Source organism: Micromonospora mirobrigensis (assembly GCF_900091555.1).
GTDB lineage: Bacteria > Actinomycetota > Actinomycetes > Mycobacteriales > Micromonosporaceae > Micromonospora > Micromonospora mirobrigensis.
Genome location: NZ_FMCX01000003.1, coordinates 109,304 through 163,920, shown reverse-complemented (window position 1 = coordinate 163,920; position 54,617 = coordinate 109,304). Strand labels below are relative to the sequence as shown.

Annotated in this window: 57 protein-coding genes and 1 pseudogene (2 of these 58 running past the window's edge); 32 read left to right on the top strand and 26 right to left on the bottom strand. The window is 73.7% G+C overall.

Annotation, left to right across the window (positions count from 1 at the left end):
* Positions 1 to 533 carry the 5' portion of a hypothetical protein gene (locus GA0070564_RS11950; RefSeq protein WP_091607692.1) on the bottom strand. The gene continues 61 nt to the left of window position 1, outside the view, so the window shows 533 of its 594 coding nt (coding positions 1-533); its start codon is at positions 531 to 533; the stop codon falls past the left edge of the window.
* A 263-nt stretch (positions 534 to 796) separates the two neighbouring features.
* Here GA0070564_RS11950 and GA0070564_RS11945 point away from each other — a divergent pair, with 263 nt between their 5' ends.
* The 7 genes from GA0070564_RS11945 (at position 797) to GA0070564_RS11915 (ending at position 9,284) form a co-directional block, all read left to right on the top strand.
* Positions 797 to 3,097 (top strand): sensor histidine kinase, encoded by a 2,301-nt coding sequence (locus tag GA0070564_RS11945; protein ID WP_091607689.1) that lies wholly within the window; start codon positions 797 to 799, stop codon positions 3,095 to 3,097.
* Positions 3,094 to 3,513, top strand: a complete 420-nt coding sequence (locus GA0070564_RS11940; RefSeq protein WP_091607685.1) for a roadblock/LC7 domain-containing protein — start codon at positions 3,094 to 3,096, stop codon at positions 3,511 to 3,513. The genes GA0070564_RS11945 and GA0070564_RS11940 overlap by 4 nt, the downstream gene beginning before the upstream one ends.
* Positions 3,503 to 3,886, top strand: coding sequence for a DUF742 domain-containing protein (locus GA0070564_RS11935; protein WP_091609089.1), 384 nt, complete (start codon positions 3,503 to 3,505; stop codon positions 3,884 to 3,886). The genes GA0070564_RS11940 and GA0070564_RS11935 overlap by 11 nt, the downstream gene beginning before the upstream one ends.
* Complete coding sequence (locus GA0070564_RS11930) at positions 3,867 to 4,469, top strand: GTP-binding protein (protein ID WP_091607682.1); 603 nt, start codon at positions 3,867 to 3,869, stop codon at positions 4,467 to 4,469. Before GA0070564_RS11935 ends, GA0070564_RS11930 begins: the two co-directional genes overlap by 20 nt.
* 116 nt (positions 4,470 to 4,585) lie before the next feature.
* Complete coding sequence (locus GA0070564_RS11925) at positions 4,586 to 5,623, top strand: lactonase family protein (protein WP_176730652.1); 1,038 nt, start codon at positions 4,586 to 4,588, stop codon at positions 5,621 to 5,623.
* 199 nt (positions 5,624 to 5,822) lie between these two features.
* Positions 5,823 to 7,568, top strand: coding sequence for a VWA domain-containing protein (locus tag GA0070564_RS11920; protein ID WP_091607673.1), 1,746 nt, complete (start codon positions 5,823 to 5,825; stop codon positions 7,566 to 7,568).
* A gap of 231 nt (positions 7,569 to 7,799) precedes the next feature.
* A complete protein-coding gene (locus GA0070564_RS11915; protein WP_091607668.1) occupies positions 7,800 to 9,284 on the top strand; it encodes a sugar transferase in 1,485 nt (494 codons plus the stop codon).
* Positions 9,285 to 9,294: 10 nt separating this feature from the next.
* Here the strand turns inward: GA0070564_RS11915 and GA0070564_RS11910 are convergent, their stop codons facing one another.
* Positions 9,295 to 10,428, bottom strand: coding sequence for a PP2C family protein-serine/threonine phosphatase (locus GA0070564_RS11910; protein ID WP_091607664.1), 1,134 nt, complete (start codon positions 10,426 to 10,428; stop codon positions 9,295 to 9,297).
* 57 nt (positions 10,429 to 10,485) lie between these two features.
* On the opposite strand from GA0070564_RS11910, the gene GA0070564_RS11905 reads away from it, so the two are divergent.
* A complete protein-coding gene (locus GA0070564_RS11905) occupies positions 10,486 to 11,076 on the top strand; it encodes a MarR family winged helix-turn-helix transcriptional regulator (RefSeq protein ID WP_245669929.1) in 591 nt (196 codons plus the stop codon).
* Positions 11,077 to 11,145: 69 nt separating this feature from the next.
* Here the strand turns inward: GA0070564_RS11905 and GA0070564_RS11900 are convergent, their stop codons facing one another.
* From GA0070564_RS11900 to GA0070564_RS11890, 3 genes are all read right to left on the bottom strand, one after another.
* Positions 11,146 to 12,147 (bottom strand): cobalamin B12-binding domain-containing protein, encoded by a 1,002-nt coding sequence (locus tag GA0070564_RS11900; RefSeq protein ID WP_091607659.1) that lies wholly within the window; start codon positions 12,145 to 12,147, stop codon positions 11,146 to 11,148.
* On the bottom strand, positions 12,144 to 13,820 hold the full coding sequence (locus GA0070564_RS11895; RefSeq protein WP_176730650.1) for a PP2C family protein-serine/threonine phosphatase: 1,677 nt from the start codon (positions 13,818 to 13,820) through the stop codon (positions 12,144 to 12,146). Before GA0070564_RS11895 ends, GA0070564_RS11900 begins: the two co-directional genes overlap by 4 nt.
* A 131-nt stretch (positions 13,821 to 13,951) precedes the next feature.
* A complete protein-coding gene (locus GA0070564_RS11890) occupies positions 13,952 to 15,205 on the bottom strand; it encodes an ROK family transcriptional regulator (protein WP_176730649.1) in 1,254 nt (417 codons plus the stop codon).
* Positions 15,206 to 15,268: 63 nt separating this feature from the next.
* On the opposite strand from GA0070564_RS11890, the gene xylA reads away from it, so the two are divergent.
* Genes xylA through GA0070564_RS11870 form a run of 4 tightly spaced genes read left to right on the top strand, consistent with a single transcriptional unit; the run spans position 15,269 to position 20,562 of the window.
* Positions 15,269 to 16,456, top strand: a complete 1,188-nt coding sequence (gene xylA / locus GA0070564_RS11885) for a xylose isomerase (RefSeq protein ID WP_091609080.1) — start codon at positions 15,269 to 15,271, stop codon at positions 16,454 to 16,456.
* A gap of 11 nt (positions 16,457 to 16,467) precedes the next feature.
* Positions 16,468 to 17,973: a xylulokinase gene (locus tag GA0070564_RS11880; protein ID WP_091607651.1), complete on the top strand. Its 1,506-nt coding sequence runs from the start codon at positions 16,468 to 16,470 to the stop codon at positions 17,971 to 17,973.
* 41 nt (positions 17,974 to 18,014) lie between these two features.
* The gene (locus GA0070564_RS11875; protein ID WP_091607648.1) at positions 18,015 to 19,100 is read left to right on the top strand and encodes a DUF5925 domain-containing protein; all 1,086 of its coding nucleotides are present in this window, start codon (positions 18,015 to 18,017) and stop codon (positions 19,098 to 19,100) included.
* 49 nt (positions 19,101 to 19,149) lie between these two features.
* Positions 19,150 to 20,562: an MFS transporter gene (locus tag GA0070564_RS11870; RefSeq protein ID WP_091607645.1), complete on the top strand. Its 1,413-nt coding sequence runs from the start codon at positions 19,150 to 19,152 to the stop codon at positions 20,560 to 20,562.
* 58 nt (positions 20,563 to 20,620) lie between these two features.
* Here GA0070564_RS11870 and GA0070564_RS11865 read toward each other — a convergent pair whose 3' ends face one another.
* The 5 genes from GA0070564_RS11865 to GA0070564_RS11845 form a co-directional block, all read right to left on the bottom strand.
* Complete coding sequence (locus GA0070564_RS11865; protein WP_091607641.1) at positions 20,621 to 22,291, bottom strand: glycoside hydrolase family 13 protein; 1,671 nt, start codon at positions 22,289 to 22,291, stop codon at positions 20,621 to 20,623.
* An 81-nt stretch (positions 22,292 to 22,372) separates the two neighbouring features.
* On the bottom strand, positions 22,373 to 23,449 hold the full coding sequence (locus GA0070564_RS11860) for a LacI family DNA-binding transcriptional regulator (RefSeq protein WP_091607638.1): 1,077 nt from the start codon (positions 23,447 to 23,449) through the stop codon (positions 22,373 to 22,375).
* A gap of 64 nt (positions 23,450 to 23,513) precedes the next feature.
* A complete protein-coding gene (locus tag GA0070564_RS11855) occupies positions 23,514 to 24,473 on the bottom strand; it encodes a carbohydrate ABC transporter permease (RefSeq protein WP_091607634.1) in 960 nt (319 codons plus the stop codon).
* A 1-nt stretch (position 24,474) separates the two neighbouring features.
* On the bottom strand, positions 24,475 to 25,524 hold the full coding sequence (locus tag GA0070564_RS11850) for a carbohydrate ABC transporter permease (RefSeq protein ID WP_091607630.1): 1,050 nt from the start codon (positions 25,522 to 25,524) through the stop codon (positions 24,475 to 24,477).
* A gap of 72 nt (positions 25,525 to 25,596) precedes the next feature.
* Entirely contained in the window at positions 25,597 to 26,934 is a 1,338-nt protein-coding gene (locus GA0070564_RS11845) for an ABC transporter substrate-binding protein (RefSeq protein WP_091607626.1), read from the bottom strand.
* Between the two features lie 275 nt (positions 26,935 to 27,209).
* On the opposite strand from GA0070564_RS11845, the gene GA0070564_RS11840 reads away from it, so the two are divergent.
* On the top strand, positions 27,210 to 27,986 hold the full coding sequence (locus GA0070564_RS11840; RefSeq protein ID WP_091607622.1) for a M23 family metallopeptidase: 777 nt from the start codon (positions 27,210 to 27,212) through the stop codon (positions 27,984 to 27,986).
* Between the two features lie 75 nt (positions 27,987 to 28,061).
* Here GA0070564_RS11840 and GA0070564_RS11835 read toward each other — a convergent pair whose 3' ends face one another.
* The 5 genes and pseudogenes from GA0070564_RS11835 to GA0070564_RS11820 form a co-directional block, all read right to left on the bottom strand.
* On the bottom strand, positions 28,062 to 28,559 hold the full coding sequence (locus GA0070564_RS11835) for a TspO/MBR family protein (protein ID WP_091607618.1): 498 nt from the start codon (positions 28,557 to 28,559) through the stop codon (positions 28,062 to 28,064).
* Positions 28,560 to 28,725: 166 nt separating this feature from the next.
* Entirely contained in the window at positions 28,726 to 28,869 is a 144-nt protein-coding gene (locus tag GA0070564_RS29285; protein WP_165947907.1) for a GPGG-motif small membrane protein, read from the bottom strand.
* Positions 28,860 to 29,634 (bottom strand): annotated as a pseudogene (locus GA0070564_RS11830) (metallophosphoesterase family protein). The gene GA0070564_RS29285 and the pseudogene GA0070564_RS11830 overlap by 10 nt, the downstream one beginning before the upstream one ends.
* A gap of 10 nt (positions 29,635 to 29,644) precedes the next feature.
* Positions 29,645 to 29,920, bottom strand: a complete 276-nt coding sequence (locus tag GA0070564_RS11825) for a hypothetical protein (RefSeq protein ID WP_091607611.1) — start codon at positions 29,918 to 29,920, stop codon at positions 29,645 to 29,647.
* Positions 29,917 to 30,567 (bottom strand): nucleotidyltransferase, encoded by a 651-nt coding sequence (locus tag GA0070564_RS11820; RefSeq protein ID WP_281182140.1) that lies wholly within the window; start codon positions 30,565 to 30,567, stop codon positions 29,917 to 29,919. The genes GA0070564_RS11825 and GA0070564_RS11820 overlap by 4 nt, the downstream gene beginning before the upstream one ends.
* 88 nt (positions 30,568 to 30,655) lie before the next feature.
* Here GA0070564_RS11820 and GA0070564_RS11815 point away from each other — a divergent pair, with 88 nt between their 5' ends.
* From GA0070564_RS11815 to GA0070564_RS11800, 4 genes are all read left to right on the top strand, one after another.
* Positions 30,656 to 31,351 (top strand): dTMP kinase, encoded by a 696-nt coding sequence (locus GA0070564_RS11815; protein ID WP_245669928.1) that lies wholly within the window; start codon positions 30,656 to 30,658, stop codon positions 31,349 to 31,351.
* Positions 31,352 to 31,382: 31 nt separating this feature from the next.
* Positions 31,383 to 32,297, top strand: coding sequence for a MurR/RpiR family transcriptional regulator (locus GA0070564_RS11810; protein ID WP_091607602.1), 915 nt, complete (start codon positions 31,383 to 31,385; stop codon positions 32,295 to 32,297).
* Positions 32,294 to 33,250, top strand: coding sequence for an N-acetylmuramic acid 6-phosphate etherase (locus tag GA0070564_RS11805; RefSeq protein ID WP_091607597.1), 957 nt, complete (start codon positions 32,294 to 32,296; stop codon positions 33,248 to 33,250). The genes GA0070564_RS11810 and GA0070564_RS11805 overlap by 4 nt, the downstream gene beginning before the upstream one ends.
* 376 nt (positions 33,251 to 33,626) lie before the next feature.
* Positions 33,627 to 34,616, top strand: a complete 990-nt coding sequence (locus GA0070564_RS11800; protein WP_176730648.1) for a sigma-70 family RNA polymerase sigma factor — start codon at positions 33,627 to 33,629, stop codon at positions 34,614 to 34,616.
* A gap of 68 nt (positions 34,617 to 34,684) precedes the next feature.
* Here GA0070564_RS11800 and GA0070564_RS11795 read toward each other — a convergent pair whose 3' ends face one another.
* Positions 34,685 to 35,725: a C40 family peptidase gene (locus tag GA0070564_RS11795; RefSeq protein WP_091607591.1), complete on the bottom strand. Its 1,041-nt coding sequence runs from the start codon at positions 35,723 to 35,725 to the stop codon at positions 34,685 to 34,687.
* A gap of 487 nt (positions 35,726 to 36,212) precedes the next feature.
* Between GA0070564_RS11795 and GA0070564_RS11790 the strand changes: the two genes are divergently transcribed.
* The gene (locus GA0070564_RS11790) at positions 36,213 to 36,734 is read left to right on the top strand and encodes a DUF6232 family protein (RefSeq protein WP_091609078.1); all 522 of its coding nucleotides are present in this window, start codon (positions 36,213 to 36,215) and stop codon (positions 36,732 to 36,734) included.
* 3 nt (positions 36,735 to 36,737) lie between these two features.
* Here GA0070564_RS11790 and GA0070564_RS11785 read toward each other — a convergent pair whose 3' ends face one another.
* Both GA0070564_RS11785 and GA0070564_RS11780 read right to left on the bottom strand, forming a co-directional pair.
* Positions 36,738 to 37,064, bottom strand: coding sequence for a DUF3817 domain-containing protein (locus GA0070564_RS11785; protein ID WP_091607588.1), 327 nt, complete (start codon positions 37,062 to 37,064; stop codon positions 36,738 to 36,740).
* Positions 37,065 to 37,090: 26 nt separating this feature from the next.
* Positions 37,091 to 37,510, bottom strand: coding sequence for a hypothetical protein (locus GA0070564_RS11780; protein ID WP_091607586.1), 420 nt, complete (start codon positions 37,508 to 37,510; stop codon positions 37,091 to 37,093).
* A gap of 137 nt (positions 37,511 to 37,647) precedes the next feature.
* On the opposite strand from GA0070564_RS11780, the gene GA0070564_RS11775 reads away from it, so the two are divergent.
* Genes GA0070564_RS11775 through GA0070564_RS11765 form a run of 3 tightly spaced genes read left to right on the top strand, consistent with a single transcriptional unit; the run spans position 37,648 to position 38,861 of the window.
* Complete coding sequence (locus GA0070564_RS11775; RefSeq protein ID WP_091607583.1) at positions 37,648 to 37,962, top strand: DUF6158 family protein; 315 nt, start codon at positions 37,648 to 37,650, stop codon at positions 37,960 to 37,962.
* Entirely contained in the window at positions 37,962 to 38,288 is a 327-nt protein-coding gene (locus GA0070564_RS11770; RefSeq protein WP_091607580.1) for a hypothetical protein, read from the top strand. The genes GA0070564_RS11775 and GA0070564_RS11770 overlap by 1 nt, the downstream gene beginning before the upstream one ends.
* Positions 38,289 to 38,318: 30 nt before the next feature.
* On the top strand, positions 38,319 to 38,861 hold the full coding sequence (locus GA0070564_RS11765; protein WP_091607577.1) for a DUF1360 domain-containing protein: 543 nt from the start codon (positions 38,319 to 38,321) through the stop codon (positions 38,859 to 38,861).
* 83 nt (positions 38,862 to 38,944) lie between these two features.
* Here the strand turns inward: GA0070564_RS11765 and GA0070564_RS11760 are convergent, their stop codons facing one another.
* The 3 genes from GA0070564_RS11760 to GA0070564_RS11750 all read right to left on the bottom strand — a co-directional run bounded on the left by GA0070564_RS11760 (position 38,945) and on the right by GA0070564_RS11750 (position 40,946).
* Positions 38,945 to 39,154: a hypothetical protein gene (locus tag GA0070564_RS11760; protein ID WP_088972860.1), complete on the bottom strand. Its 210-nt coding sequence runs from the start codon at positions 39,152 to 39,154 to the stop codon at positions 38,945 to 38,947.
* Positions 39,155 to 39,228: 74 nt separating this feature from the next.
* A complete protein-coding gene (locus tag GA0070564_RS11755) occupies positions 39,229 to 39,453 on the bottom strand; it encodes a hypothetical protein (protein ID WP_091607572.1) in 225 nt (74 codons plus the stop codon).
* A 407-nt stretch (positions 39,454 to 39,860) separates the two neighbouring features.
* Positions 39,861 to 40,946 (bottom strand): 3-deoxy-7-phosphoheptulonate synthase, encoded by a 1,086-nt coding sequence (locus GA0070564_RS11750; RefSeq protein ID WP_091607567.1) that lies wholly within the window; start codon positions 40,944 to 40,946, stop codon positions 39,861 to 39,863.
* Between the two features lie 318 nt (positions 40,947 to 41,264).
* Here GA0070564_RS11750 and GA0070564_RS11745 point away from each other — a divergent pair, with 318 nt between their 5' ends.
* Positions 41,265 to 42,416 (top strand): alkaline phosphatase PhoX, encoded by a 1,152-nt coding sequence (locus tag GA0070564_RS11745; protein ID WP_091607564.1) that lies wholly within the window; start codon positions 41,265 to 41,267, stop codon positions 42,414 to 42,416.
* A 61-nt stretch (positions 42,417 to 42,477) separates the two neighbouring features.
* Positions 42,478 to 42,693, top strand: coding sequence for a hypothetical protein (locus GA0070564_RS11740; RefSeq protein ID WP_091607560.1), 216 nt, complete (start codon positions 42,478 to 42,480; stop codon positions 42,691 to 42,693).
* On the opposite strand, the gene GA0070564_RS11735 is transcribed toward GA0070564_RS11740, so the two are convergent.
* The gene (locus GA0070564_RS11735; protein WP_091607558.1) at positions 42,660 to 43,403 is read right to left on the bottom strand and encodes a phosphodiesterase; all 744 of its coding nucleotides are present in this window, start codon (positions 43,401 to 43,403) and stop codon (positions 42,660 to 42,662) included. The two genes, GA0070564_RS11740 and GA0070564_RS11735, sit on opposite strands and share 34 nt — an antisense overlap.
* An 83-nt stretch (positions 43,404 to 43,486) precedes the next feature.
* Between GA0070564_RS11735 and GA0070564_RS11730 the strand changes: the two genes are divergently transcribed.
* The 8 genes from GA0070564_RS11730 (at position 43,487) to GA0070564_RS11695 (ending at position 51,679) form a co-directional block, all read left to right on the top strand.
* Positions 43,487 to 44,779 carry a M16 family metallopeptidase gene (locus GA0070564_RS11730; RefSeq protein ID WP_091607553.1) on the top strand — a complete coding sequence of 431 codons (1,293 nt, stop codon included), beginning with the start codon at positions 43,487 to 43,489 and terminating at the stop codon, positions 44,777 to 44,779.
* On the top strand, positions 44,776 to 46,122 hold the full coding sequence (locus GA0070564_RS11725; RefSeq protein WP_091607550.1) for a M16 family metallopeptidase: 1,347 nt from the start codon (positions 44,776 to 44,778) through the stop codon (positions 46,120 to 46,122). Before GA0070564_RS11730 ends, GA0070564_RS11725 begins: the two co-directional genes overlap by 4 nt.
* Before the next feature lie 72 nt (positions 46,123 to 46,194).
* Complete coding sequence (locus tag GA0070564_RS11720) at positions 46,195 to 47,220, top strand: aspartate-semialdehyde dehydrogenase (RefSeq protein ID WP_091607547.1); 1,026 nt, start codon at positions 46,195 to 46,197, stop codon at positions 47,218 to 47,220.
* 233 nt (positions 47,221 to 47,453) lie between these two features.
* Positions 47,454 to 47,894 carry a PPOX class F420-dependent oxidoreductase gene (locus GA0070564_RS11715; RefSeq protein ID WP_091609076.1) on the top strand — a complete coding sequence of 147 codons (441 nt, stop codon included), beginning with the start codon at positions 47,454 to 47,456 and terminating at the stop codon, positions 47,892 to 47,894.
* A 19-nt stretch (positions 47,895 to 47,913) separates the two neighbouring features.
* Positions 47,914 to 48,585, top strand: a complete 672-nt coding sequence (locus GA0070564_RS11710; RefSeq protein WP_091607544.1) for a TMEM175 family protein — start codon at positions 47,914 to 47,916, stop codon at positions 48,583 to 48,585.
* An 82-nt stretch (positions 48,586 to 48,667) separates the two neighbouring features.
* Positions 48,668 to 49,084, top strand: a complete 417-nt coding sequence (locus tag GA0070564_RS11705; RefSeq protein WP_091607541.1) for a CBS domain-containing protein — start codon at positions 48,668 to 48,670, stop codon at positions 49,082 to 49,084.
* A gap of 163 nt (positions 49,085 to 49,247) precedes the next feature.
* The gene (locus tag GA0070564_RS11700) at positions 49,248 to 49,619 is read left to right on the top strand and encodes an SCP2 sterol-binding domain-containing protein (RefSeq protein ID WP_091607537.1); all 372 of its coding nucleotides are present in this window, start codon (positions 49,248 to 49,250) and stop codon (positions 49,617 to 49,619) included.
* Positions 49,619 to 51,679 (top strand): amylo-alpha-1,6-glucosidase, encoded by a 2,061-nt coding sequence (locus GA0070564_RS11695; protein WP_091607533.1) that lies wholly within the window; start codon positions 49,619 to 49,621, stop codon positions 51,677 to 51,679. The genes GA0070564_RS11700 and GA0070564_RS11695 overlap by 1 nt, the downstream gene beginning before the upstream one ends.
* 54 nt (positions 51,680 to 51,733) lie before the next feature.
* Here the strand turns inward: GA0070564_RS11695 and GA0070564_RS11690 are convergent, their stop codons facing one another.
* Positions 51,734 to 52,093: a VOC family protein gene (locus tag GA0070564_RS11690; RefSeq protein ID WP_091607528.1), complete on the bottom strand. Its 360-nt coding sequence runs from the start codon at positions 52,091 to 52,093 to the stop codon at positions 51,734 to 51,736.
* A 109-nt stretch (positions 52,094 to 52,202) separates the two neighbouring features.
* On the opposite strand from GA0070564_RS11690, the gene GA0070564_RS11685 reads away from it, so the two are divergent.
* Positions 52,203 to 52,952 carry a lysophospholipid acyltransferase family protein gene (locus GA0070564_RS11685; protein ID WP_091607523.1) on the top strand — a complete coding sequence of 250 codons (750 nt, stop codon included), beginning with the start codon at positions 52,203 to 52,205 and terminating at the stop codon, positions 52,950 to 52,952.
* 29 nt (positions 52,953 to 52,981) lie between these two features.
* Here the strand turns inward: GA0070564_RS11685 and GA0070564_RS11680 are convergent, their stop codons facing one another.
* The 3 genes from GA0070564_RS11680 to GA0070564_RS11670 all read right to left on the bottom strand — a co-directional run.
* Entirely contained in the window at positions 52,982 to 53,743 is a 762-nt protein-coding gene (locus GA0070564_RS11680) for a hypothetical protein (protein WP_091607519.1), read from the bottom strand.
* A 76-nt stretch (positions 53,744 to 53,819) separates the two neighbouring features.
* Complete coding sequence (locus GA0070564_RS11675; protein WP_176730647.1) at positions 53,820 to 54,536, bottom strand: response regulator transcription factor; 717 nt, start codon at positions 54,534 to 54,536, stop codon at positions 53,820 to 53,822.
* Positions 54,506 to 54,617, bottom strand: partial view of a hypothetical protein gene (locus tag GA0070564_RS11670; protein ID WP_091607511.1) — the end only. The gene runs 1,106 nt beyond the window's last position; the window shows 112 of its 1,218 coding nt (coding positions 1,107-1,218); its start codon lies beyond the right edge, outside the window — the gene reads right to left on this strand; its stop codon occupies positions 54,506 to 54,508. The genes GA0070564_RS11675 and GA0070564_RS11670 overlap by 31 nt, the downstream gene beginning before the upstream one ends.

Here is a 54,617-nt window from a genome sequence, read left to right as displayed (position 1 = left end):
ACCGGCTCCTCGCCCAGCAGGTCGGCGAAGAGGGACCGGTAGTGGACCAGCGCCTGGCGGAGCTCCTCGGTGCTTGCCTCACCACGCTCGTTACGCAGCCGGATCTCGTGCGCGTCCCGGTAGTGGGTCAGCGTGCGGGCGTGCTCCACGGAGAGGTGGGCGATCTGCTCCGAGAAGTCCCCGGTGGGGTACCCACGCTCGGCGATCAGCCGGCTGACCAGCTCGTCGGCGTCGCCGACGGTCTCGGCGGGGGAGTCGACGAACCGGACCTGGAGCTCCTCCCAGGCGGCGGCGTACCGGGCCCGGGACTCGGGGGCGAGCGGGGTGAGCGTGAGCTCGGCGTGCCGGCGTTCCCGGTCGCGCAGCTCCCGTACGGCGGCGCTGCGGCTGTCCTGCTCGGCGACGACCCGGTCGTACTCCGGACCGAAGCGCTGCTTGAGCGCGCGGCGGCGGCTCGCCCTGACGGCGAACACGGCCAGCGCGACGAGCACCAACACGACGACGACTATGACGACTACCTGCGTGGGCGACATGGCTCCTCCTTCGCCACCCGTATTCCCTCCCGCCGGTGATCGCCAATCCCGATCCCGCCGACTTTCCTGACCGGTTCCGGTCCGCCCGGGCGGACCGCGGTACGCCCCACCGGTGGTGATCATCGGCCCGGCGGCCGGTAGTGCATCCCGCGGCGATTACGTATCCTGCCCGGGGCGCGGTCGTGCCGACCCCGGCACCGCGGCCGGGACGCCGCCCCGGCCGCAGCCGGCGCCACCCCTGTCACCTGATCGGGCGAGGTTGGATGAACACCCGCGACTGGCCGATCCGCTCGAAGCTGACCGCCCTGGTCGTCGTGCCGGTGACCGCGCTGCTGGCGCTCTGGATCTTCGCCACCTCGCTCGCCTTCGGCCCGGCGTTGGACCTGCTCTCCGCCCGGACCCTCCTCTACGACCTCGGCCGCCCCGGCGAGACCGTGGTGGCCGAGCTGCAACGCGAGCGCCGGCTGACGGCCGTGCAACTGGCCGGCGAGGCGCGGCTGCCGGCGCTGGCCGAGCAGCGGACGCGGACCGACCGGGCGGTCGCCGAGCTGCGCCGCCGGATGACCGGGGAGCGGCTGCGGGACGCGGCCGACGACCTGCTCGACGCCCGGCTCGACACGCTCACCACCGCACTGGCCGGGTTGCCCGCCGGCCGCGACGCCGTCGACCGCCGGGCGATCGACCGGACCGGCGCGGCGGGGCTCTACAGCGGCATGATCTCCGCGGCGTTCGAGGCGTTCGCCGGGATGGCCTCGCTCCCCGACGACGACCTCAACCGGCAGGCGCTGGCGGTGACCGCGCTGGGTCGCTCCCGCGAACTGCTCGGCCAGGTGGACACCCTGCTGGCCGGGGCGGTCACCGCCGGCCGGTTCGCCGAGGGGGAGCACGAGCAGCTCGTCCTCGCCGTCGGCAGCCAACGGTTCCTGGCCCAGGACGCGCTGGTCGACCTGCCCGCCGAGGACCGCGCCGCCTACCAGCGGCTGGCCGGGCAGCCCGCGTTCGTCCGGCTGCGCGCCGCGCAGGACGCCCTGCTCCGGGCCCGGCCCGGCGCCCGCCCGCCGGTGGACGGGCGGGCCTGGCAGGCCGACTACGACACCGTGCAGCAGCGGCTGCGCGAGTACGAGCTGACCGAGGCCGACGGGCTGGCCGACCGGTCGGTGCCGGTCGCCGTCGCCATCCTCACCCGGCTGGCCGTCGCCGGGCTGCTCGGGCTGGCGGCCGTGGTGGTCTCCGTCCTGGTCGCGCTGCGGGTGGGCCGATCCCTGGTCGGGCGCCTCTCCGGCGTACGCACCGCGGCGCTGGACATGGCCGAGCACCGGCTGCCCGACGTGGTGGCCCGGCTGCGTCGCGGCGAGGAGGTGGACGTCGACCGCGAGGCGCCCCCGCTGGACCACGGCCGGGACGAGATCGGCCAGGTCGCGCGGGCGTTCAACGAGGTACGCCGCACCGCCGTGCGGGCTGCCGTCGACGAGGTCACCCTCCGCCGCGGCCTGAACGAGGTGTTCCTCAACATCGCCCGGCGTAGTCAGGGGCTGGTGCACCGGCAGCTCGCCCTGCTCGACCGGATGGAACGCCACACCGAGGATCCGGACGAGCTGGCCGGGCTCTTCCAGGTCGACCACCTCTCCACCCGGCTGCGTCGGCACGCCGAAGACCTGGTCATCCTGGCCGGCGCGGCGCCGGGCCGGGGCTGGCGGGAACCGGTCGCCATGGTGGACGTGATCCGCGGCGCCATCTCCGAGGTGGAGTCCTACGAGCGGGTCGACATCACCGAGGTGCGGCCGGCGGGTGTGGTGGGCCGGGCGGTGGGCGACGTGATCCACCTGCTCGCCGAGCTGATCGAGAACGGCACCGCGTTCTCCGCGCCGGAGACCCGGGTCGAGGTCACCGGTCGGGACGGGACGGACGGCTACACGGTGGAGATCACCGACCACGGTCTCGGGATGGCGCCGCCGGCCGTGCGGGACGCCAACCGTCGGCTGGCCCGACCGCCGGAGTTCGACCCGGCCGACTCGGCCCGGCTGGGCCTGTTCGTGGTGGCCCGGCTCGCCGCCCGGCACGGCGTACGGGTCCGGTTGCGGTCGGCCGGACCGGGCGGCGGCGTGACCGCCGTGGCGGTCCTCCCGGGCGACCTGATGACCGACGAGCCACCCCCGCCGACCGGGCCGCCCAGGTCCACCCCGGCCACCGGGCGGACGACCGTGCCCCGTCCCCGCGCCATCCGCCCGTCCCGGACCCGTCCGCCGGCCACCGGGCCCTCCTCGGTCGCACCCCCGGACGAGGCCGACGGGCTGCCCCGGCGGGTCCGGCGGCGCGGGCCGGTGGCACCGGTGCGGCCGGTCGCCGAGGCGGCGGGGCGCTCGCCCGAGGAGGCCCGCCGCGCGATGTCCGCCCTCCAGGCCGGCACGGCCCGGGGTCGCCGCGACAGCGCCCGACCGGCCACCCCGGACCCGCCCGCCGACCCCGGCGCCCAGCCGGTCAGCGCGGCGCCCGAACCGCCCCCGCCGGCCCCGGCGGCCGGCGCGGAACCCCCGCCCGCGACCGAGAGGGACATTCGGAGATGAACAGGACCGCACCGGGCCCCGCGCTGGACTGGCTGCTCGACGAGCTGGTGGCCCGGGTACCGGCCGCGCGGCAGGCCGTGGTGCTCTCCGCCGACGGGCTGCCGCTCGGCGCCACCGCCGACCTCGACCGCGCCGACGCCGAGCACCTCTGCGCGCTGGCCTCCGGCTTCTCCAGCCTGGCCAAGGGCGCGACCCGGCACGTCGACGGTGGGGCGGTCCGGCAGACCGTGGTGGAGATGGAGTCCGCGTACCTCTTCGTCACGGCGGCCGGGCAGGGCGCCTGCCTGGCGGTGGTGAGCGAGGCCGACGCGGACATCGGCCTGGTGGCGTACGAGATGGCCATGCTCGTCGTCCGGGTCGGCGAACACCTCGGCACGCCGGCCCGTACGACGTCCGGTGCCGGCGATGCGGGCTGAGCCACCCGGGCCGCACCACGAGTGGCTGGACGCGGCGGCCGGTCCGGTAGTGCGGCCGTACACCCTCACCGGCGGCCGGGTGCGGTCGGCGGTCGGCTTCGACCTGGTCGCCCTGGTGGTGGCCGACCCGGACGCGGCCCCGACCGGCCGGCCGCTGCTGCCCGAACACCGGCGACTGGTCACGGCGTGCCGCCGGCCGGTGCCGGTGGCCGAACTCGCCGCGGAACTCGACCTCGCCGTCGGCGTGGTCCGGGTGCTGCTGGGAGACCTGGTCTCCCGCGGACTGGTGGCGGTGCACGAGCCGCCGGCCGCCGCCCATCTTCCCGACAACGACATCCTCAAGGCGGTGGTCAATGGACTCCGTGCGCTATGACCGGCAGGGATCCGCGGACCGGATCCCGCTGGCACTGAAGATCCTCATCGCGGGGGGCTTCGGGGCCGGCAAGACGACGATGGTGAGCGCGCTGAGCGAGGTCCGCCCGCTGCAGACCGAGGAGATCCTCACCGACGCCGGCGCGGGGACGGACGACCTCTCCGGGGTGGAGGGCAAGTCGACCACCACGGTGGCGATGGACTTCGGCCGGATCACCATCAACGAGGACCTCCAGGTCTACCTCTTCGGCACGCCGGGGCAGGACCGGTTCTGGTTCCTCTGGGACGAGTTGGCGTTCGGGGCGCTCGGCGCGGTGGTGCTCGCCGACACCCGGCGGCTGGCCGACTGCTTTCCCTCGATCGACTACTTCGAGCAGCGGGGCGTCCCGTTCGTGGTCGGGGTGAACTGCTTCGAGGGGTCCCGCCGGTTCGGGCTGGAAGCGGTGCGGCAGGCCCTCGACCTTGACCCGGGGGTGCCGTTGCTGCTCTGCGACGCGCGGGAGCGGCAGTCCGGCAAGCTGCTGCTGATCTCCCTGGTCGAGCACGTGGCGCGGCAGCGGGGGGAGCCGGTGCCGGTGGCCTGACCGGTGTCGCCGCCACCCCGCCCGGTCACCGATTCCGCGGAAACAGGGCTGGCGATCGGACATCCTGGGAAAGCCTGTGGCGCAACCACGGAGAAGCTCGGCGGAAGGTGGGTCCGGTGACGGATCAGGGCACGATCGTCCACATCGGCGGCTACACGGCGCACAGCGGCGGGCGGGGCGAGGGGATCGTCGCCGCCCGGCGGGATCCGGAGACCGGCGCCCTGACCCCGCTCGGCACGGTGGCGGTCACCCCGTCGCCGTCGTTCCTGGTCCGGCACCCCGACCGCCCCGTGCTGTACGCGGTCAACGAGCTGTCCGAGGGGGAGGTGAGCGCCTTCCGGGTCGGCCCGGACGGCGACCTCGACCCGCTCGGCACGCGGCCCACCGGCGGGGCCGAGCCCTGTCACCTGGCGGTCGCCCCGGACGGCCGGCATCTCTTCGTCGCCAACTACGGCGGCGGCAGCGTGGCCGTGTTCCCGCTGGACCCCGACGGTGTCCCCGGCGAGCGCAGCGACCTGGTCCGGCACGAGGGGCGCGGCCCGGACCCGCAGCGCCAGGAGCACGCGCACACCCACATGGTGTCGCCCGATCCCGGCGCGGGACCGCTGCTCGCGGTCGACCTCGGCACCGACTCGGTCTACCGGTACGACCTGGACGCCGACTCCGGGCGGCTGGTGCCCCGCGCGCCCCGGGTGCGGACCGTGGCCGGCACCGGGCCCCGACACCTCGCCCGGCACCCCGACGGGCGGCGGGCCTGGCTGGTCGGCGAGCTGGACGGCACGGTCACCGCGTACGAGCTGACCGGTGACGGTGCGCTGCACCAGCGTGGCCGGGTGCCGGCGAGCGAGCGGACCGGGCACGTGCAGCCCTCGGAGGTCACCGTCGGGGCGGACGGCCGGTTCCTCTACGTCGGCAACCGGGGCGTCGGCACGGTGGCGGTCTTCGCCCTGGCGGGGGAGCTGCCGGAGCTGGTCGACGAGGTGGCGACCGGTGGCGAGTGGCCGCGGCACTTCGCGTTCGCCGGGGAGCACCTGTACGTCGCCGACGAACGCGCCGACCAGGTCCGGGTGTTCCGGGTGGACCGGGTGACCGGGGTGCCGACGCCGGTGGGCGAGCCGGTGCCGCTGCCCAGCCCCACCTGCGTACTGCCCTGAACGGGGGGGCGGTGGCGCCACCCGGAGCCACCGCCGCCGCACCGTCCGTTGTGGATTCGAGCGACGGGGCGACACTGACTGGTCACTCACTGTTGCTATTCGGCGATCAACTGTTTCTCCTGCGTAACTTTCGTCCGAACGGTTGTGGCAGTAACCCCACGAGATACGCAAGATGGTCAGCGTGTCAGGCCGCCATCGCATGCGTTCAAGTATCCGCGGAGCAGGTGCCGCAGCAGCGGCCACCGCGCTCGTCGTCGTCGTCGCGGGTTCCTGGTTCGGCTACCAGCAGTTGGCCCAGCCTGCCTGCTCCGGGTCGATCCAGCTCTCGGTCGCCGCGGCGCCCGAACTGGCCCCGGCCATCCAGGCGGCGGCCACCCAGTGGGTCTCCGACGGCGCCGCGGTCGGCGGCACCTGCATCGCGGTCAACGTCACGGCCTCCGACCCGGTCGACGTGGCCGCCGCGGTGGCCAGCAAGCACGGTGCCCGCCTCGCCGGGGTCGGCCAGGCCAGCGGCACCGCGGTCACCCCCGACGTCTGGGTGCCGGACTCGTCCACCTGGCTGCTGCGGCTGAAGACCGGTGGCGCGACCGCCTTCGCCCCGGGCAACGGCGCCTCCATCGCGAGCAGTCCGGTCGTGGTCGCGATGCCCGAGCCGGTGGCCTCGCGGCTGGGCTGGCCGGAGAAGGAGCTCCGCTGGAGCGACCTGCTCAAGGCGGTCAGCAGCGACCGGCCGTTGCGGGCCGGCATCGTGGAGCCGACCCAGGACGCGGCCGGCCTCTCCGGGCTGCTCTCGCTGACCGCGGCGGCCAGCGGCGCCGGCGGTGACGGCCAGAAGGCGACCACCGCCGCGCTGCGGGCGCTCGCCACCGGCCGGTCCGCGCTGCGGCAGGACCTGCTCGCCCGGTTCCCCCGGTCGGCGGACCCGACGGCGGTCGCCAGCGGCCTGGGCGCCGCGGCGCTCTCCGAAGAGGACGTCATCGCCTACAACGGCACCAAGCCGCCGATCCCGCTGGCCGCGCTCTACCTCAAGCCCTGGCCGATGCCGCTGGACTACCCGTACGCGGTGCTGCCCGGCATCGAGCCGGCCAAGGCGTCCGCCGCCCGGGTCCTCTACGAGCTGCTGACCACCCCCGGGTTCCGCAACCGGCTGGCGGCCCAGTCGCTGCGGGCGCCGGACGGCAACTGGGGCGCCGGCTTCAAGGCGCCGCAGGGCGCGCCCAGCCCGGCCGGTGACGGTGCGACCGCCCCGCCGGCCCCGGCCGGCGGCACGGCGGCGGGCGGGCTGGACCCGGTGGCCATAGAGCGTGCCGTCTCCGCGTGGTCCATCGCCACCCAGTCCGGCCGGATGCTCTGCGTCATCGACGTCTCCGGCTCGATGAAGAACCCGGTGCCCAGCGCCGACAACGCCAGCCGGGAGCAGGTGACGGTGGCGGCCGCGAGCCGGGGCCTCGGGCTCTTCGACGACTCCTGGTCGATCGGCCTGTGGACCTTCTCCACAAACCTGGTCGGCAGTCGGGACTGGAAGGAACTGGTCCCGATCGGCCCGCTCTCCAGCCAGCGCGGCCGGCTGGAGCAGGGGCTCGCCACCATCCGCCCGTCGAAGGGCAACACCGGTCTCTACGACACCCTGCTCGCCGCGTACAAGACGGTGCAGGACGAGTGGGAGCCCGGCCGGGTCAACTCGGTGGTGCTCTTCACCGACGGCAAGAACGACGACGACAACGGGATCAGCCGGGCCCAGCTGCTGGCCCAGCTGAAGCGGATCGCCGACCCGGAGAAGCCGGTGCAGGTGGTCATCATCGGCATCGGCAGCGAGGTCAGCAAGGCCGAGCTGGAGTCGATCACCAATGTCACCGGCGGCGGCAACTTCGTCACCGAGGACCCGTCCAAGATCGGCGACATCTTCCTGAAGGCGATCGCGCTGCGGCCCAACGCCCCCCGCTGAGCCCGCACCACGACAGCACGTTCCGCCGCTCCGGCCCGCCGGTGCGGCGGAACGCTTTCCACCACCGGAGCGCTGAGTGATCCGGTGGGTGCCGAGGCGAACAGACGGCAACCCGTCGGAAGCAATCGGCGCCGATAATTGTCCGGCAGGATGTCGGAAGTGCTCCGCAGCCACCCGTCCCGTCCCGGGACGGACCCCGGCCGGGGCGGTCTGGCAAAAGGGGAGGGCCGGTTGAGCACGGCGACACTGTTGACCCCGAGCGGCACGTCGCCGCGGTCGGCGTACGAACCGGCGGGCTCGGCGGCCCGCGCCGCCCAGCGCACCTACCTGCGCAACCTGGCGGTGCTGGACACCGCGGTGCTGTCCGTGGCGGTCCTCGCGGGCTACCTGCTGCGCTTCGGCGAGACCGCGCCCTCCGGCGCCGAGGTCCCGTACGAGCTGGTGGCGCCCGGTCTGGTGCTGGCCTGGCTGGTGTCGCTGCGGGCGATGCGCTGCTACGACGACCGGGTGCTCGGCTACGGCGCCGAGGAATACCGCCGGGTCAGCGCGGCCAGCCTGCGACTGGCCGGTGGCGTGGCGATCGCCGGCTACATCGCCGAGGTCGGCGTCTCCCGGGGCTTCCTGGCGTACACCTTCGCCATCGGCACGGTGGGGCTGGAGGTGGCCCGGTTCGGCGCCCGCAAGTGGCTGCACCGGGCGCGCAGCCGGGGCGCCGGCTGGTCCCGCAAGGTGCTCGTGGTCGGGGACACCGCGCACGTGCTGGAGCTGGTGCACACCCTGCGCCGGGAGCCGTACGCCGGCTACCAGGTGGTGGGCGCCTGCATCCCGGACGCGCTGCTGGCGCCGGTCCCGCAGCGGCTGGACGACGTGCCGGTGGTCGGCTCGTTCCGGGGCATCCCCGAGGCGGCCACCGCGATCGGCGCGGACACCGTCGCCGTCACCGCCTCCGGCGAGCTGACCGCGGCCCGGCTGCGCCGGCTGGGCTGGCAGCTGGAGGGCACCGGCGTCGACCTGGTGGTCGCCCCGGCGCTGACCGACGTCGCCGGCCCGCGGATCCACACCCGGCCGGTGGCCGGCCTGCCGCTGATCCACGTCGAGGCCCCGGAGTTCCGGGGCGCCCGGAAACTGGTCAAGGGGCTGGTCGACCGGGCCGCCGCGGCGCTGGCCCTGCTCCTGCTGACGCCGCTGATCGCGGTGATCTGCCTGGCGATCAAGCTGGACAGCCGGGGTCCGGTGCTGTTCCGGCAGGTTCGGGTCGGCCAGGGCGGCCGGGAGTTCGGGGTCTTCAAGTTCCGCACCATGGTGGTCAACGCCGACGCCCTGCTGGCCGAGCTGGCGGCCCGCAACGAGACCGACGGGCTGATGTTCAAGATGCGCGACGACCCCCGGGTCACCCGGGTCGGCCGGCTGCTGCGCAAGTGGTCCCTGGACGAGCTGCCCCAGCTGGTCAACGTGTTGCTCGGGCAGATGAGCCTGGTCGGGCCCCGCCCGCCGCTGCCGTCCGAGGTGGCCCGCTACGACGGCGACGTGGCCCGCCGGCTGCTGGTCAAGCCGGGCATGACCGGCCTCTGGCAGGTCAGCGGCCGGTCCGACCTGAGCTGGGAGGACGGCATCCGGCTCGACCTGTACTACGTCGAGAACTGGTCGCTCGCCGCCGACCTCACCATCCTCTGGAAGACCGTCGGCGCGGTGCTGCAGGGCCGAGGGGCGTACTGAGGCGGCCCGGTCAGCCCTGCGGGCCGGTCCAGTCCAGGCAGACCACGACCGCGTCGTCGATCAGGTCGCCGGCGACGAAGGCCCGCAGGTCCCCCAGGAGCGAACGGACGGCGTCCAGCGGCGGCATCGGTCCGGTCCGCCGCAGGAACCGTTCCAGCGCGGTCTCGCCGTACCGGACCGCCCCGCCGGTGGCGTCGACCACCCCGTCGCTGACCACGAAGAGCCGGTCGTCGCGGCGCAGCTCGAACCGCTGCGGTCGGTAGTCCGTCCCGTCGAACATGCCCAGCGGGAACTGCTTGTCCAGCTCCTGCTCGTGGACCTCGCCGTCGCGCAGCCGCAGCAGCCGCGGCGAGCCCGCGTCGACCACGGTCAGCACGCCGGAGGCGAGGTCGAGCTCCATCAGCAGCGCGGAGAGGTGCTGCTCGCCCCGGTGCATGGCGTAGATCGCCTGGTCGGCCAGCGCCGCCTGGTCGGCCAGGGCCAGACCGGCCCGGCGGGCGTTGCGCAGCGCGTGGGTGGCCAGCGAGCTCAGCAGCGAGGCGGCGACCCCCTCGCCCATCCCGTTGATCACCACGAGGCAGAGCCGGTGCCCGTCGTCGGACCAGTCGAACGTGTCGCCGCGCACCGCGTACGCCGGTTCGAGCTGGCCGGCGAGGCTGAACGAGGGCCGGACCCGGCTCCGCCCCGGCAGCAGCTCCCACTGCATCTCCGCGGCGAGGGTCAGCCGCCGGCTGCGCCGGGCCACCCGGTAGATGTCGGTGCTGGCGGTGACCGCCGCCAGCTCGTGGCCGAACGCGGTGGCGATGCCGGCCAGCTCGGCGCGGACGGCGGGATCCGCCGGGACCGGGTCGAGCCGGAGCACTCCGCGCCGCTCGCCGCGCATGCCGACCGGGAACCAGCCGGTGCCGTCGTCGGTGACGATCGGCTCCTGGTGGTCGAAGCAGCGCCAGGCCGGGTGCCCGGGGGAGGTGACGGGTTCACCCTTGGTGAACGGCAGCAGCGCCGACAACCGGTAGTCGACCTGGAGGAGTTCCGCGCCGGTGATCCCGTACGTCCGTTCCAGCTCCGTGGCGAGCCGGTCCAGCAGCAGGTCGGCGGGGGCCTCGATCAGCACCCGGCGTGCCCGGTCCTCAGCTCCGCTCATCGTTGCTCCTCTGCACAGGTCCCATGGTCACTTACTGGGGGTAGTCTCGGTTCCACCATGACCGAGGTACCCGGTCCGGACGGACCAGAAGCGAGTATCGCCGCCGCGTTGGACGACGCGGCGGCGACCCTGCTCGCCGTCTGGGAGGCTGCGCGGGAACGGACCACCAGTCGGCTCTCCAGCGCCCAGCTGCGGGCGGTGATGGTGGTCGAGCAGCACGACGGGATCAACCTGCGCCGGCTCGCCACCCGCCTGGACATGCTGCTCTCCTCGGCCAGCCGGCTCTGTGACCGGCTGGTCGCGGCCGGCATGCTGGAGCGGGAGCCCAGCCGCACCGACCGGCGGGAGATCTCGCTGCACCTGACCCCCGAGGCGCGGCGGCTCCTGGCCGAGCTGCGCACCGACCGCCGGCGGCGGCTGGCCGGGGTGCTGGCGGCGATGAGCCCGGCGGGCCGGCAGGCGCTGCTGGTGGGGATGCGGGAGTTCGACGAGGTGGCCCGCGAGCGCGAGGACGCCACCGAGCCGCCGCGCGGGTTACCGGCCCCGGCCGCCCCGCCGGCCCCGGCCGCCCCACCGGTCCCGTCCGCCCGGGTCGAGCGGACGGTCGGCTGGCAGCGTGGCGGCCCCTCGGTGACCCGCTCGGCCTGACCGGACGGCCCTTCGCCGCCGGTGCGCACCCGCCGGGCTTGCCCTGCCCCCGTGGCGGCAGGCCGGGCCTCAGCCGGCGACGGCCGTCCGGCGGGCCCGGCGCAGGTGGTCGCCGGCCCGGGGATGCTCGGCCAGCGCGGCGGCGCAGACGTCCAGCAGCACGTCCAGCAGCGGCGTGCCGTCGGGTCGGACCCGCGACACCTCGGACTGCCAGCCGACGAACCCGGCCAGCAGTGCCGGGTCGCCGACCCGGATCGCCGCGGCCAGCGCGTCGACCAGCTGGCCGACCACCGCCGCCACCTCGTCGGCCTCGTCCTCGGCCGGGTCCACCGCGTTCAGTGCGTGCTGCACGATGGTCCGCCGGTGCCGCAGCACCGCCACGTACTCGTCGTCGGCGGCCGCCGGGAACGGTCCGGCCGGGCGCAGCGGCCGGCGCAGCAACCGGGCGGCGTCCCGGGCGCTGGCCCCCCACCCGGCGGCCCCCAGCGGCGCCGCCCACCGCCCGTCCGTGCCGAAGCCCGGCCCGCCGGCGAGCACCGGCACCCCGGCCGCGCGGCAGGCCTCGACCATCCGGCCGGCGCGGACCAGCCGGGTCGACAGCAGGCAGCTCAGCAGCACGGCGTCCGGCCCGGTCTGGTGCAGGTAGGAGACCAGGTGCCGGGCGGGCACGCTGGCCCCGAGGAAGGTCACCTGCCAGCCGTCGGCGCGGAGCACCTCGGCGACGATCCGGGCCGGCAGGGCGTGCCACTCGCCCTCCACGCAGGCCACCACGATCCGGCCGCGTCCGGTCGGGGCGGGCGTCCGGGCGGCCACGGCGGCGGCCACCAGCTCGCTGATGTGCGTCGCGGCGTGCTCCTGGGCCACGCTCCACCGGCCGGTGAACCACCGCCGGCCGATCTCCTGCTGGGCGGCGGCGACCACGTCGACCAGGACGTCGGCCACGGAGGCGCCGGCGTCCAGCAGGTCGGTGGCGAGCCGCACCGCCGCGGTCTGGTCGGCCCGGTCCAGGCAGTCCAGGTACGCCCGCACGGCCGCCGTGTCGACGCCGCCCCCGGCCCCGGCCGGCGTCATCCGGCCGCCGAGGCGTTGATGGCGAGCATCGCGATGTCGTCGTGGCGCTGCCCGTCGAGCCACTCGTCGACCAGTTGCAGCAGCCGTTCCACCACCACGGCCGGGGGCAGCCCGGCCACCGGCAGGAGCGCCTGGCACAGCCGGGCCTCGCCGAACATCTCCCCGTCCCGCGGGCCGCCGCGCGCCTCGGTGACCCCGTCGGTGTACGCCAGCAGCAGCTCGCCCGGCGCCAGCCGGAACTCCGTCTCGACGAACCGGGCGGAGGTGAGCGCCCCGATCGGCATCCCGCCCACCGTGACCGGGGTGATCGTGCCGTCGGCCCGGACCACCAGCGGGGAGGGGTGCCCGCCACCGGCGATCCGGACCCGCAGGCCGCCGTCCGGGTCGGGGGTGAGGGTGCCGAGCAGCAGGGTGGTGAACTGGCTGCGCCGGGCCGCGTCGGGGGAGTCGAAGAGCGCCCGGTTGAGCAGGCTCATCAGCGCGAGCGGTCGCTGCTCGACCAGCCGGAGGGTCTGGAGGGACTGGTGTACCCGGCCGGTGAGCACGGCCGCGCCGACGCCCTTGCCGCAGACGTCGCCGAGGGCGAACATCGCGCCGTCGGCGGTGGGGAAGACCTCGTAGAAGTCGCCGCCGATGCGCAGGCTGTCGCCGGCCGCGCGGTATCCGCCGGCCACGGTGGCGCCGGGCACCCGGGGCAGCTCGGGCGGGAGCAGGCTCTGCTGGAGCACCCGGGCCAGGTGGGTCTGCTCGCCGTACAGCTCGGCGGCGGCCAGCGCGGCGCCGGCCCGGGCGGCGAACTCGCGGGCCAGCTCGATCTCGCGGCGGTCGAAGCCGGCCCGGTCGGCGCGGCGGATGAGGATCAGTGCCCCGGCTGGCCCGCCGGCGCTGAGCATCGGGCTGACCAGCACGGTGCCCGGCCGGCCGAAGTCGGCCGGGAGCAGCGGCGCGAGGTCGGCCAGCTCGGCGTCGAGCCACGGGCTGGGCTCGGTGGTGTCGCCGCCCAGCGCGTCGGCCAGGCCGGGGACGGCGCCGGGCAGTTCCCAGGAGCCGACGCCGGTCGCGGGAGTCGGGTCGCCGTCGGCGTACCGGAGCCAGTGCGGGTGGGGATCGGCGGGGGGCGGTGGCTCGTGGACGACGATCGCGGCGTCGGCGAGGTAGGGCACGGGCAGGGTGGCGGTGGCCCGCAGGGTCTGGTCGCGGTGCAGGGAGAGGCCGAGCCGGCTGCCGGCCTGGGCCAGGAAGGCGGTGCGGGAGCGCTCGGCGAGCAGCGCGTCGGTGCGCGCCTGCTCCTCGGTGACGTCCCGCACGTACCAGGCCCAGCGGCCGCCGGCCAGGCCCCGGCGGGTGCCGCGCAGCCGCCGGCCGAGGTGCTCGGCGTCGAAGCCGTCCGCGCCGGCGGAGACCGCCCGGGCCAGCTCCGCGACGGCGCAGCGGGTCAGGTCGGTGCCGGGGACGATCTCGGGCAGCAGCTCCCCGGCCATCGCGTTGACCAGCCTCACGACCCCGGCGTGGTCGGTGGTGACCACCGCTTCGGCGAGGCCGTCCAGCAGCTCCCGGGCGAGCCGGGAGTCGGTGGGCGGCGGGGCGCCGCCGGTCCCGCGCGAGGGGACGCGAGCGGCCCGTCCACCTCCACTGACCGGACCGGCGACACCTCCCCGTCGGGCGGCGGTCACCGCTGCTCAGGGGGCGTGTTGGTCTCCGCGCGACCTCTGCCCATGCTGGTAGTGCGCTCCTCGATCGGGGTCGTTGCCTTTCGGCAAGCGTACCGACGGGATGCGACGACCGCCCATCGAGCGAGCCCGGGTCAGCCGGAGCGGGCCAGCCAGCCGGCCGGCCGGGCGATGATCGCCCGGGCCACGGAGCCGGCCCCGCCGACGGCCGCCGAGCGCGGGCCGAGGACGGCGGGGCGCACGGTGACCTCGGCCCACGGGGTGGTCAGCACCCGCCGGGACAGCTCGGTGAGGATCGGTGGGCGCAGCCACGGCGCCAGGGTGGCGTATCCACCGCCGAGCACCACGGTGTCCAGGTCGAGCAGGTTCACCACGGCGGAGACCGCGACCCCGAGGGCGGTGCCGGCGTCGTGCAGCGCGCCGCAGGCTGCCAGGTCGCCCGCGGTGGCCAGCCCGGCCAGCCGGTTGGTCGCGATGTCGGCCGGCAGGTCGGCCCCGGCCAGTCCGGCGGCGGTGAGGATGGCCTCCTGGCCGGCGTACCGCTCCAGGCAGCCCCGGCCGCCGCAGCGGCAGGGCGGGCCGTCGGGGCGGATCGGGATGTGACCGATCTCGCCGCTCCAGCCGCGGGCCCCGCGGAAGAGCGCGCCGTCGAGCACGATGCCGGCGCCGATGCCGACCTCGCCCGAGATGTGCAGGAAGCTTCGGGCGCCGGCCGGGCCGGCGTGCAGTTCGCCGAGGGCGCCCAGGTTGGCCTCGTTGTCGACCACCAGGTGCGGCACGCCGGGGACCGGCTCGGCCAGGGGCGGATGGTCGGCGAGCAGGCCGGGCACGTCGACGTCGCGCCAGCCGAGGTTGGGCGCCAGCCGGACCAGGCCGCCGGCGCCGACCAGGCCGGGCACGCCGAGGGTGGCGCCGGCCAGGGTCAGGCCCTCCCGGTCGGCCGCCGCGCGAGCCCCGGCGGCCAGACCGGCGAGCCGGGCCAGCGCGTCGGCGGGGGAGACCGGCCGCAGGTCCGCCCGGTGTACGACGTGGTGCCGGACCGTGCCGGCCAGGTCGACCACGCAGGCGGCCAGGTAGTCGACGTTGACCTCCAGGCCCAGCCCGGCCGGGCCGTGGTCGGCCAGCACCAGCCCGCGGGCGGGACGGCCGGCGCCGGTCCGGGGTGCGGGCGCCGCCTCGCTGACCAGCCGGCCGTTGATCAGGTCGTCGACGACGGCGGAGACGGTGGCCCGGGTGAGCCCGGTGTCGGCCGCCAGGTCGGCCCGTGACGGCGGCGTGGGGGCGGCGGCGATCCGGCCGAGCACCAGGGCGAGGTTGAGCTCACGCAGGCTGCCCTGGCGCACCGCCCCGACGGCGCTGGTGCTGGTCACCTCTTGACAGTGCCACATCGCCGCCAAATAATTCAACCACTGAACAAATTGTGGAACCGCGCCACCACCCCGGAGGTCACCATGGCACCCCGCCCCACCCCCGCCGACAAGTTCTCCTTCGGTCTCTGGACGGTGGGCTGGCAGGCCCGCGACCCGTTCGGCGACGCCACCCGACCCGAGCTGGACGCCGTCGAGGCCGTGCAGAGGCTGGCGGAGCTCGGCGCGTACGGGATCACCTTCCACGACGACGACCTGGTCCCCTTCGGCGCGGACGCCGCCACCCGCGACGCCCGGCTGGGCCGGTTCCGCAAGGCCCTCGACGAGACCGGCCTGGTCGTGCCGATGGTGACCACCAACCTGTTCACCCACCCGGTGTTCAAGGACGGCGGCTTCACCAGCAACGACCGCGACGTCCGCCGGTACGCGCTGCGCAAGGTGCTGCGCAACGTCGACCTCGCGGCCGAGCTGGGCGCGAAGACGTTCGTCATGTGGGGCGGTCGGGAGGGCTCCGAGTACGACCTGGCCAAGGACGTCCGCTCGGCGCTGGACCGCTACCGGGAGGCCGTCGACCTGCTCTGCCAGTACGTCGTCGACTCCGGCTACGACCTGCGCTTCGCCATCGAGCCCAAGCCGAACGAGCCGCGCGGCGACATCCTGCTCCCCACCGTCGGGCACGCGCTGGCCTTCATCTCCGGTCTGGCCCGCCCCGAGATGGTCGGGCTCAACCCGGAGGTCGGCCACGAGCAGATGGCCGGACTCAACTTCGCGCACGGCATCGCCCAGGCGCTCTGGCAGGGCAAACTGTTCCACATCGACCTCAACGGCCAGCGTGGCATCAAGTTCGACCAGGACCTGGTCTTCGGCCATGGCGACCTGCTCAACGCGTTCGCCCTGGTCGACCTGCTGGAGCACGGCGGCCCGGACGGCGGCCCCGCCTACGACGGGCCGCGGCACTTCGACTACAAGCCCTCCCGCACCGAGGACATGACCGGGGTGTGGGCCTCGGCTGAGGCCAACATGCGGATGTACCTGCTGCTCAAGGAGCGGGCCGCGGCGTTCCGGGCCGACCCGGAGGTGGCGGAGGCGCTCGCCGCCGCCAAGGTCCGCGACCTGGCCACCCCGACGCTGAACCCGGGGGAGAGCCACGCCGACCTGCTCGCCGACCGGTCCGCGTTCGAGGACTTCGACCCGGAGGCGGCCGGCGCGAAGGGCTACGGCTTCGTGCGGCTCAACCAGCTCGCCGTCGAGCACCTGCTCGGCGCGCGCTGAGGCGGGCCGGCATGCCGCTCGTCGCGGGGATCGACTCGTCGACCCAGTCCTGCAAGGTGGTGATCCGGGACGCGGAGACCGGCGCGCTGGTCCGGCAGGGCCGCGCGCCGCACCCCGACGGCACCGAGGTCGACCCGGCCGCCTGGTGGGCGGCGCTGCGCGCCGCGGTCGCCGAGGCGGGCGGCCTGGCCGACGTGGTGGCCATCTCGGTCGCCGGCCAGCAGCACGGCATGGTCTGCCTGGACGAGGCGGGGGAGGTGGTCCGGCCGGCGCTGCTGTGGAACGACACCCGCTCCGCCGGCGCGGCGAGCGACCTGGTCGCCGAGGCGGGCGACGGGGAGGCCGGCCGGCGGGCCTGGGCCGAGGCGGCCGGCAGCGTGCCGGTGGCCAGCTTCACCGCCACCAAGCTGCGCTGGCTGGCCCGGCACGAGCCGGCCAACGCGGCCCGGGTGGCGGCGGTCTGCCTGCCGCACGACTGGCTGACCTGGCGGCTGGCCGGCGCGCCCGGGCTGGCCGCGCTGCGCACCGACCGGGGTGACGCCAGCGGCACCGGTTACTGGTCGCCGCACACCGGCGACTACCGGTGGGACCTGCTGGAGCAGGCCCTGGGCCGGCGGGTGACGGTGCCGACGGTGCTCGGCCCGGCGGAGCCGGCCGGCCGGCTCGACCCGAGGGCGCTCGCCGGCGCCGACGGCCCGGGCTCCGGCGCCGACGGCCCGGGCTCCGGTGCCGACGGCCCGGCGCCCGGCGCCGGCGCGGCCGCGGTGCTGCTCGGACCGGGCACCGGGGACAACGCCGCCGCCGCCCTCGGCGTCGGCGCTGGCCCGGGCGACGTGGTGGTCTCGGTCGGCACCTCCGGGACGGTCTTCGCGGTCGCCGACACCCCGGCAGCGGACCCGTCCGGGACGGTGGCCGGCTTCGCCGACGCCACCGGCCGTTTCCTGCCGCTGGTCTGCACGCTGAACGCCGCCCGGGTGCTCGACGCGGCCGCCACCCTGCTCGGCGTGGACCTCACCGAGCTGGCCGAGCTGGCGCTGGCCGCCCCGCCCGGGGCGGACGGCCTGGTGATGGTCCCCTACCTGGAGGGGGAGCGGACGCCGAACCGGCCGGACGCCACCGGCTCGGTGCACGGCCTGACCCTGCGCACCTCCACCCCGGCCCACCTGGCCCGGGCGGCGGTGGAGGGGCTGCTCTGCGCGCTCGCCGACGGCCTGGACGCGCTGCGCGCCCAGGGCGCCCGGGTGGACCGGGTGCTGCTGGTCGGCGGTGGCGCCCGGTCGCTCGCCGTCCGCCGGATCGCGCCGCAGGTCTTCGGCTGCCCGGTGGTGGCGCCCCCGGCCGGGGAGTACGTCGCGGACGGCGCGGCCCGCCAGGCCGCCTGGGTCGCCCTGGGCGGCGCGGCGCCGCCGTCGTGGCCACTGGCCGGTGCGCAGGAGTACGTCGCGGAACCCGTGCCCGCGATCCGGGAGCGCTATGCCCGGGCCCGCGACCACGTACTGGATCAATTCGTAGCTTAAAGGGGTGTACGGGCGGCGTCGGTGATCGCCATCATCGGAGGATGCGGACCACGCCGGCCGACGCCACCCTGCCCTCCGTCCTCCAGTACGACGACTCCGACAGCCCGTGCGACGTCGTCGACGCGCTCGCGCTGGCGGACTTCGTCACCGGCCGGCACCTTTGGGCCCGGACGGTCCGACTGGCCCGGCTGCGCGACGACGCGACCCTGGCCCCCGCCGACGCGCGGGTGCTGCGGACCGCCGTCGAGCACCGCCAGCGGTTCCGGCTGATCGCCGGCGACGGCTGGACCGCCCGGGTGGTGACCTGGAACGGACGCTCCGGCGAGGTCACCGTGACCGCCGTCGACGACCGGACCGGGCAGGCCGCCCTGGACCGGATCATCGAGGGCGCCGCCGAGCCCGACGACCCGGAGACCGGCCGGATCGGCTTCTGGCACCACGACCCGCGCCGGGGCGCGCGGCGGGACCTGCGGTCGATCGCCGCTCCCGAGTGGGCGGCCATCCGGGGCAACTACACCGCGAACGCGCGGACCGCGCTGGACTCGTTGATGGCGGTGACCCCGCAGACCGTCTCCGGGCGGCTGGTGCTGCTGCACGGCGCCCCCGGCACCGGCAAGACCACCGCCCTGCGGGCGCTGTCGAGGCAGTGGCGCCAGTGGTGCCAGGTGGACGCCGTACTCGACCCGGACGTGCTCTTCGGCGACGCGGCGTACCTCTCCAACATCGCGGTCGGCGACGAGGACGAGGAGGGCGCGGGCCACCGCTGGCGGCTGCTGGTCCTGGAGGACTGCGACGAGCTGATCCGGGGCGAGGCGAAACAGGCCACCGGGCAGGCGCTGTCCCGGCTGCTGAACCTCACCGACGGGCTGCTCGGCCAGGGGCGGGAGGTGCTGGTGGCGATCACCACCAACGAGGACCTGACCCGGCTGCACCCGGCGGTGGTCCGGCCGGGGCGCTGCCTGGCCCGGATCGAGGTGGGCCCGCTGTCGTACGCCGAGGCGACCGGGTGGCTCGGCACCTCGGCCGGCGTCCCGCCGCAGGGCGCCACCCTCGCCGAGCTGTACGCGCTGCGCTCCGGCGCGGTCCCCGCCCCGACCGTGCCGGCCCAACCCGGCGGCTACCTCTGAGACCGGGGCCGTCACCGGCCCGTGATCTCGGGCTGGTTGGCTGCCGGGCATGAGCGGCACGCGGATCTCCCGGGGCGGGACGGTGTTCCACCGGACGTACAGCGTCCTGGTGTTCGTGGTGCTCGCCTCGCTGGACAACGTGGCGATCGGCCTGGTGCCGCCGCTCTACGAGCCGATCTCCGGCGCCCTCGGGGTGCCGCAGCGGTTGCTCGGTCTGGTCACCGCGGTCAGCTTCCTGGCCAGCGCGGTCGCCGCGGTCGGCTGGGCGTACGTGGGGGACCGGACCAACCGCAAGCCGCTGCTGATGGTGGGCACGCTGATCTGGGCGGCCGGCACCGGCGGCAGCGCGCTGGCCCAGGACTACCCGTCGTTCCTGGCCGCCCAGCTGGTGGCGGCGGTCGGCCTGGGCGCGGTCGGCTCGGTGGGCTTCTCGGTGGTGACCGACCTGATCTCGCCGCGCCGGCGAGGGCTGGTGATGAGCTTCTGGGGGCTCTCCCAGGGCGTCGGCACCCTCGCCGGGACGCTGACCGGGGGCATCCTCGGCGCGACCGACTGGCGGCGGCCGTTCCTGCTGCTCACCGTGGTGGGGTTGGCGGCCACCGTGGCGTACCTGTTCACCTACGACATCCGGCGCGGGCAGAGCGAGCCGGAGCTGGCCGCGGCGCTCGACGCCGGCGCCGAGTACGACCACCGGATCAGCCGCGCCGACCTGCCCCGGATCCTGGCCCGGCGGACCAACCGCTGGCTGATCCTCCAGGGGCTGACCGCGCAGGCGGCGTTCGGGTCGCTGGTCTGGCTGCCGGTGCTCTTCGCCGAGCGGGCCCGGGAGCAGGGCTACTCGGCGGCCACCGCGGTGGTGGTGGGCAGCGTCTTCGCCACCCTGTTCCAGCTCGGTGGGGTGCTGTCGATCGTCGGCGGGCTGGCCGGTGACGCGCTGCAACGGCGTACCCCGGGCGGGCGGGCGCTGGTCGCGGCGGTGGGCATCCTCGCGGCCGTGCCGTTCTACCTGGTGCTCTTCTTCGTGCCGATGCGCATCGACGTGCCCGACGGCGCCGGCTCCGGCGCGGTGATCCGGGCGGTGCTGGCCAGCGTGGCGACCGAGCCGACGGTGGGGTTGAGCCTGCTCACCGCGGTGGTGGCGCTGGCGTTGACCTCGGCGAACTCGCCGAACTGGTTCGCGTTGATCGCCGACGTCAACCCGCCGGAGCACCGGGGCACCGTCTACAGCCTGGGCAACCTGGTCAACGGGGTGGGCCGGGCGGCCGGCAACGGGCTGGTCGGGGTGGCCTTCCACGCGCTGCGGGTGGCCTTCCCGCCGCCGTTGAACTACGCGGTCGGGCTGGCCGCGTTCCAGCTCTTCTTCATCCCGACCGGGATCATGTACTGGCGGGCGGCCCGGACCTCGCCGGGCGACATCGAGGCCGTCCACGAGCTGCTGCACGCCCGCGCCGGCCGGCTGTGAGGAGGGGCCCCCTGTTAACGCCTCCGGTATAGCAGGGGGCCCCTCCTAACAAACAACCTCAGCCGCGGACCCAGACCGTCACGTCGGTGGGGACCCGGCCGTCGGCGTCCAGCGGCGCGCTGGCGGCCAGCAGCTCCCCGGTCGGCGCCGGCACCGGCGTCGCGCCGAAGTTGGTCAGCACCGTGATGCCCGCGTTGGTGAGGCTGAGCACCTCGTCACCCGACTCCAGGAAGCGCAGCGTCCCCCGGCCGAGCCCGTGCTCGCGGCGCAGCCGCAGCGCCGTGCGGTACAGCTCGTACGTCGAGCCGGGCACCCCGCGCTGCCGGTCCAGGGCGTACTCGGCCCAGCTCGGCGGCTGCGGCAGCCAGCTCGCGTCGGTCGGCCCGAAGCCGTACGACGGGGCGTCGGCCTCCCACGGGATCGGCACCCGGCAGCCGTCCCGGCCGCGCTGGGTGTGCCCGCTGCGCTCCCAGGTCGGGTCCTGGCGGGACTCGTCCGGCAGCGTGGTGTGCTCGGGCAGTCCCAGCTCCTCGCCCTGGTAGAGGTAGGCGGAGCCGGGCAGGGCGAGCATCAGCAGGGTGGCCGCCCGGGCCCGGCGCAGGCCGAGCGCGGCGTCCGGCTGCGGATCGCCGACGCCGATGCCGTTGGGCCGGCCGCCGCCGATGGTCAGCCCGAGCCGGGAGGCGTGCCGCACCACGTCGTGGTTGGAGAGCACCCAGGTGGTGGGGGCGCCGACCGCGTCGGTGGCCTCCAGCGAGCGGGTGATCACCGCGTACTGGGCGGGGGCGGTCCAGGAGGCGAGCAGGTACTCGAAGTTGAACGCCTGGTGCATCTCGTCGGGGCGGACGTAGCGGGCCAGCCGCTCGGCCGGCTCCACCCACGCCTCGGCGACCAGGATCCGCTCGCCGTCGTAGGAGTCGAGCAGCCGGCGCCAGTCCCGGTAGATCTCGTGCACGCCGTCCTGGTCCCACATCGGCGGGCGGGGCTTCTCCACCTCGTTGCCGGAGAGGATCTCCTGCGGCTCCTCCCAGTTGGCCAGGTCGGCCTGCTTGATCAGGCCGTGCGCCACGTCCACCCGGAAGCCGTCCACGCCCCGGTCCAGCCAGAACCGCAACACGTCGAGGAACTCCTCGCGGACCTCCGGGTTGTCCCAGTTCAGGTCGGGCTGCGCGGTGTCGAAGAGGTGCAGGTACCACTGGCCGGGGCGGCCGTCGGGTTCGGTGACCCGGGTCCAGGCCGGCCCGCCGAAGACGCTCTGCCAGTCGTTCGGCGGCTGCGCGCCGTCCGGGCCGAGGCCGTCGCGGAAGACGTACCGGTTCCGCTCGGGGCTGCCCGGGCCGGCGGCGAGCGCCGCGGTGAACCAGCGGTGCGCCGACGAGGTGTGGTTGGGGACCAGGTCGACGATGACCTTGAGGCCCTTGGCGCGGGCCTCGGCGATCAGCTTGTCGGCGTCCTCCAGCCGGCCGAAGAGCGGTTCGACGTCCCGGTAGTCGGCCACGTCGTACCCGGCGTCGGCCTGCGGCGAGGGATAGAACGGCGAGAGCCACACCGCGTCCACCCCGAGCTCGGCGAGGTGACCGAGGCGGGCGGTGATGCCGGGCAGGTCGCCGATGCCGTCGCCGTCGGAGTCGGCGAAGGAGCGCGGATAGATCTGGTAGATGACGGCTTCGGTCCACCAGCCGGTGGCCGGGCCTCCGGTGGTCTCCTGGGACGTCGCGTTCGTGTTCAGGGCGTTCTCCCGTGTGTCGAGCCGGGACGGCGGTGCCGGATGGTTCTTCTGTCTGCCCGCCGGTGGGGCGGGTGAATCCGTTCAGTCTGCCCGGGGCGGGGCGGTCGACTCGCGTACGACCAGCCGAGTGGGCAGGATCACCGGGGCCAGCGGCGCCGGTAGGTCCGGCTCCGCGCCGCCGCGGGGCCGGACGACCAGCCCGGTGTACGGCTCGACGGCCCGCCCACCCAGCGGGTCGAGCAGCAGCCGGGCGGCGAGCAACCCCTGCTCGGTGGCGGGCTGGGCGATGGTGCTCAGCCCGAGCACGCCGGCCAGGTCGTGGTCGTCGATGCCGATCACGCTGACGTCCTGCGGCACCCGCAGCCCGGCGTCGCGCAGCGCGGTCATCGCGCCCATCGCCATCTCGTCGCAGGCGGCGAAGATCGCGGTGGGCGGCTCGCCACGGGCGAGCAGTTCGGTGGCGGCCCGGTTGCCGCCGTCGATGCTGAACTGCGACTCCACGTCCAGGCTCGGGTCCAGCGGGATGCCCGCCGCCCGCAGCGCGTCCCGGTAGCCCTGGCGCCGGTCCAGGTGGGTGGTGAAGGCCAGTTCGTCGTCCGGGTCGCCGGAGATGTGGGCGATCCGCCGGTGACCGAGGTCGATCAGGTGCCGCACGGCCGTCCGCGCGGCGGCCACGTCGTCGATCCGTACGCACGGCCAGCCGGGCACGTCGGTGCCGGAGCTGACGGTGACGCCGGGCAGGTCCAGCGCGGCCAGCGCCGAGCGGTCGGCGGGGCGCAGCGGGGTGGCGACCAGCATCATGGCGTCCACCCGCTTGTGCAGGTTGGCGGTGCGCAGCAGCCGTTGGCGGTTCTGCTCCCGGCCGCCGAGGTTGTGCAGCAGCAGGTCGTAGCCGGCGGTGTGCAGGAAGTCCTCGACCGCCTCGACAACGGTGCCGAAGAACCACCGGGTGATCCGGGGGACGATCACCGCGACGGTGCCGGTCCGCCCGCCGGCGAGCCGGGAGGCGCTGGGCGAGACCGAGTAGTGCAGTTGCTCGGCGGCGGCGAGCACCCGGCGGCGGGTCGCGGCGGAGACCGTCGGCAGTCCGCGCAGGGCCCGGGAGACCGTGGCGGTGGACACCCCGGCCAGCCGGGCCACGTCGTCGATCCTGGTCATCGCACCCCCGCTCCGCGTCCCGGCCCGCCGCCGCCCGGAGGCCGGGCGACGGCGGACGTGCGGGTCAGCCCTTGACGCTGCCGGCGAGCAGGCCGCGGACGAAGTAGCGCTGCAGCGACAGGAACACGATCAGCGGTACGACGATCGAGACGAACGCGCCGGCCGTGAGTCGCTGCCACTCGTTGCCCCGGGTGCCGGCCAGCTCGGCGAGCCGGACGGTCAGCGGGGCGGTCTCGTCGCCGCCACCGGCGAAGATCAGCGCGACCAGCAGGTCGTTCCAGACCCAGAGGAACTGGAAGATGCCGATCGCCGCCAGGGCCGGGGTGATCAGCGGCAGCACGATGGTGCGGAAGATCTTCGGGTGGGTGGCCCCGTCGACCCGCGCCGCCTCCATCAGGTCGCCGGGCAGCTGCGAGATGAAGTTGTGCAGCAGGTAGACCGCGAACGGAAGCGCGAAGCAGGTGTGCGCGAACCACACCTGGGCGAACTTCTGCTCGTCGACCAGGTCCCAGGCGGGGAGGAGCTGGATCCCGCCGACGCTGACGCCGGTGGAGAAGAACCGCAGCAGCGGCACCAGGGCCATCTGCAGCGGCACGATCTGCAACGCGAAGATGCCGATGTAGAGCCAGTCCCGGCCGCGGAAGTTGATCCAGGCCAGCGCGTACGCGGCCAGCGAGGCGAACGCGATCGGGAACAGCACCGACGGGATGGTGATCGCCAGCGAGTTGATGAAGTAGCTGGCGAGCTGCCCGGACGAGCCGCTGCTGAAGAGCACGTCCTGGTAGTTCTTCAAGGTGAACTGGGGGTCGCTGAAGAACGTCCACCAGCCGGTGGTCTTGATCTGGTCCTCGGGCCGGAACGAGGAGACGAACAGGCCGAAGGTCGGGACCGTCCAGAGCAGCGCGAGCACGATCGAGACGACCGTGGCGGTGCGGCTGTTGAGCCGCTTTCGGACCCGGGCGGCTCTGGTGAGCGGCGCGGGGGGTTGGACGCCGGCTCCGACGGTGGGCGTGGCGGTGGTCATCTCAGCCCTCCCGCTGCTTGCGCAGGTTGCGGATCTGGTAGATCACGAGCGGCAGGACCAGGACGAACAGGAAGACCGCGAGCGCCGAGCCCTGCCCGTTCTCGCCGTACCGGAACGCCTGGTTGTACATCTCCGTCGCGATGACGTTGGTGTCGTAGTTGCCGTTGGTGGCGGTCCGGACGATGTCGAAGACCTTGAGCGTGGCGATCGAGATCGTCACCACCACCACGATCAGCGCCGGCCGGATGCTCGGCATGGTGATCCGCCAGAACATCTGCCACGGGGTGGTGCCGTCCAGCCGGGCCGCCTCGATGATGTCCGCCGGGATGGCCTTGATGGCCGCGGAGAGCACCACCATGGCGAAACCGGCCTGGATCCACACCATGATCACGATGAGCAGGAAGGTGTTCAGCGGCGATTCGAGCAGCCACTGCTTCGGTTCCCCGCCCAGGCTGACCACGATCTGGTTGAGCAGACCGATCTGGTCCTGCTCGTCGCCGCGGTAGGCGTAGACGAACTTCCAGATGATGGCGGCACCGACGAACGAGATCGCCATCGGCAGGAAGATCAGCGACTTGGCCACCGACTCGAAGCGGGCCCGGTCCACCAGGACGGCGTAGATCAGACCGAACCCACTCGCCACCAACGGCACCAGGAGCACCCAGATCAGGGTGTTGATCAGCACCCGGAAGATCGAGTCCTCGGCGAACATCCAGCCGTAGTTGTCCAGCCCCACCCAGTTGGTGCTGCGCGCGTCCATGAACGAGAGCAACGTGGTGCGGATGGCCGGGACCACCAGGCCGATGGTGAGCAGCAGCAGCGTCGGCAGCAGGAAGAAGAAGGCGAAGACCCCCTCCCGCTGCTTGCGTCGGCGCGGCACCGGGGCGCCGCTCGCCGAGGCCGCGACCAGTTGCGCCTCCCGGCGCCGGGCGAACCAGGTCGGCACCACGTCGAGGAGCAGGAGCAGACCGCCCACCACCGCGACGAAAGCGATCAGCCCGTACATCAGCATGAGGAACTTCGGCTGTTCCGCCGCGAAGTCGAACTCCATCAACCCTCCCTCAAGGGTTCGGATGCGGGGAGGGTGACCCGGTCCGCGATGCGGACCGGGTCACCCCTCAGATCACTTCCAGCTGCCCTCGATGTCGTTCAGGACGGTCTTGGTGTCCTTGCCGTTGATCCAGGCCACCATGCCCTTCCAGAACGTGCCCGTGCCGACGGCGGCCGGCATCAGGTCCGAGCCGTCGAAACGGAACACGGTCTTCGGGTCCTGGAGGATGCCCACGGAGAGCTTGTCCACCGGGTTCGGCACGTTGTTGATGTCGAGCTTCTTGTTCGCCGACACCCAGTCGCCGATCTTGGCCCGGCTGTTGGCGTACTCGCCGGAGGCCAGGTAGGTCTGGACGGCCTGGACCTCGGGGCGGTCGGCGAAGGCCGTGACGAACTCGCCGCCACCCAGCACCGGCTTCTGGGCCGGGTCGATGCCCGGGAAGTAGAACGCGAAGACGTCGCCGTCCTCGGCCACCTTGGTGCCCTCGGGCCACTGGTTGGCGTAGAAGGACGCCTGGCGGTGCAGGGCGCACTTGCCGGAGGTGATCGGCGTGCCGGCCTCCTGGAAGGAGGTGGTGGCGATGCTCTTCACGCCGCCGAAGCCGCCGTTGACGTACTTCTCGTTCTTGAGGATGGTGCCGACCTTGTCGAGAGCCTCGGCAACCTTGGGGTCGTTGAACGGGATGCCGTGGGTGGTCCACTGGTCGTAGACCTCGGGACCGGCCGTACGCAGCATCAGGTCCTCGAGCCAGTCGGTGGCCGGCCAGCCGGTGGCGTCACCGGACTCGATGCCGGCACACCACGGCTTGGTGCCGCTGGCCGCGATCTGGTCGCTGAGCTTGATCAGGTCGTCCCAGGTCTGCGGGACCTGCCAGCCCTTCTCCTGGAACATCTTCGGCGAGTACCAGACGAAGGACTTGACGTTCGAGCCCAGCGGCGCGCCGTAGAACTTGCCGTCGACGGTGCTGTACTTCAGCCAGTCGGGGGAGTAGTTCGCCTCGGCCATGGCCTTGGTGTCGGCGCTGGCCGGCTTGAGCTTGCCGGCGTCGGCGAACCGCTTGAGCAGGCCCGGCTGCGGGATGAAGGCGAGGTCGGGGGCGTTGCCGCCGTCCACCCGGACCGGGAGCTGGGCCTCGAACTCGCCCGAGCCCTCGTGGTCGATCTTGATCCCGGTGCAGTCCTCGAACTCCTTCCAGGACTGCTTGAGGCGCTCGTCCTCGACGTCCCGGATGGAGGAGTAGATGGTCACCTTCTTGCCGTCGTGACCGGAGTACTTCTCGTATGCCGCGCACTCGGCGGAGCCCGCCTTGTCGCTCTTCTTGTCGTTGCCGGTGCCGCAGGCGGTGGCGCCGAGCGCCAGGCCCAGGACGCCGGCGATCGCGAGAGCCTGGCGCGATCTGGCAAACGCCATGCCGATCTCCTTCCTTGCCGGCGCGCTCGCGGGGGTGCACCCGGCGCCGGTCCGATGGTCGTCCTCACATGTAAGCGCTTGCATGGTCGCGGGTCCACCCCCCGACCGGACACGGCCCGGTAACAATCCCGAAACCCGCTCACCGGCCGTGGGCGCGCTCCCACGCGCAGTGGTCCGCGGCCGACGGGGCCGGCGCGGGACGCCCTTCCCATTCATGGAAGTTTCTGCCAGGCTGAAGCCAAGACATTGAAGGATCTCAACATCGGAGGTGCTGGATGCGTAGACGTTGGTCGAGCCTGCTGGCGGCCGCCCTGCTCGTCGCGGGGAGTCTGCTGGTGCCGGCGAGCCCGGCGCTGGCCGCGCCCACGTTCAAGGTGCCCTTCCCCTGCGGGCAGTCCTGGTCCGGGCAGACCCGCAGCGACCACAGCCCGGCGTACGCGATCGACTTCAACCGCACCGACGACCTCGGCGACCCGGTGGTCGCCAGCGCGCCGGGCACCGTCGACCGGGTCACCGACCTCGGTGGCACCAGCTACGGCAAGTACGTCCGGATCGACCACGGCGGCGGCTACACCACCTACTACGCGCACCTCAACGGCTTCAACGTCTCCGTCGGCCAGAGCGTCGGCTACGGCAGGGTGATCGGCTGGGTGGGCAGCACCGGCGGGTCCACCGGCCCGCACCTGCACTACGAGCAGCGCCTCGACGGCAACGACATCCAGGCCCGGTTCAACGGCGCGCTCGCGCTGTACTGGGGCACGAAGACCTACACCAGTGACAACAACTGCTCCTCCGGCACCGCCACCGGGACGGTGAACACCGCGGGCGCCGACCTGACCGTCCGCTCCGGGCCGGGCACCGGCTACTCCGCGGTCGGCTCGGTCGCCGACGGCGCCAAGGTCACGATCTCCTGCCAGACCTCCGGCACCAGCGTCACCGGCACGTACGGCACCAGCAGCATCTGGGACCGGATCGGCTCCGGCCGGTACATCGCCGACGCCTACGTCTACACCGGCTACGACGGCTGGATTCCGAACGTGCCACGCTGCTGATCCCGGCGTCGGCCAGGTGTCAAGAGGGGCCCCCTGCCATACCGGAGGCGTTAACCGGGGGCCCCTCCTTGCACCTCAGGCGTTGAGCCGCCAGATCGCGAAGTTCAGCGCGGCGGCGAAGGTCACCCAGGCCCAGTACGGCAGCATCAGCAGGGTGGCCGGCCGGGAGATCCGCCGGAACAGCGCCACCGTCACCCCGATGGCGAGCCACATCGCCACGATCTCGGCGAACGCCAGGCCGTAGCGGCCGGCGCCGAAGAAGAGCGGGGTCCAGATCGCGTTGAGCACCAGATGGACGACCCACGCCCAGAGGGCGGGGCCGAAGCCCACCCGGCGCCAGACCAGCCAGCCGGCGATCGCGATCAGCGCGTAGAGCACCGTCCAGACCGGGCCGAACAGCCACGACGGCGGTGCCCAGGCCGGCTGCTCCAGGTTCTGGTACTCGGCGGAGGTGCCCCGGACCCCCAGCCCGCCGATGGCGGCCGCGGCGAAGGTGGCGGCGCCGAAACCGGCCAGGGCCCACCACCTGCGCGCTCCCGAGGTACGCCGGTCGGTGTTCCGCGTTATCTCCATGGTCGAGATGTTTCCGCTCCGGCGGGGCGGCAAACGTGCCCCGGCGCGGCGGGGTGCGGACAGCAGAACGCCGGGGTCGTCCTGTCCGGTTGCCCCTGTCTGGGAGGACGGGGAACCGGATCGGACGACCCCGGCGGGTCCGGTACGGCGGCGTGTAGCCGCCTCGTCAGTTGAAGATGCTGACACCACCCGGGCCGACCAGCAGCCCCACCACGATGAGGACGACGCCCCACAGGATCTGCCGGCGGAACAGCGCGAGGATGCCGGCGACCACCAGTACAACTGCGAGAATCCAGAGAATCAGCTCCATGGCTGCTGAATACCCCGGGGGGACAACCGCAAAACCTCATCACCCGACCAGATGATCTCCCAGGTGGAAGATGCTGTACGCCTGTTTGATCACCGGGTGGGCGACGTTGCGGACCCGTACCCCGCCCGGCGTGGTGCCCCGCTCGGTGCCCGCGTGCGCGTGCCCGTGCAGGGCCAGCGCCGTGGGCGCCGAGTCGATCGCCTGACCCAGCTGGTACGACCCGAGGAACGGATAGATCTCCAGTGGCTCCCCGGCCAGGGTGTCCGGCACGGGGGAGTAGTGGGTGAGCGCCACCAGCAGGTCGCAGTCCAGCCCGCGCAGCGCCTCGCCCAGCGCGTCCGCGCTCTCGTTCGTGGTCCGGACGAACGCCTTCATCTCCGGCTCGCCGAAGTCGCTGGCGCACCGGCCGGCGAAGCCGCCACCGAAGCCCTTCACCCCGGCCACCCCGAGCCGCCCGGCGGGGAACTCCAGCACGATGCCGGTCCCCTCCAGCACGGTGATCCCCGCGTCCTCCAACACCTTCACCACCCGAGGAACCTGGTCGCACTGGTGGTCGTGGTTGCCCAGCACGGTGACCACCGGCACCCCGAGGTCGCCGAACTCCTGTGCGACGCAGCGCGCCTCGGACTCGGTGCCGTGCCGGGTCAGGTCGCCGGCGAGCAGCAGCACGTCCGCGCAGTCCGGCAGCTCCTCCAGCGCGGGCCGGAACCGGCCGAGCACGTCCTGGTCCAGGTGCACGTCGCCGACGGCGGCGATGCGGATCATCGGGTTCTCCTCACGGCAGTTCCTCCACCTGGGTGGGCGCCTGGGCGCGGATCACCCCGATGTCGCTGGTGATCGGCACGTCGGGGAAGCGTTCGGCCACCCGGCGCAGGATCTCCTCGCGCCGGTGCGGGCTCTCCACCTCGCCGTACAGGACCAGGCCCCGCTCGCGGCGGACCACCGTGATGCCCTGCTCGGCGACCGCCGGGTCCTCGGCCAGCAGCCGGTGGATCTCCGCCTCGACGTACTCGTCGGGTGGTCCGGCGCCGCCGCCGTGATGCTCGGTCACACTGTCTCCCTTCCCCCGGCCGTGCCGCCGCCCGGCACCACGTCCAGCCGGTCGAGCAGCACCAGGAACGCCTCCGCGTACGGCGAGTGCTGCGTCTCCTTGCGTACCCGCTCCCAGTCGATCTGTTCCCGCAGCGAGCGGGCCAGCGGCAGGGCCCGGGCGAAGTCGCAGTAGTGCTGGGAGAAGCTCAGCAGCTTGTGCACCATCAGCTGGCTGGCCGAGAGCACCGGCATGTGGATCGCGTCGACCGGCCGGACGATGGTGTCGGCGAAGGTCTCCGCGGTGACCGGGGTCTCGATCGGCCGGTGGATCAGATCCACCATCCGGCCCTCGTCGTAGACCTTGACCAGCCAGTCCTCCGGCGGCCGTTCGGCCCGGAAGCCCTCGGCCACCAGCGCCTCCAGCGCCCGGTCGACGTCCTCCTCGCGAATCAGGAAGTCCACGTCGTGCTCGCTGGAGTGGCCGCCGTGCGCGTACACCGCGAAGCTGCCGCCCAGGGCGAACGGGATGTCGGACTGCTTGAGCACGGCGGCGACGCGTTTGAGCGTGTGCAGCAGGGTCTCGTCACCGCGCTCGGCCATCTGGGTCTCCCGTCGGTCGTGGTGGATGAGGACGGCGGTCGGATCCTCCGGTGGCGTACCCGGCATTCGGGCCGTCCACACCTGGGCGGGTGGTGGACCTCGCGAAAGGGGACGAACCACCTCCCGGGTGCGCCGCTCGGATAATCTGTGGAGGGTGCCCACGACACCGCGTGAACGGCGCCGCCGCCCCGGCCTGCGCCGGGTCGCCCTGATCGGCATCGACGGCTCGGGCAAGACCACCCAGGCGCGCCGGCTCGCCGAGGCGCTCACCGCGGCCGGACGACCGGCCACCTACCACCGCAACGCCGGCGGTCGTCGTTGGCTGGGCCGGCTGGCGCAGCGGCTGGGCCGCCCGGACGCCCAGCGCCTGGTCGGTCGGGGCGGGCTGCTCGCCGTCGAGTCGGTGCTGCGCTGGCTGGCGATCGCCGCCGCGCTGCTGAGCTGCCTGGTGACCGGCCGGACGGCGGTGATGGACCGCTACGCCGCCTGCCAGTACGCCAGCATCCGTGCGCACGGGGGGCAACGTTGGGAGCGGTTCGCCCGGGCCGGCTACCGGGTCTTCCCGCCGCCGCAGGTCACCTTCCTGCTCGCCGTCGACCCGGGCGAGGCGTACCGGCGGATCGAGCGGCGGGGCACCGACCACGAGACGATGGGCTACCTGACCGCGGCGGCCACCGCGTACCGGACCCTGCCGGAGTACGCCTCCTTCGTGGTGGTGGACGCCGCCGGCTCACCGGACGAGGTCACCCGCCGCATCCGTGAGCACCTGGCCGGATGGCTGCCCGAGGGTGGCCCGGACGGCGCGCCCGAGGTCGGCGTAGTTTTGTCGGATACGCGCAGACGTGGTTGACGGTCGAGCCCGCTGAAAGTAAGTTTCATCCGTGGCGAAGAGTCCGAAGATTTCCGCGAGTCACGAGCCCGGTGGCCTGATCGTCCACATCAGTGGCCTGCTCCCGTCGCTGTCCCCGGCGGAACAGCGGGTGGCCCGCCTGGTCGTCTCGGATCCGGCCGACGCCGCCCGCCGGACGATCACCGACCTCGCCACCGCCGCCGAGACCTCCGAGGCGACCGTCATCCGGTTCTGCCGCTCGGTCGGCATGGACGGCTATCCCCAGCTGCGGATCCGGCTCGCCGCCGAGGCCGCCCGCCGGGTCGAGCCGCCGGACGCCCGGGTCGTCGGCGGGGACATCCCACCCGGCGCCGACCTCGCCCAGATCATCGCCACCATCGCCTTCAACGACGCCCGGGCCGTCGAGGAGACCGCCGAGCAGCTCGATCCCGCGATCTGCGAGCAGGTGGTGGAGGCGATCGTCGCCGCCGGCCGGATCGACGTCTACGGCGCCGGCGCGAGCGGCTTCGTCGCCTCCGACTTCCAGCAGAAGCTGCACCGGATCGGCCGCACCGCCTTCTACTTCCCCGACGTGCACACCGCGTTGACCTCCGCGGCCCTGCTCGGCCGGGGCGACGTGGCGGTCGGCATCTCGCACACCGGCACCACCAGCGACGTGATCGAGGTGCTGGAACAGGCCCGGGCACGGGGCGCCACCACGGTGGCGCTGACCAACTTCCCCCGCTCGCCGATCACCGAGGTGGCCGACTTCGTGCTCACCACCGCCGCCCGGGAGACCACCTACCGCTCCGGGGCGATGGCCAGCCGGCTCGCCCAGCTCACCGTCGTCGACTGCCTCTTCGTCGGGGTGGCCGCCCGCAACCGGGCGCGGGCCCGCAAGGCCCTCGAGGCCACCGCCGAGGCCGTCCAGTCGCACCGGGTGGGCCCGGGGCGGAGGCGCGGGTGACCGCCGGCCGGGTCGACCCCGACGAACTCGCCACCCCCCTCCCGGCCCGTCCCGTGGTCCGGGTCGGCGCGCCCACCGAGCGGCGCAACCCGCACAGTGCCGACCTCGACCTGATGTCGACCCGGGACGTGCTGACCGTGATCAACGACGCGGACCGGCGGGTCCCGGCCGCGGTCGCCGCCGTCCTCGACGAGATCGCCACCATGGTCGACCTGGCCGTGACGGCGCTGCGTACCGGGCGGCGGGTGCACTACTTCGGCGCCGGCACCTCCGGCCGGCTCGGGGTGCTCGACGCCGCGGAGCTGGTGCCCACCTTCAACTCGCCGCGGCACTGGTTCTGCTCGCACCTCGCCGGCGGCCCGGAGGCCATGTGGCGTGCGGTCGAGGACGCCGAGGACGACGCCCGGGGCGGCGCCGCCGAGGCGGCCGACTGCGTCCGCCCCGGTGACCTGGTGGTGGGCCTGGCGGCCAGCGGACGTACGCCGTACGTGCTCGGCGCGCTCGCCGCCGCCCGGGCCCAGGCCGCGGCGACGGCGCTGGTCTGCGCCAACCCGGACGCGCCGGCCGCGACGGCGGTGGACGTCTTCGTCGGGGTGGACACCGGACCCGAGGTGGTCACCGGGTCGACCCGGATGAAGGCCGGCACCGCGCAGAAGCTGGTGCTGAACATGTTCTCCACGGCCGTGATGGTCCGGCTCGGCCGCGTCTACTCGAACCTGATGATCGACGTGGTCGCCACCAACGCCAAGCTCCGGGGGCGGATGATCGACATCCTGGAGGAGGCCACCGGCTGCGCCGAGGACATCTGCCGGCGGGCCCTGCACGAGGCCGACGGCGACCTGAAGACCGCGCTGGTCGCGTTGGTCTCCGGCGCCGAGATCCCGGCCGCCCGGGCCGCCCTGGCCCGCTCCGCCGACCAGGTCCGCGGCGCGCTGGCCCTGCTGGCCTCCTGACCGCCGCCCCCGGGCGCCGCCCGGGTGAGACGCGGGACACCCCGTCGGTGGGACTTGGCCCACGCCCCCGATTGTTCATAGGACGTGGGGGTAATCATCCCCGCATGGATGAACCGGCCGGCACGCCGGCGCGTATGTGGCAGTGACGAGGATCGCAACCGGGTGAAATCGGCCGCCGTCCCAGCTGGGACGGCACGTGGCGACACCGGCGCTGACAGCAAACGTGGACCGTGCTCCCAGCTACTACTCAGGCATTCGTGACACTTTCGACTCACGACATGGAATCCCCGACACGTCCCGGCTGTTGTGCAGGTGTCAGGCCAGCACCGGGGGGCACTGCGGAAGACGCAGGAGGGGCTGGCCGATGGATGTGGGGATGGCAAGGAACCGGGCAACCGGCGCGAGCGAGGGGACCGTGGGCAACGTGGACAAGAACATCGGAATGCGTACCGACGAGGTGGCCGAGGAGCGCGACCTGGTCGGAGTCTACCTGCACGAGATCTCCCGGACGCCACTGCTGGACGCCGCCATGGAGGTCGATCTCTCCAAGGCCATCGAGGCCGGGCTCTACGCCGAGCACCTGCTCGGCGAGGACCAGGTCCCGGCCGGCGTCGACCGGGAGGACCTCCAGCGGCTGGTCGCCGAGGGCGAGCGCGCGAAGGACCTCTTCATCCGCGCCAACCTGCGACTGGTCGTGTCGATCGCCCGGCGCTACGTCCGCTCGGGCATGCCCATGCTCGACCTGATCCAGGAGGGCAACACCGGCCTGGTCCGCGCGGTCGAGAAGTTCGACTACGAGCGGGGCTACAAGTTCTCCACCTACGCCACCTGGTGGATCCGCCAGGCGATCAGCCGGGCGATCGCCCAGCAGGAGCGCACCGTGCGGCTGCCCGTGCACCTGGTCGAGGACGTCAACCGGATGCGCAACGTCACCCGGCAGCTCACCCGTGAGCTGGGCAGCGACCCGGAGCCGGAGCAGATCGCGGCCTCCCTCGGCGTCACCGTCGAGCGGGTCAACGAGCTGCGCCGCTGGTCCCAGGACACGGTGTCGCTGGACACCCCGGTCGGCGACGACGGCGACACCAACCTGGGTGACCTGGTGGCCGACAGCGACGCCCCCTCGCCGGAGGACATCGTCCTCAGCGGGCTGGAGCGGCAGCGCATCGAGGGCCTGCTCAACCACCTCGATGACCGGTCCGCCGGCATCATGCGGGCCCGGTACGGCCTGGAGGACGGGCGGGAGCACTCGCTGACCGAGGTCGCGTCGCGCTTCTCGCTCTCCCGGGAGCGGATCCGGCAGCTGGAGATCCAGGCGCTCGGCCGGCTCCGCGAGCTGGCCCGGGCCGAAGGGCTCCAGGCGGCCTGACCCGCGCCGAAGACACCGAACGGCCGGCGTCCCTTCCCGGGGACGCCGGCCGTTCGTCGTGTTCCGGGTCAGCCGACCCGGCCGTAGCCGTACGGGGACGAGAGATCCATCGACCGCTTGCGGACGTTGCGGCCGGCGCTCGGCGCGTCGATCACCTGCCCGTCCCCCACGTAGAGGGCCACGTGTCCGAGGTCGTAGTAGAAGACCAGGTCACCGGGGCGCAACTGGCCGCGGCTGATGTGGCTGACCTTGTCCCACTGCATCGCGGCGTTGTGCGGCAGTGACTTCCCGGCCGCCCGCCAGGCGGCCAGCGTCAGCCCCGAGCAGTCGTACCCGTCGGGGCCGTCGGCGCCCCAGACGTACGGCTTGCCGATCGCGCCGTAGGCGTACCGCACCGCGGTGCCCGCGGCGCCGGAGACCGCCGGCGCCGACCCGCTCGACGTGGACGTCGAGGTGGACGTCGATCCGGTGTCCCGGTCGGCGGCGGCCTGTCGGGCCTCGGCCCGGGCCGCGCGGGCCGCCTCGGCCGCCTCGGTCGCCCGCCCGTACGCCTGGCGGCGCAGCTCGTAGAGGCGGGCCAGGTCCTTCTCGATCCGCTGCTTTGCGGCGGTCAGCTCGCGGCCCTGGGCGGCCTGGCGGGCCACCGTGGCGTCCAGTTGGGCCTTCTGGGTCAGCAGCCGGCGCTGGTTGGTGGTGTAGCCCGCGATCCGGTCCTGCCGCTGCCGGGTCAGCCGGTCCATCGTGCTGAGCCGGTCGGCCAGCGCACCCGATCCGCCCGGGGAGAGCAGGGCCTCGACGTCGCGGAGACCGCCGGTCTTGTACGCGGTCACCGCCATCTCGGCCACGTCCGCGCGGCTCTGCTCGGCCTGCGTCTCCAGCGGGCCGATCCGGGTCTTCAAGGTGGCCGCCGTGGCCTGGTTGGCCTTCATCTTCTCGGTGAGGCCGTTGTACGCCTCGACGATCCGCTCCAGTTGGAGCGAGGACTTCTCGATCTGCGCCGTGAGTTCGGCGGGGGTCGGCTCGGCCCGGACGGCCGACGCCGGTGCGATCAGCGCGGCCGCGAGGCCGGTGACCGCGAGGGAGCGCAGCAGTATCCGTAGGGACGACAAGAGCGGAGGGCTCCTCTCCCAGCAGCCGCCGGGGAGCTGCTGACGCCCCGGGCGGCACCGGGCCGGGGCCATCCGGGTGGATGGCGGTCGACCGGTCCGGCTCGCCCAAGGTAACCCGTTGCCGGAGTCAACCGCAGGGGAAGCAGGGGCGAATGTTGCATAACGGCTTCGGTGTGACGAACGCGAAACACGTTACGTGCGGTTCGGGTCGCGGTCCGGAAGGTGTCGGCGGGCGATCGCGGCCCACCCGGGCGATCCGTCGGATACGTCGTTCCGGGCGGATGCCGCACCGATGACGACCGAGAACCGGGACAAAACCGAGAGCGGGGCAGGTACCCGACGGGTCGGTGACCCGGTGCCACCAGGAAACCGCGGCACGGCCGGCGCGCGCCGGGCCGAGAATGGGAGGTCGGGCCGACGCTCCGTCGGGGGGACACCGCACGCGGTGGCCGAGGAGTCCACCGGCCCGCCGTGGGGGGAGGTCCACGTGCAGACCCGTCACCGTGCCAACCGACGAACCCGTCCCGCCGGGGCGGGGGAGGGGCACCTGCTCTACGCCCGGCCGGGGATCGTCGTCACCGTCGCCCGGTTCAGCGTCGGCCGGCAGAGCTACCCGATCGCCGAGCTCACCCACCTGCGCACCGACCGGGGCCCGCACGACCGGTTCGCCGTCCGGGTGGTCGCCGCCACCGCCGCCGTGATCGGGGCCACGGGGGTGCTGCTCGGTTTCACCGGCGGCCTGGAACGGCTGACCGCCGGGGCGTACCTCGCGCTCGGGGCGTTCGCCGTGCTGCCGGTGCTGCTGGCGCTGGCCGGCGACTGGTGGCGGCCACCGCCGTACGAGCTGTGGGGGTGGTACCGGGGCGTCGAGACGCTGCTGTTCAGCAGCGACGACCAAGGGCAGTTCGACGAGGTGACCGCCGCGCTGGACCGGGCCCGGGACCGGATCCGGTACGCCGACTGGGAAGGCGCCGCCGACCGGGCCGACCCGTGGCGGCCGGACCGCTGACGGTCAGCCGGCCACCGGCTCCGGGGTACGCGGACGCTCGGCGGCCAGCCAGTGGCTCACCCGGCGCTCGGCGTAGAAGGAGACGAACGGCACGGTGCCGGCCAGCATCACCAGCAGCATCCGCTTCAGCGGCCAGTTCAGCCGGCGGGACAGGTCGAACGTGGCCGCGAGGTAGAGCATGTACAGCCAGCCGTGGGCGGTGCCGACCACGGCCACCACCGTCGCATCGTGGAAAAGATACTTCAGCGGCATGCCGATCAGGACCAGCACCACCAGCGCGACGCCCACGATCCAGGCGATCACGCGGTACCGGGTAAGGGCTCCGCCCACCGTCGTCCGTCCTTCCGAAGCCGGCCTCAGCCGGGATAGTCACCGGGCCGGGCGCCCGGATTGGCGTTCAACCAGGTCAGGTAATGGTTGTAGGCGGCGAGGTCGCCGTCCTCCGGGGCGTCGACCGGGTGCGCCGGGCCGCGGGACACCCGCACCGGCCGGCGTACGCCCGGCACGTCGGCGGCCGGCTCGGGCCCGGCGGCCGGCGGTGTCGCCGGGCTGGTCGGCACCTCCGGCCGGTCACGCAGCGTGTGCCGGACCTCACGCCACCAGACGAAGATCACGAAGCCGGCGAAGACCGGCCACTCGATCGCGTACCCGAAGCTCAGGGTGTTGCCCTCGGCGGCCCGGTTGACCTGCCACCAGCCCAGCCCGAGAAAGCCGACGACCAGCACGACCATGGCCACGTGGCGGGCGATCCACGCCGGTGTCCAGAGCCGCTTCATGCCATCGAGGGTACCGGGACCGCCGGGCGTCTCCGACGGCGCGTCGTAGCCGTGTCCGGCGGTGCCGCGTGGGGTTTGGTGTCACGCGCTGTGGGCATCCGTCTAGTCGCCAGCCCGAACGAGAACAGGGGGCGACGATGACCGAATCAGTACGCCGGACCGGTGACGCCAGCCCGGAGCAGCGGATGCCCGAGTGGGACGGTGACCACCTCGACGAGCGGGCCACCGCCGACCCCGACGGCGAACTGCTCGGGGTGGACCCCGCCGACCTGGCCGACGACGACCTGATCCGCGAGATGCACAGCCTGCACCGCACCCGGCTGGACACCCTGCGGCACGCCGCGGACTCGGCGCTCGCCAACCACCTGCGGCGCACCGCGGAGCTGGAGACCGAGTACCTCGCCCGGCACCCCGGCCGCGAGGTCGACCCGAGCCGGCTGCGGGACGTCTGATGGCGCAGCACGCCGAGCGCGGCATGTCCGCGCCACCCGAGGTGGTGTTCAACACCGCGACCGACCCTAACCGGGCTGCGGCCTGGCTCCCGGAGGAGCTGCGCCGCTCCGGCACGCACCGGCTGGAGAACGTCGACGCCGACGAGATGCGGGCCCGCTGGACCTGCGACGACCCCGTCGGCTGGGCCGCCGACATCGACGTCGAGCCGGGTGACGCCGGCGGGGCCCGGGTGCTGCTGGACCTGGCCGGACCCGATCACGGGCTGGCCGCCGAGATCCTGGACAACCTCGCCCGCGAGGTCGCCGACAACCTGACCGCGGGCTGAGCCCCCGTGACGAGAACCGAGGAGAAGCCGGTGGCCGACGGTGGCCTGAAGCAGAAGGTGGCGCGGCTGCGCCAGGCGTACGCGCCGCACGAGCACCGGCCGCTGGAGGGCTATCTCAAGGCGATGGGCACGTACGCGGCGGTGACCGGGTCGTTGGTGGGCCTGGTCAAGGCGACGGGTCGGCCGGTGCCGGAGCGGCCCGCCACGCAGGACGTGCTGCTGCTCGCCGTCGCCACCCACAAGCTCAGCCGGCTGATCTCGAAGGACGCCATCACCAGCCCGCTGCGGGCGCCCTTCACCCGCTACGACCACCCGATCGGCAGCGGCGAGGTGATGGAGCAGGTACGCGACGAGGGCAGCCCCACCCGGCACGCCCTCGGCGAGCTGGTCAGCTGCCCGTTCTGCCTGGCCGTCTGGGTGGCCACCGGGATGACGGCGGGACTGGTGCTGGCCCCCCGGCTGACCCGGCTGGTGGCCACGGCGCTGACCGCGGTGGCGGCCTCCGACTTCCTCCAGATGGGGTACGCGGTCGCCCAGCAGGCCGCCGAGGGCGGGCACCACGACGACAAGTGACCCGCTCAGCGCGGAAGGGGCCGGCGGTTCGCCGGCCCCTTCGGTGTGTCCGTCTCCGGCCGGTGTCGCCGCCGGCCCGCCGGTCAGGTGGGGGTGGTGCCGTGGTCCTCGCCGGCCCAGCCGCGCGACGCCTCGGGCTCCCGCTCGTCCTCGTCCTCGCCGGTGATCACGTCCCGGTCCACCGCCGTCCGGTCGTGCTCGTTGGCGAAGTCCGGCTCCGGCAGGGTGTCCAGGCCCTCCGGTGGCTGGCCCAGCGCCTGAAGGTGCTCGTGTTCCTGGTTACGGTCGGTCATTGCCTGTCCCTCCGGTGGTTCCGGGTCCGCCTGGGATCGTGGCCGCGTCGGGCGGCGTGGTGTCGGGGTGCGGTTCAGCCGACCGTGCCGCCGAGCAGGTCGGCCGCCTCGTCGGCCGCGTACTCCCCCTGGGGGAGGGCGGCGATCCGGGACAGCAGCTCCGCGGGCAGCTCCGCGGCGACCGCCCGGCGGTAGATGTCCGCCTGGCTGATCCGCTCCTGGCCGTGGTAGATGTCGTCGAGCAGTTCGTCGAGCGGCCGGGTGTCCGGCTGCTCGGTCACGGGCGCGTCGTCGGTCACGACGATCAGCTACCCGGGGGCGAATCGGTCAAACGTCACCCCCGCCGGCCCCGCCGCCGTCCCGACCGGCGTGACGACGCACACCCGGCACCCCGGAACACCGGGGCCGACCCGCCGGTTGTGCAGAGCGTCGGTGTGCCCAGTGTCCCCGGGCCTCACCTGAAATGCCTTCGCGGAACACCGTCCGGCTGGAGCCGCGTCGCGCCACGCGCCGAGAGGCGACCTGCACACCGACACCCGGCGCCGCCCGGTCCCCAGGGGACCGGGCGGCGCCGCGCTTCCCATCCGCCCCCGCCCCGCCATGCCCCCGTTGATCATGAAGTTAGCGTCGAAGTGGATCTCCGTTTGTGCCGCTAACTTCATGATCAACGGGGTGGCGCGGGGGTGGTGCGGGGGAGGGGTGGGGGTCAGGCGGGGGTGGGGAGGGTGGCGCGGCGGGCTCGGACGGAGTGGGCCAGGTGGGTGAGGACCTGCTCGGTCTGCGGCCAGCCGAGGCAGGCGTCGGTGATCGACTTTCCGTACTCCAGCTCCCGGGTGGGGTCGAGGTCCTGGCGGCCCGGCTGCAGGAAGCTCTCCAGCATGATGCCGACGACCCCCCGCTGGCCGGCGGCGAGCTGCGCCGCCACGTCCTCGGCGACCAGCGGCTGCCGGCGGTGGTCCTTGCCGCTGTTGGCGTGGCTGGCGTCGATCACCACCCGTTCGGGCAGCCCCGCCGCCCGGAGCAGGTCCAGCGCGCCGGTCACCGAGGCCGCGTCGTAGTTCGGGCCGTCGTTGCCGCCGCGCAGCACCAGGTGCCCGTCGGCGTTGCCCCGGGTGTGCATGATCGCCGGGGTACCGGAGACGTCGATGCCGGGGAAGACGTGCGGTACGCCGGCCGCCCGGATCGCGTCCACCGCGGTGGCGATGCTGCCGTCCGGGCGGTTCTTCATGCCGATCGGCATGGAGAGACCGGAGGCGAGCTGCCGGTGCACCTGGCTCTCGACGGTCCGCGCGCCGATCGCGCCCCAGCCGACGGTGTCCGCGATGTACTGCGGGGTGATCGGGTCGAGGAACTCGCAGCCCACCGGCAGGCCCAGCCGCAGCACGTCGAGCAGGAGGGTACGGGCGATCCGCAGGCCCGTGTTGACGTCGCCCGAGCCGTCCAGCCGCGGGTCGTTGATCAGGCCCTTCCAGCCCACGGTCGAGCGCGGCTTCTCGAAGTAGACCCGCATCACCACCAGCAGGTCGTCGGAGAGCCGGTCGGCGGCCTCGCGCAGCCGGCCCGCGTACTCCAGGGCGGCGGCGGGGTCGTGCACCGAGCACGGGCCGACCACGACCAGCAGGCGGTCGTCGGCGCGGTCCAGCACCCGGCCGACCGCGCGCCGGCCGGCCAGCACGGCCGAGGCGAGCGGGGCGTCCAGGGGCAGGTCGTGGTGGAGCAGGGCCGGGGTGGTCAACGGCACGACGCGGTCGATCCGCTGATCGCTGACCGCGTCGGTCTCCGGGGTCGTCACGGTGGGCTGTCCTTCCGCCGACCGTCCCCCGGGGCCGGTGCCCGGGTCGAGCCGGCTGCTCGTAAAGAGAAGGGCAGGAGCTGAGAAGCTCCCGCCCGGCCGGCTCGAAACGTGGTGACGTCAGCTCATGGTGAGGTCACCGGCGTCGGAGCCGGCTGCCTAAACCATCGATACGAGCGAGTCACGTCGGCCAGCGTACCCGACTCGTCGGCCGACGCTCGCCGTCCCGTCGGAAAAGCCACCCCCGAAGTTCACCAACGTCGATGGAACTGCCGGTAACTTCATGGGCACCTGTCGGGTCCTTCGAGGGAGAGACCGATGCATCGTCGTACCGTCCTGCGCGCCACCGTCGCCGGCGCCGCCGCCTTCTCCGGGAGCCTCTGGGCCGGCGCCGCGCTCGCCGTGCCGGCCCAACCCGGCACCGGACCCTACGGGCCGCTGGGCAGCGCCGACGCCAACGGGATCCAGCTCCCCGCCGGCTTCGCCAGCCGGGTGGTCGCCCGCTCCCGGCAGGTGGTCCCCGGCACCTCGTACGCCTGGCACGACGCCCCCGACGGCGGTGCCTGCTTCACCGCCGGCACCGGCTGGATCTATGTCTCGAACTCTGAGATCTCCACCACCGGAGGTGCCTCCGCGATCCGCTTCAACTCGGACGGAACGATTTCGTCGGCGTACCGGATCCTGGGAAACACCAACCGGAACTGTGCCGGCGGGGCGACCCCGTGGGGCACCTGGCTCTCCTGTGAGGAGGTCAGCCGGGGCTACGTCTACGAGACGTACCCGCAGGGCGGGACGGCGGCGGTGCGCCGGCCCGCGCTCGGCCGGTTCAACCACGAGGCGGCCGCGGCCGACCCGGACCGCAGGGTGATCTACCTGACCGAGGACGAGACCAGCGGCTGCTTCTACCGGTTCCGGCCCACCGTCTGGGGCGACCTCTCCGCCGGCACCCTGGAGGTGCTGGTGGGCGGCACCGCCACCAGCGGCCCGGTGAGCTGGACCCGGGTCCCCGACCCCGACGGCTCGCCCACCTACACCCGTCAGCAGGTCTCCTCGGCCAAGAAGTTCAACGGTGGCGAGGGCTGCTGGTACGCGGGCGGCACCTGCTGGTTCACCACCAAGGGCGACAACCGGGTCTGGGCGTACGACGCGGTCAACCAGCGGATCGACCTGGCCTACGACGACTCCCTGGTCACCACCGGCACCGCCCCGCTGACCGGGGTGGACAACATCACCGGCTCCCGGTACGGCGACCTCTACGTCGCCGAGGACGGCGGCAACATGGAGATCTGTCTGATCACCCCGGACAGCGTGGTCACGCCGTTCCTGCGGATCACCGGGCAGAGCGGTTCCGAGATCACCGGCCCGGCGTTCTCCCCGGACGGCGGCCGGCTCTACTTCTCGTCGCAGCGCGGCACCTCCGGCTCCTCCTCGGGCGGCATCACCTACGAGGTGCGCGGCCCGTTCCGCTGAGCCACCGCGCCGGACACCGGGGCGGGCGTGCCGGCCGGGCCGCCGGGGTAACACCCCCGGCATGACCCACGAGCAGAACGATCAGGACCGGGTGGAGTCCCGCGCGCACCTGTTGCCCGAGGAGGCGGCGGTCGGCAGCGACGACCCGCAGGCCCAGGCCGACGCCATCCTCACCGAGTCCGACATCAGGGAGGACGACCAGAACGCCGCGCCGGACACCGTCCTGGAACACCGCACCTCGGATCAGACCGTCACCCCGATCGAACCCCCCGACTGAGCCGACGCCCCCCGGGCCCGGCGGGACCCTCGGTAGGTCTGCTCGCGCAGCCAGGCGAGCAGACCCACCGCCCGCAGCCCGGGCGGCAGGTTCCCGATCGGGTCGAAGGCCAGCGCCCGGTCCGCCCGCTCGTCGAGCCGGTCGCCCAGGGTGACCTGACCGACCGGGTGCCAGGGCCCGACCGCCGACCCGGCCGCGAGCACCAGCCGGGGCCGCCGCGCCCCGGTCACCGCCGTCAGTTCGGCCAGGCCGCGACCCAGCTCCGGCGACTCCGGGTCGGCCAACGCCGCCAGCCACACCCGCCGCGCCTCCGCCCGGAACGGCATGATCGTGGTGTACGTCCCGGTGAACCGCCGCCGGGGCAGCGGCAGGTTCCGCAGCACCGGCGGCGCGCCACTGGAGCTGACCAGCAGGTCGACCGGGCCGTCGCCGGTGTCGTGCAGGCGCACCGCCAGGCCCAGCAGGTCCGGCCAGGCGCCCGGGGTGGGCGTGCCCTTGGAGAGTCGGACGGTGCCCCGGTACCGGCCCGGCCGGTCCAGCAGGGGCACCCCGGTCGGCGGCACCGCGCCCCAGATCAGCACGTCGGCGGTGAACGAGCGGCCGGCCGGGTGCAGCAGGCGACGGGTGCGGCGCAGCCGGGTCAGCGCGGCGGCCGCGCCCGCGACGACCACGGCCGCGCCGGCGGCGGAGGCGGGGGAGACGGTCGGCATGACACTGCCCTACCCGCGGCGGACCCGACGATGCCGCCGCGACACGTCACCTTTCCGCCCCGGAGATCGGATAGCGTCGGGTCATGCCCGACAGCGGTTACCCCTGGCCCATCGAGACCACCCAACTGGACAACGGCCTGCGCGTGGTGGTCAGCGAGGACCGCACCGCCCCGGCGGTCGCGGTCAACCTCTGGTACGACGTCGGCTCCCGCCACGAGCCGGACGGGCAGACCGGGTTCGCGCACCTCTTCGAGCACCTGATGTTCGAGGGCTCGGTGAACGTGGCGAAGACCGAGCACATGAAGCTCGTCCAGGGCTCCGGCGGCACGCTCAACGCCACCACCAACCCGGACCGCACCAACTACTTCGAGACCGTCCCGGCCGAGCACCTGGAGCTGGCGCTCTGGCTGGAGGCCGACCGGATGGGCGGCCTGGTGCCCGCGCTGACCCAGGAGACCCTGGACAACCAGCGTGAGGTGGTCAAGAACGAGCGGCGACAGCGCTACGAGAACGTCCCGTACGGCGACGCCTGGCTGCGCCTGCTGCCGCTGCTCTACCCGCCGGGCCACCCGTACCACCACGCGACGATCGGCTCGATGGCCGACCTGAACGCCGCCGACCTGGCCACCTTCCAGGCCTTCCACTCGACCTACTACGCGCCGAACAACGCGGTGCTGACGGTCACCGGGGACGCCGGCGCCGACGAGGTGTTCAAGCTGGCCGAGCGGTACTTCGGCGCCATCCCGCGCCGTGACGACATCCCCGCCGCGCCGGACGGCCGTACCGTCGCGGCCACCGGCCGGCCGGCCGTCGAGCGGGTCACCGGCGACGTCCCGGCCCCCCGGGTGTACGTCGCCCACCGCACCCACCCCTACGGCAGCCCCGGGTACGACGTGACCACGGTGCTCGCCACCGTCCTCGGCGACGGCCGGGGCAGCCGGCTCTACCAGCGCCTCGCCGACGGCGAGCGGCTCGCCCAGCCGGACAGCGTCGGGGCGTACGGGGTGGACCTGGCGCACGCGCCGGCGCCGCTGATCGCCACCGCCACCGCCCGCCCCGGGGTGGGCGCGCAGCGGCTCGCCGCCGGTCTGGCCGAGGTGGTCGACGAGCTGGCCACGGTGCCGGTGACGGCGAGCGAGCTGGACCGGGCCAAGGCCATGCTGAGCACCCAGTGGTGGCGGCAGATGGCCACCGTGGAGGGTCGCGCCGACGCCCTGGGCCGGTACGCCACCCAGCTCGGCGACCCGGCGAAGGTCGGTGAGCGGCTGCCGGCCTGGCTCGCGGTGACCGCCGAGCAGATCGCCGAGGCGGCCGCCGACGTGCTGCGCGCCGAGGACCGGGTGACCCTGACCTACCTGCCGGAGGAGACCTCATGACGCTGATCGCCGCCCGCCCCGGTCCGGGCGCCGCCCGCCCGTACCGGTTCCCGTCGGTGGTCCGCCGCCAGGTCGCCGGTGGCCAGGTCGTCGCCGCACACCTGCCCGGGCAGAACCTCGCCGTCGCGCTGCTGCTGTTGGACGCCGGCGCCGGTCGGGAGCCGGTCGGCAAGGAGGGGCTCGGCGGGGTGCTCGCCAAGGCGCTGGAGGAGGGCACGGCGCACCGGGACGCCACCGCCTTCGCGCTGGCCGTGGAGGGGCTCGGCACCGAGCTGGTGACCGCACTGGACTGGGACACCTTCCAGGTCAGCGTCCAGGTCCCGGTGGACCGGCTGAACGCTGCGGTGGAGCTGCTCGCCGAGGCCGTCCGGACGCCGCGACTCGACCCGGACGACGTCCGGCGGGTCCGCGACGACGAGGCCACCGCGCTGCGGATGGACTGGGCGAACCCGGGCCCGCGGGCCGACGCGGCGCTGCGGGGCGCCCTGTTCGGCGCCGAGAACCGGTGGGGCCGGCCGATGTACGGCGACCCGGAGTCGGTGGCCGGACTGGACGTGGAGGACGTCACGGTCTTCCACTCCGAGTGGTTCATCCGGCCGGGCACCCTGATCGTCGTGGGCGACCTGGACCGGCTCGACCTGGACGCGCTCGGTGCGGCGGCGTTCGCCGGGGCCGGTGGCGGCCCGGTGGAGCGCGGCGGACCGATCGAGGCACCGCTGCCGGCGCAGCGGCGGATCATCCTGGTGGACCGGCCCGGCTCGGTCCAGTCCACGCTGCGGCTGGGTCACCCGTCGCCGCACCGCGCCCACCCGGACCACATGGCGATGATGCTCACCGGCACGGTCCTCGGTGGCGCGTTCACCTCCCGCCTCAACCACCTGCTGCGCGAGGTGCGCGGTTACACGTACGGCATCCGCGCCGACTTCGCCCCGTCCCGCCGGTTCGGTCGCTTCGCGGTCGCCTCCGGGGTGCAGACCGCGGTCACCGCGCCGGCCCTGGTGGAGGCGGTCGGTGAGATCACCCGTACCCAGGTCGGCGGGGTGACCGAGGACGAGGTGGCGGTGGCCCGCTCCTGGCGGGCCGGCCAGCTCTCGGTCGAGCTCCAGAGCCCGCGGGCGATCGCGGCGGCGCTGACCACGCTGGTGGTGCACGACCTGCCGGACGACTACCACGCCCGGCTGCGCGAGTCGCTGCTCGCCGCGGACGCCGGGCTGGTCTCGGCGGCCGCCGCCGAGCACCTGCACCCGGAGGCGTTGACCCTGGTCATCGAGGGTGACGCCGCGGTGGTCCGGGACGAGCTGCGGGCGGCCGGGCTCGGCGAGGTGACCGACGCCACCCGCTAGATCGCGGCCGTCCGGCCCGGGCGGTGGGAAAGCCTTCCCACCCGGGCCGGACGGCTGGGTAGCCTCGCCACCATGAGGATTGGCATTGTGGGGGCCACCGGCCAGGTCGGTGGCGTGATGCGGCAGGTGCTGGCGGAGCGGGACTTCCCGGCGGAGCAGGTGCGGTTGTTCGCCTCCGCCCGGTCGGCGGGGCGGACCCTGCCCTGGCGCGACGGCGAGGTGACCGTCGAGGACGCGGCCACCGCCGACTACGCCGGGCTCGACATCGTGCTCTTCTCGGCCGGGAAGGGCACCTCGATGGAGCTGGCCCCCCGGGTGGCCGCCGCCGGCGCGGTCGTCATCGACAACTCCTCGGCCTACCGGATGGACCCGCAGGTCCCGCTGGTGGTGGCCGAGGTCAACCCGCACGCGGTCGCCGACCGCCCCAGGGGCATCATCGCCAACCCGAACTGCACCACCATGGCCGCGATGCCGGTGCTGCGCCCGCTGCACGCCGAGGCCGGCCTGGTCAGCCTGGTCGTCTCCACCTACCAGGCGGTCTCCGGGGCCGGCCTGGCCGGCGTCGCGGAGCTGGACGAGCAGGTCCGCAAGGTCGCCGAGGACGCCGCCGCGCTGGCCTTCGACGGAACGGCGGTGCAGTTCCCGGCGCCGCGCTCCTTCGCCCGGCCGATCGCGTTCAACGTACTGCCGCTGGCCGGCTCGATCGTCGACGACGGTTCGAACGAGACCGACGAGGAGCAGAAGCTCCGCAACGAGAGCCGCAAGATCCTCGAACTGCCCGAGTTGAAGGTCTCCGGCACCTGCGTGCGGGTGCCCGTCTTCACCGGCCACTCGCTCCAGATCAACGCCCGGTTCGCCCGGCCGCTCAGCCCGCAGCGGGCCCGGGAGCTGCTCGACGGCGCGCCCGGCGTCGCCCTCTCCGACGTGCCCACCCCGCTTCAGGCGGCCGGCCAGGACCCGACGTACGTGGGCCGGATCCGGGCCGACGAGACCGTCGAGCACGGGCTGGCGCTGTTCTGCTCCAACGACAACCTGCGCAAGGGTGCGGCGCTGAACGCGGTGCAGCTCGCCGAGCTGGTCGCCGCCGAGCTCGGCTGAGCCAGGCCGCCGCCGGGCCGGGGCCGCTGGTCCCCGGTCGGGCCTGGGCGCCATCGTGGTGAGCGACATTCCTGACAGGCATGAACGTGACCCTCAGGAATGTCGCTCACCGGCGGACGGTCTGCCGGGCGGTGTGGTGGTGCCGCCCGACGCCGCGCCGGTCGAAGCGCTCGCGCGCAACCCTCCGATGCGGTGGGATGGAGTCCGGGACCGCACCGACCGCGGAGGACACCATGGCTGACGAGCAGCACCAGCAGGCCCTGACCGACCTGATCGCCGGGAAGTGGCTCGGCGTGCTGGCCACCATCAAGCGGGACGGCCGGCCGCAACTGTCCAACGTGGTCTACTCCTTCGAGCGGGACCGCGGGCTGATCCGGGTGTCGGTCACCGAGGGCCGGGCCAAGACCGCGAACCTGCGCCGCGACCCCCGGGCCAGCTTCCACGTCAGCAGCGACGACGGCTGGGCGTACGCGGTGGCGGAGGCGCGGGCCGAGCTGACCCCGGTGGCGGCCCGGCCGGACGACCCGACGGTGGAGGAGCTGGTCGGGCTCTACCGGGCGGTGCAGGGTGAGCACCCCGACTGGGACGACTTCCGGGGGGCCATGGTGGCCGAGGGGCGGCTGGTGCTGCGCCTGCACGTGGAGCGGTTCTACGGTATGCCAGCCCGCGGCTGACGGCTGGGACGGGGGAGCGATGGAGGGCGGCCGGCGGGCCGAGGAGGACGAGGTCGCCGGGCTGCGGTCGGACACCGGTCGGGCGATCGGCTTCAGCGACGCGGTCTTCGCCATCATCATCACCCTGCTCGTGCTGGACCTGCGCATCCCGGAGGTGCCACCGGGCGGGCTGCTGCACGCCCTGCTCGACCAGTGGCCGGTGTACCTGGCGTACGTCACCTCGTACCTGTACGTGGCGGTGAACTGGCTGAACCACAAGGGGACCTTCCACCGGGTCCGCTGCACGGACGTCGGGTTGCAGTGGGCCAACCTGGCGGTGCTCTTCACCGTGGCCCTGCTGCCCTTCGTCACCGCGGTCGTCTCCGACGCGGTGCAGCACGGCAACCGGTTCGACGAGCGGGTGGCGGTGAGCTGCTACGGGATGCTCGGGGTCGTCCTGTCAGCCGCCTGGCTCTGGCTCTACCACTACCTCAGCCGGCACCGGGAACTGCTGCAATCGCACGTGCCGGCCAGCTTCTTCGCCGGGGAGCGGCTGCGGGCCGTGCTCGGAGTGGCGGCGTACGCGGTCGCCGGTCTGGTCGGCTGGCTGGTCAGCGTGCCGGCGGCGCTGCTGGTGCTGCTGCTGTTGCCGGCCTTCTACGGCCTGTCCAGCAACGGCCTGGCCGACCTCCGGCGACGGGCCCACCGCTGACCCGGTCGCCAGGCGACCCCCGCGCGTTACCGCTGCGGTCGCACGGGTAGACGGGGCGTGCCGACACCGAGAGGGGAGCACCATGACAACGGTCGGAGAGTTCATGACGACCCGGTTGGTGACGATGGACGGCAACGACACGCTGACCGCGGCGGCCCAGGAGATGCGCGACAGCGCCATCGGGGACGTCGTGGTGTGCGACGGCGACAACGTGGTGGGCATCGTCACGGACCGGGACATCACTGTCCGGGGCGTCGCCGAGGGGCGCAGCCCGGACACCACCCGGTTGAACGAGATCACCAGCAAGGACGTGATCACCGTCAGCCAGCACGACGACGCGGTGGCCGCCGCCGACCTCATGCGCACCTACGCCGTACGCCGGCTGCCGGTGATCGAGGACGGCCGGCTCGTGGGTCTGGTCTCGATGGGTGACCTCGCGGTCGAACGCGAACCCCAGTCGGTGCTCGCGGACATCAGCGCCGACGAGCCCAACAACTGACGTCCGCCGCGGACACGACGACGGCGCCGGTCCCCTCGGGGGCCGGCGCCGTCGCTCGTGCACCGACCGGCCTCACCCGAAGCGGGTGAGGTTGACGCCGTACCCGACGGGGACCCGGTTGCGAACGTCGAGACGCCGCGGACCGGCGGGAGGAGTTGACCCGATGGTGGACGCGACCACCCGGTTCTTCGAGGACCTGGACCGGCGGGGGTACGAGCCCCTGCTGGCCAAGACCTCGGGAACCCTGCGCTTCGACCTGCACGAGGGGGCGCAGACCACGCACTGGATGTTGCAGATCGACCGGGGCCGGTTGGAGGTGACCCAGGAGGACCGGGAGGCCGACACGGTGGTGGGCAGCGACCCACGGCTCTTCGGTGACCTCGTCACCGGCGATGAGAACGCCATCGCGGCCCTGCTCCGCGGCGACATGACGGTCTCCGGCGACCTACGGCTGGTGCTCCAGGTCGAGCGGTTGTTTCCCGGCCCGGCGGACTCGCGCGGTCCGCACCGCGCGTTCCAGAGGGAGATGAGCTGATGGCGCAGAGCAACACGGTCCGGATCCTGGACGGCAACACGTTCGTGGTCTGCGAGGACACCGGCGACATCGAGGCGACGCCGAGCGAGCCCACCGGCCTGTTCTCCCTCGACATCCGGTTTCTGTCGAAGTGGGTGCTGACCGTCAACGGCGAGCGGCTCAACGCGCTCTCCTACGACGACCTCCAGTACTACGAGTCCCGCTTCTTCCTGGTGCCCGGGATGGCCACGCACTACGTCGACGCCAAGTTGTCGATCATCCGGGAGCGGGCGGTGGGCGGCAGCTTCCGGGAGACGCTGACCATCCTCAACCACGACGAGAAGCCGGTCGACCTGGAGATCCGGATGGAGGCGGCCTCCGACTTCGCCGACCTGTTCCAGGTCAAGGACGAGATCCTGAACAAGAAGGGCGAGCTCTACACCGAGGCCGAGTCGGACCGGCTGCGGCTGGGCTACCGCCGGGGGAACTTCCGGCGGGAGACGGTGATCTCCTCGTCCGAGCCGGCCCGCTACGACCAGCGCGGCTTCGCGTACTCGGTGCACCTGGAGCCGAACCAGCAGTGGGACACCGACATCGACGTGCAGACCTTCGCGGTCGGCCCGGGCGGCCGGGACCTACGGATGGGGCTCCGGGCGCACGGCACCGAGCGGCTCGCCCTCCAGCACGACCTGGAGGAGTGGATCGCCAAGGCGCCGAAGGTGAACAGCGAGCACGGCCGGGTCTCGGCCACCTACCGCCGCAGCATCGTGGACCTGGCCGCGTTGCGCTTCTCGCCGCTGTCACTCGGCGGCCAGACGCTCCCCGCCGCCGGCCTGCCCTGGTTCATGACCATGTTCGGCCGGGACAGCATCCTCACCTGCCTCCAGGTGCTGCCGTTCGCGCCGGAGCTGTCCAAGACCACGCTGCGGATCCTGGGCGCCCTCCAGGGCACCCGGTTCGACGACTTCCGCGACGAGGACCCGGGCCGGATCCTGCACGAGATGCGGTACGGCGAGACGGCCGCCTTCGAGGAGCAGCCGCACTCGCCCTACTACGGCTCGGTCGACGCCACCCCGCTGTTCGTGGTGCTGCTCGACGAGTACGAGAAGTGGAGCGGGGACGTCGCGCTGGTCAAGGAGTTGGAGGCGGAGTGCCGGGCGGCGTTGCGGTGGATCGACGACTACGCCGACCTGGTGGGCAACGGCTACATCTGGTACGAACGGCGCAACACCGACACGGGCCTGGAGAACCAGTGCTGGAAGGACTCCTGGGACTCCATCTCCTACCGCGACGGCACCCTGCCCGGGTTCCCCCGGGCCACCTGCGAGGTGCAGGGCTACGCGTACGACGCGAAGGTGCGCGCCGCGCGGATGGCCCGCGAGTTCTGGGGCGACCCCGGCTTCGCCGACCAGCTGGAGCGGGAGGCGGCCGAGCTGAAGGAGCGCTTCAACCGGGACTGGTGGGTCGCCGACGGAGGCTACTACGCGCTGGCGCTGGACCCGCAGGGCCGCCAGGTCTCCACGCTCAGCTCCAACATCGGCCACCTGCTGTGGAGCGGCATCGTCGACGACGATCGCGCCGAGCAGGTCGCCCAGCATCTGGTCGGACCGCGGCTCTTCTCCGGCTGGGGGGTGCGTACGCTCGCCGAGGGCGAGGTCCGGTACAACCCGATCGGCTACCACAACGGGACGATCTGGCCGTTCGACAACTCCTTCATCGCCTGGGGGCTGCGCCGGTACGGCTTCGCCGAGGAGGCGGCCACGATCGCCAGCGGCATCCTCGACGCGGCGACGTACTTCGACGGGCGGCTGCCGGAGGCGTTCGGCGGCTACCACCGCGACCTGACGAAGTTCCCGGTGGAGTACCCGACGGCGTGCAGCCCGCAGGCCTGGTCGACCGGCACGCCGCTGCTGCTGATCCGCACCATGCTCGGGCTGGAGCCGCACGAGGGGCACCTCGCGGTCGACCCGCGGCTGCCGGTGGGCATGGGCCGGATCGAGGTGCTGGACATCCCGGGCCGGTGGGGCCGGGTCGACGCGTTCGCCCGGGGCCGCCTCGACCTGCACAACCTGGACGCCTGACCCTGCTTGCAATGAGGGGCCCCTGGTCGACCGGCGAGGGGCCCTTGCGACACCTCAGCTGCGGGGGTGCAGGCAGAACTCGTTGCCCTCGGGGTCGGCCAGCACGGTCCAGCCGGGCAGCTCCCGGACCACGGTGGCGCCCGCGTCCAGCACGGCGGCCCGTTCCTCGGCGTCGCCGACCAGGTCCAGGTGCATCCGGCCGGGCGCCGCCGGCTCCGGCGTGGGGCTGATCCACACGTCGAGGCGGTGGCCGTGCGGGTCGCGCAGCAGCACCGACTCGGTCGGCCCGAGCGCACGGTCGGCGAGCTTCGCCCGGTCCTCGTCGGCCACCGGCAGCCCGGTCACCTCGCTCCAGAACGCGGCGAGCAGGTAGGGGTCGCGGCAGTGGATGACGACGGCGGCGAGGTCGGGCATGAGCCGACGGTAACCGGGCGGCCGGCCGGTCCGGCCCGGGTCGGGCAAGGTTCACGCCGGACGGCGTCGCGCCTACGGTCCCGTAACCTACGCGGGGTAAAGTTGGCGGATGCCGGAACTCGTGTACCCGCCCGTCATCACCGCCGCCAAGACGATGTTCCGGGTCCTGGACCTGCGCCTGACCGTCGAGGGCAGCCACCACGTGCCCCGCACCGGTGGCGCGGTCATGGCCAGCAACCACGTCAGCTACCTGGACTTCATCTTCTGCGGCTACGGCGCGCACGAGTCCCGCCGGCTGGTCCGGTTCATGGCCAAGCACGAGGTGTTCGCGCACAAGGTCTCCGGTCCGCTGATGCGCGGCATGAAGCACATCCCGGTCAACCGGGCGGCCGGCGCCGGTTCGTACAACGCCGCGGTGGACGCGCTGCGCCGCGGCGAGGTGGTGGGCGTCTTCCCGGAGGCCACGATCAGCCGGTCGTTGACGGTCAAGGAGCTCAAGAGCGGCACCACCCGGATGGCCCAGCAGGCGGGGGTCCCGGTGCTGCCGGTGGCGCTCTGGGGCACCCAGCGGCTCTGGACCAAGGGCCGGCCCAAGACCCTGACCCGCCGGCACACCCCGATCACCATCCTGATCGGCGAGCCGATGGACCCGGCCGCGTACCCGGACGCCAACGCCATGACCGTCGACCTGAAGTCCCGGCTGACCGCGCTGGTCGACCGGGCCCAGCGGGAGTACCCGGACCAGCCCGCCGGCCCCGACGACAGCTGGTGGCTGCCGGCGCACCTCGGCGGCACCGCGCCCACCCTGGAGCAGGCCGTCGAGCTGGACCGCCGGGTCCGCCGCACCACCACCTCCTGAGCGGGCCGCCCCGACGCGGGTGACGCCGGTCAGCAGGCGGAGCCGGGGCGGCCGCGCGGCCGCCCGCCGGAACCGGTCGCCGTTCGCAGCGGCCAGGTCGGCTCCGGATCGGCGTACGGGCGGTAGTAGTCGTCCCGGGACAGGAACTCCACCGGCAGGGCGCCCGGCAGGGTGACCCGGCCGGTGCACGGCGCGGCGGTGAGCCGCGTCGTCAGTTCGTCCCGCTCGGGCGGGGAGAGGTCCACCAGCTCCGGGTGCACCAGCCGGAAGGTGGCGGCGGCCCGGCGCACCTGCCCGCCCAGCGCGCCGACGACGGCGGCCGGCCCGCCGAGGGCCAGCGCCGGCTGGCGGATGGTCCGCAGCGCGTCGCAGACCACCAGCAGTTCCACCGTGCCGTCCGGGTCACCGCCGTCCGGCAGCAGCTCCAGCCGGGACGGCCACTGCCAGCGGACCTCGCCGCTGACCAGGCGGGACAGCCGGGCCGGGCGCCGGTGCCGGGCGCCGGCCGGGCCGTCCCGCCCGGAGACCAGGGCCAGCTCCGACCCGGTGCAGACGTACGTCACCCGGCGGTCGGTGACGGTCACCGTCGCCGTCGCCGGCAGCGTCCACTGGCGGGAGGTCACCGTCGGGCCGAGCAGGTAGCCGGAGACCTGCAGCCGGTGCTGTGCGATCACCTGCTCGCCGGGCTCGGGGACCAGCGTGTACCGCCGGTCGAGCAGCGGACCGGGGGTGTTCTGGGCGGCGTCGAAGCGGTGCGGTCCGATGAAGAAGGGCGACGAGTTCTCGGGCATCCGCACGACCTCCCGGGAGGAGTTGGCCTCTGCGATCGAGTGTGGCGGAATGCGGTACCGGGTGTCATGACCGCCGTTAGGGGGTCGGCCGGTCAGCGGCCGCGTGTGACCGGTAGATGCCGATGTCCTCCGGACGGACCAGGCCGTCCTCGATCGCCCGTGCCAACAGTGCGGCCTTGGTGCGGGCAGGTCTGCCCGCCCGGGTGTACTTGATCCGGGCCCGGTCGACGTACTGCTTCACCGTGTGCTCGCTGATCCGCATCCGCCGGGCCACCGACGCCTTCGACATCGACTGGAACCACAGCAGCAGCGCCTCACGCTCCTTGTCGGACAGTGCCGGCCGGTCCGGCCGCGGGTCGCCGACCATGGCCCCGGCCAGCGCCGGCGGCACGTACGGGCGGTCCTGCGCCGCCGCCAGCACCGTGGCCACGCAGTGTTCCCGCCCCTCGTGCTTGGCCAGGAACGCCACCGCGCCCGCGTCCAGGGCGGCCAGCATCGTCGCCGGCTCGGTGTGTTCGGAGTAGACCACCACCCGCCGGCCGGCGGCGCTGAGCTCGGCCAGCCGGTCGAGCACCATCCGCCCGTGCAGCCGCAGGTCGAGCAGGAGCACGTCGGCCTCCGGGGCGGCCCGCAGCACCTCGTCCGGATCGTCCCCGGTGGCCAGTACGCGCAGCCGGGGTTCGGTGGCCAGCCACGCCCGTACCCCGTCGATCACCACCGGGTGGTCGTCCACGATCGCCACCCCGACCGGCGGCACCCCGGTCACCGCTTCCGCCATCGGGTCTGTGTCCACCGGATCCCCCCGTCCCGCTCGTACACGTGGTCCACCTTTTCGTCGTCGACGGCGGGCGCCGGCGGCCCGCTGCCGTCCCCG

Bases quoted from the DNA above. Each gene is read 5' to 3' on its own strand.
- GA0070564_RS11820 (WP_281182140.1), bottom strand. From the start codon at position 30,567: ATGCCGGGTACGCCACCGGAGGATCCGACCGCCGTCCTCATCCACCAC.
- GA0070564_RS11855 (WP_091607634.1), bottom strand. From the start codon at position 24,473: ATGACCACCGCCACGCCCACCGTCGGAGCCGGCGTCCAACCCCCCGCG.
- GA0070564_RS11860 (WP_091607638.1), bottom strand. From the start codon at position 23,449: ATGACCAGGATCGACGACGTGGCCCGGCTGGCCGGGGTGTCCACCGCC.
- GA0070564_RS11910 (WP_091607664.1), bottom strand. From the start codon at position 10,428: ATGAGCGGAGCTGAGGACCGGGCACGCCGGGTGCTGATCGAGGCCCCC.
- GA0070564_RS11945 (WP_091607689.1), top strand. From the start codon at position 797: ATGAACACCCGCGACTGGCCGATCCGCTCGAAGCTGACCGCCCTGGTC.
- GA0070564_RS11740 (WP_091607560.1), top strand. From the start codon at position 42,478: ATGACCCACGAGCAGAACGATCAGGACCGGGTGGAGTCCCGCGCGCAC.
- GA0070564_RS11840 (WP_091607622.1), top strand. From the start codon at position 27,210: ATGCGTAGACGTTGGTCGAGCCTGCTGGCGGCCGCCCTGCTCGTCGCG.
- GA0070564_RS11775 (WP_091607583.1), top strand. From the start codon at position 37,648: ATGACCGAATCAGTACGCCGGACCGGTGACGCCAGCCCGGAGCAGCGG.
- GA0070564_RS11905 (WP_245669929.1), top strand. From the start codon at position 10,486: ATGACCGAGGTACCCGGTCCGGACGGACCAGAAGCGAGTATCGCCGCC.
- GA0070564_RS11875 (WP_091607648.1), top strand. From the start codon at position 18,015: ATGCGGACCACGCCGGCCGACGCCACCCTGCCCTCCGTCCTCCAGTAC.
- GA0070564_RS11940 (WP_091607685.1), top strand. From the start codon at position 3,094: ATGAACAGGACCGCACCGGGCCCCGCGCTGGACTGGCTGCTCGACGAG.
- GA0070564_RS11760 (WP_088972860.1), bottom strand. From the start codon at position 39,154: ATGACCGACCGTAACCAGGAACACGAGCACCTTCAGGCGCTGGGCCAG.
- xylA (WP_091609080.1), top strand. From the start codon at position 15,269: ATGGCACCCCGCCCCACCCCCGCCGACAAGTTCTCCTTCGGTCTCTGG.
- GA0070564_RS11780 (WP_091607586.1), bottom strand. From the start codon at position 37,510: ATGAAGCGGCTCTGGACACCGGCGTGGATCGCCCGCCACGTGGCCATG.
- GA0070564_RS11700 (WP_091607537.1), top strand. From the start codon at position 49,248: ATGGTGGACGCGACCACCCGGTTCTTCGAGGACCTGGACCGGCGGGGG.
- GA0070564_RS11770 (WP_091607580.1), top strand. From the start codon at position 37,962: ATGGCGCAGCACGCCGAGCGCGGCATGTCCGCGCCACCCGAGGTGGTG.
- GA0070564_RS11705 (WP_091607541.1), top strand. From the start codon at position 48,668: ATGACAACGGTCGGAGAGTTCATGACGACCCGGTTGGTGACGATGGAC.
- GA0070564_RS11880 (WP_091607651.1), top strand. From the start codon at position 16,468: ATGCCGCTCGTCGCGGGGATCGACTCGTCGACCCAGTCCTGCAAGGTG.
- GA0070564_RS11685 (WP_091607523.1), top strand. From the start codon at position 52,203: ATGCCGGAACTCGTGTACCCGCCCGTCATCACCGCCGCCAAGACGATG.
- GA0070564_RS11850 (WP_091607630.1), bottom strand. From the start codon at position 25,524: ATGGAGTTCGACTTCGCGGCGGAACAGCCGAAGTTCCTCATGCTGATG.
- GA0070564_RS11695 (WP_091607533.1), top strand. From the start codon at position 49,619: ATGGCGCAGAGCAACACGGTCCGGATCCTGGACGGCAACACGTTCGTG.
- GA0070564_RS11920 (WP_091607673.1), top strand. From the start codon at position 5,823: ATGCGTTCAAGTATCCGCGGAGCAGGTGCCGCAGCAGCGGCCACCGCG.
- GA0070564_RS11835 (WP_091607618.1), bottom strand. From the start codon at position 28,559: ATGGAGATAACGCGGAACACCGACCGGCGTACCTCGGGAGCGCGCAGG.
- GA0070564_RS11845 (WP_091607626.1), bottom strand. From the start codon at position 26,934: ATGGCGTTTGCCAGATCGCGCCAGGCTCTCGCGATCGCCGGCGTCCTG.
- GA0070564_RS29285 (WP_165947907.1), bottom strand. From the start codon at position 28,869: ATGGAGCTGATTCTCTGGATTCTCGCAGTTGTACTGGTGGTCGCCGGC.
- GA0070564_RS11800 (WP_176730648.1), top strand. From the start codon at position 33,627: ATGGCAAGGAACCGGGCAACCGGCGCGAGCGAGGGGACCGTGGGCAAC.
- GA0070564_RS11900 (WP_091607659.1), bottom strand. From the start codon at position 12,147: ATGACGCCGGCCGGGGCCGGGGGCGGCGTCGACACGGCGGCCGTGCGG.
- GA0070564_RS11725 (WP_091607550.1), top strand. From the start codon at position 44,776: ATGACGCTGATCGCCGCCCGCCCCGGTCCGGGCGCCGCCCGCCCGTAC.
- GA0070564_RS11930 (WP_091607682.1), top strand. From the start codon at position 3,867: ATGGACTCCGTGCGCTATGACCGGCAGGGATCCGCGGACCGGATCCCG.
- GA0070564_RS11745 (WP_091607564.1), top strand. From the start codon at position 41,265: ATGCATCGTCGTACCGTCCTGCGCGCCACCGTCGCCGGCGCCGCCGCC.
- GA0070564_RS11735 (WP_091607558.1), bottom strand. From the start codon at position 43,403: ATGCCGACCGTCTCCCCCGCCTCCGCCGCCGGCGCGGCCGTGGTCGTC.
- GA0070564_RS11680 (WP_091607519.1), bottom strand. From the start codon at position 53,743: ATGCCCGAGAACTCGTCGCCCTTCTTCATCGGACCGCACCGCTTCGAC.
- GA0070564_RS11890 (WP_176730649.1), bottom strand. From the start codon at position 15,205: ATGTGGCACTGTCAAGAGGTGACCAGCACCAGCGCCGTCGGGGCGGTG.
- GA0070564_RS11720 (WP_091607547.1), top strand. From the start codon at position 46,195: ATGAGGATTGGCATTGTGGGGGCCACCGGCCAGGTCGGTGGCGTGATG.
- GA0070564_RS11870 (WP_091607645.1), top strand. From the start codon at position 19,150: ATGAGCGGCACGCGGATCTCCCGGGGCGGGACGGTGTTCCACCGGACG.
- GA0070564_RS11710 (WP_091607544.1), top strand. From the start codon at position 47,914: ATGGAGGGCGGCCGGCGGGCCGAGGAGGACGAGGTCGCCGGGCTGCGG.
- GA0070564_RS11935 (WP_091609089.1), top strand. From the start codon at position 3,503: ATGCGGGCTGAGCCACCCGGGCCGCACCACGAGTGGCTGGACGCGGCG.
- GA0070564_RS11730 (WP_091607553.1), top strand. From the start codon at position 43,487: ATGCCCGACAGCGGTTACCCCTGGCCCATCGAGACCACCCAACTGGAC.
- GA0070564_RS11690 (WP_091607528.1), bottom strand. From the start codon at position 52,093: ATGCCCGACCTCGCCGCCGTCGTCATCCACTGCCGCGACCCCTACCTG.
- GA0070564_RS11715 (WP_091609076.1), top strand. From the start codon at position 47,454: ATGGCTGACGAGCAGCACCAGCAGGCCCTGACCGACCTGATCGCCGGG.